This window comes from Sulfitobacter sp. PS-8MA, from assembly GCF_040933935.1.
Taxonomy (GTDB): domain Bacteria; phylum Pseudomonadota; class Alphaproteobacteria; order Rhodobacterales; family Rhodobacteraceae; genus Sulfitobacter.
This window is the reverse complement of record NZ_JBFQYJ010000006.1, coordinates 390,907-448,577: the sequence shown is the minus strand read 5'-3', so window position 1 is coordinate 448,577 and position 57,671 is coordinate 390,907. Positions and strand designations below refer to the sequence as shown.

The following is a 57,671-nucleotide window of genomic DNA, read 5'->3' as shown; positions in this document are numbered from 1 at the left end:
CTGGGGATTGTGCCCGTGGGTTTTGCCCGCGCCTCTTGGGGGGATGACGACGGGGACGGGCTTTTGCCCTGGGTGACCGAGTGGCTGGAGGTCTTGGACGCCGAGACACCTGTCCTTTTTGACGAAGGCGACGGCATCGATTTCGAAGCCGTGGCCAGCACCCGGCCAGATGTGATCCTCGCTGCCTATTCCGGCCTGTCGCGGGCGGACTATGACACGTTGAGCCGCATCGCCCCGGTCATCGCCTACCCCGAGGCGGCTTGGACGACGACATGGCGCCAGATGATCCGCCAGAATGCCGCCGGTCTGGGCCGCGCCGAGGCAGGCGAAGAGATGGTCGCCGAGATCGAGAGCCGCATCGTCACCGCCCGCGCGCAACACCCGGAACTGGAAGGGAAAACCGGCATGTTCGTGACCCATCTCGATCCGCGCGACCTGAGCACCATCGGCTTCTACGCCGCGGCGGATCAACGGGTGCAATTCCTCACCGATCTTGGCATGGCCACGCCAAAAGCGGTGCAGACCGCCAGCGAGGCGGGCAAATACTCAGGCCGGGTCAGCGCCGAGCGGATTGATCTTTTCGAGGATGTCGATGTGATCGTGACCTATGGCGATCAGGCGCGGCTTGATGGGTTGACCCAGAACCCGCTTATCGCGCGTTTCCCGGCGGTCAGCCGTGGATCGGTGGTGCTGCTGCAAAATGACCCGATGGGCACCGCCGCCAATCCGACGCCGCTCTCGATTGACTATGTGCTGGATGACTACCTGACCCGGCTTTCTGCCGCAGCCGCGCGGGCGGAGTGATGCAGGCGCTGCGCCCGCCCCGTGCCTATGGGTTTGCCGCCCTGCTGGCGCTGCTTATGCTGACGGCGGTCCTCTCGCTCACCCTGGGTGCGCGGTCGGTGCCTTGGGCCGAAGTCTGGGCCGGGATGACCGGGCGGATCGACACGATTGGCGCCGCTGCCGTGGCGGTGCGCCTGCCGCGCACCGGGCTGGCGCTTTTGGCCGGGGGTGCTTTGGGTCTGGCCGGGGCGGTGATGCAGGGGATCAGCCGCAACCCATTGGCCGATCCGGGGATATTGGGCGTCAACGCCGGGGCCGCATTGTTCGTGGTCATCGGCATCGCTTGGTTCAACGTCAGCGCGGCGCAGAGCTTTCTTTGGCTCGGCATCATCGGGGCGGGGCTGACGGCGGTCATTGTCTATCTGATTGGCGCGGCCGGACAGGGCGGTGCGACACCGCTGAAACTGACACTGGCAGGCACGGCCACCTCGGTGGCCATTTCAGCCTTTATCATCGCGGTGGTCCTGCCGCGCAACGACATCGCGGGCAGTGTGCAATCCTGGCAGATCGGCGGGGTCGGCGGGGCGCGGTTTGACACGCTGCTGCCCGCCCTGCCCTTTGCCGCTTTGGGCCTGCTCCTCTGCCTCGCTTCCGCCCGCGTTCTCAATGCCCTGGCTTTGGGCGAAGAGCTGGCCACCGGGCTGGGGCAAAGCGTGGCTCTGGGGCGGCTCATCGCGGCGGCAGGGGCGGTGATCCTTTGTGGCACGGCCACGGCGCTTTGCGGGCCGATTGGCTTTGTCGGGCTGGTGGTGCCGCATCTGTGCCGCATGATCGCGGGGGTGGACTACCGGCTGGTCCTGCCGCTTTCGGCTCTGGCGGGGGCGTCGATGCTGGGCCTGTCAGATGTCCTGGGCCGGATCATCGCGCGCCCCAATGAATTGGACGTCGGCATCATTACCGCTTTTGTCGGCGCGCCCTTTTTCATCTGGACCGCCCGCAGCCACCGGATGCGCGGGCTATGACCGCGCGCGCCCTTACCGCTTCTCGCACCCGCCGCAGGCCGAGGGTCTGGATGGTGCTGGCGTTGCTCGCCACCGTGATCCTGGGGCTGTTCCTACTGACCCTCAGCTGCGGGCGCGGCTGCCTAACGCCGGCGCAGGTGGTGCTGGCCCTGACCGGTGCGGAGGGCGCGGAGGGTGCTTTCGTCGTCGGTGATCTGCGTCTGCCGCGCGCCGTTCTGGGCTTGGTCGCGGGGCTCAGCTTTGGCCTTGGCGGGGTCGCCTTTCAGACCATGCTGCGCAACCCGCTGGCCAGCCCGGACATCATCGGCATCAGCGCCAGCGCCGGGGCGGCGGCGGTCTTTGCCATTGTCATCCTGTCGCTCGATGGCTGGCTGGTGTCGCTGGTCGCGGTCACGGCGGGTCTGGGTGTCGCGGTGCTGATCTGGGGGCTTTCTGCGCGTGGAGGCGCGGCGGGCGCCCGGTTGATCCTGATCGGGATCGGCATCTCGGCCATGCTCGACAGTGTCACCGCCTATCTGCTGCTGGAAGCGCCGGCCTGGGACCGAACCGAGGCGCTGCGCTGGCTCACCGGAAGCCTGAATGGTGCGCAGCTGACCCAGGCGTTGCCCGTTGCGGGATCACTGCTGCTCTTCGGCGGGTTGCTCGCCTTTACCGCGCGGGATCTGGAGGTGCTGCGCCTTGGCGATGACACCGCCGAAGCGCTTGGCGTGCGGGCCGGTGTCACAAGGCTGCGGGTGACAGTGGCGGCGGTCGGGCTGGTGGCGATTGCAACGGCGGCCACCGGGCCGATTGCCTTTGTCGCCTTTCTGTCCGGCCCCATCGCGGCGCGGCTCCTGCCCGGCGCGAAAGGCTTGCTCATGGGTGCCGGGCTGGTCGGCGCGCTGCTGGTCCTCGCGGGTGATTTCCTGGGCCAGTTCCTGCTGCCCGCGCGCCTGCCCGTGGGCGTCGTCACCGGCGCGGTGGGCGCGCCGTTTCTTTTGTATCTGATCATCCGCGCGAACAAAAATGGGGGCAACCTATGACCTTGGATCATCGACTTGAGACACGCGATCTGACTGCGGGTTATGAGACCCATGTGATCCTGAAGGGGGTCACCCTCGCCATTCCGCCGGGGCAGATCACCGCGATTGTGGGCGGCAATGCCTCAGGCAAGTCAACGCTGCTGCGCACGCTGGCGCGGATCTTGCAGCCCAAGGCCGGGGCGGTGTTGCTTGATGGGAACGCGGTGCACCGGATGCAATCGCGCAAGCTGGCGCAGGTCATGGGGCTCTTGCCCCAGTCGCCCATCGTCCCCGAAGGCATCACCGTGGCCGATCTTGTCGGGCGTGGGCGGCATCCGCATCAGGGGCTGTTTTCGCGCTGGTCGGCGGCGGATGACCGCGCCGTGGCGCGTGCCTTGGAAGCCACCGGAACGGAAGCATTGGCCGACCGAGACCTCGACACGCTGTCGGGCGGGCAGCGCCAGCGGGTCTGGATCGCGATGGCGCTCGCGCAGGAGACCGATCTTTTGCTGCTGGACGAACCAACGACCTTTCTTGACGTGGCGCATCAGATCGAAGTGCTCGATCTGCTGGTGGACCTGAACCGGGCGCAGGGCACGACGGTCGTGATGGTGTTGCACGACCTCAACCTCGCCGCCCGCTATGCCGATCATCTGATCGCGGTAGGCCATGGCGGCATCCGCGCCGAGGGGCCGCCGCAGCAGGTGCTGACCGAGGATCTGGTGCAAAAGGTCTTTGGCCTCACCTGCCGCATCGTGACGGACCCGGTCTCTCACACGCCCGCCATGGTGCCGATTGGCCGCCATAAAACCGTGCAAAAGCAAAAAGATGCGGCGGCATGAAAATAACTTAGTAATTTAGTCGGATTATCGCTGGCACTGCCCGAAAAGCCCCGGTAAGGGATTCCCGACTGATTCACTAGGTTATTACGGAGACCATCATGCCCGCTTCCCTGCCATCCCCCCGCCCCTATCGGCGCGCGCCGCTCAAGGCCGCGCTTATGTGCTGCACCGCCTTGGTGCCGGGCGCGCTTTCGGCGCAAGAGGCCTATCAATTGGACGATGTGATCCTTGAAGCCAGCGCGCGGACCTCCGGCGCGGCGGATGCGCAGACCGTTGTCGCAAGCGAGCTGAGCAGCGGCGGCAAATTGTCGGGGGAGATCCTCGACATCCCGGCCAGCGTCTCGGTCATCACCAGCCGCGAGATCGAAGCGCGGGGGGCGGATAGCGTCGAGCAGGTGCTGAACTACACCGCCGGGGCGACCACCGACAGCTACGGCGCCGATGACCGTTTCGACTATTTCATCCTGCGCGGCTTTGAGGCCTATACCTACCGCGATGGTCTGACCCTCGGGCCGAACTTCGGGGCGCTGCGCGAAGAGCCCTTTGCCTTTGAACGTGTCGAAGTCATCAAAGGCGCCGCCTCCTCTGCCTTTGGCCTCTCGGACCCCGGCGGCTCGGTCAACTATGTCACCAAACGCCCGCGGGCCGAACGGTTTGGCTCGGTCTATACGTCGGTCGATTCCCACGGCAGCTTGGAAACCGGCGTCGATATGGGCGACACATTGGATGAAGAAGGCACGCTAAGCTACCGTTTCACCGGCCTTTTGCGCGATGGCGAGCTGGAATACCCCACGGCGGAGGATGACGAGGTCTTTGCCATGGGCGGGCTGACATGGCGGCCCACTGACGCCTCGGAGCTGACCGTCATCCTTGATCACCTGAAGCGCGATTCCGTGCCCGGCAGCGGCGGCTTCCCCTCGGGCGGCGATTATGCCCGCGATGATCTGTTCTTTGGCGAGCCGGATTACAACTACCGCGGCACCGAGCGGACCACGGTGAGCGTGCTCGGCGCCCATGACTTCGGCAATGGTCTGAGCTTTGAAGGCACATTGCGCTACAGCGACAGCGCCGATGATTTTGGCTATGCCTATGTCAGCGATTACACTCCCGACAGCACCGTCGACCGCGCCTATTTCGCCAGCGACGGCAGCAGCGAGAGCTTCATCTCGGACCTGCATCTGACCTATGAGGGTTTCGTCGGCGGCGCGGCCAGCACCACGACGGCGGGGGTGGAGTTTTCCTGGTCCGACGAATCCGACCAGCGTTTCTATGGCGCAGCCCCCTCGGTGGACATTGACAACCCGAGGCCCACAGGCCGCCCGACCAGCGTGCCGATGTTTGCCGATCTCGACACCGAGACCGAGGGCAAGGCGCTCTATCTCCAGCAGGAGTTCAATTGGAACGAACGTCTCATCGCCTCCTTCGGGCTGCGACATGACTGGATTGACGTGACCGAGACCAACAACCTTGCAGGCACGGTTCAGTCCGGTGAGATCAGCGAGACCACGGGCCGGTTTGGGCTGACCTATAAGATCACCCCGAATATCGCCGTCTTTGGCAATTACGCGCAATCTGCCGTGCCCGCGGGGATCGGCGTGGAGCCGGAAGAGGGCGAACAGTTTGAACTGGGCGGCAAATGGCAACCGATGGGCCGCAATGCGCTGCTGACCGCCTCTGTCTATGACCTGTCGAAGTTCAACATCACCCGCACCAACCCCGCGACCAACCAGCCCGAAACCATCGGCGAGATCGGCGTGCGCGGGATCGATCTGGAGGCCAAGGCCGAGATCGGCGCCTATACCTTTACCGGCGCCTATAGCTACCTTGATGCCGAGATCAAAGAGAATGGCACCTCTGGCAATGTCGGCAACCGCCCCGGTCTGGTGCCCGAGCATATCGCCTCGATCTGGGCCAGCCGGACCTGGGAGAACCTGGGCCGCGGCGATCTGACCGTTGGCCTTGGGGCGCGGTTCAACGGCGGCTATTACTACAGCGACAGCAACGCCACGGGCGAGACCGGCAGTTTCGTCGTGGTGGATGCGGCGGTGAACTACGATCTGACCGAGCAGACCGCGCTGTCGGCCAGGGTCACCAACCTCTTTGACGAAAAGCACACCGCCTATGGCGGCGCTTATGCGGACTTCTACAGCCCCGGCCGGGAAGTCACGGTAAAGCTCTCGCACAGCTGGTGAGCCTCAGCGCGGCGCGTCCCTCGCGCGCCGCGTTTTACGTCCTCCCCTCCCGAAAGGCCGCCATGACCGCTTCCGCCCAGACCACCCTCTCGCTCGATGCGCCGCAGGACATGGTCACAAAGATCCTGTCGCATCTGAAGGACGATCACGGCATGGCTTTCCGGCCCAAGGGCGCGGGCGGCCATGTCTTCGAGCAAGACGGCTACCGCATAGAGTTCGCCCTGCGGCCGCGCGCGCTCGAAGTGCGGCTGCAAGCGCCAAGCGACAGTGCCATGCAGTTCTCGAAAGAGGGTATGGTCCACCACATCGCAGCCTTCGACCCGGCGCTCGCGGAAACCATCCGCTGGCAGGGTCTTGCGCAGAAGGTCGGTGCCGCGCCGAGCAATTTCCGCCTGCTCACCCTGCTGCGCAGCCGGCGGCTGTTCGAAGGCATGCAGCGCGTTGCCCTGCATTACCCCGACATCGGCGCGCTCAGCGCTCAGGGGCTGCACCTGCGGCTGATCCTGCCCTGCGATCCCGCCCGCCCGCCGGTCTGGCCGGTGATGGGGGCCAATGGCGCGCCGGTCTGGCCCAAAGGCCCGGACGCGCTGCACGCCCGCTATGTCACGTTGAAAAACATCCGCCCGGAGCGCGAAGAGGTCGATATCGACGTGGTGCGTCACGGCGCCGGCCTGATATCGCGTTGGGCGCAAGCGGCCCGCACGGGAGCAAAGATCGGCGCCATGGGCCCGGTGGGCCTCAGCGCCCTGCCCCAGGCGCCCTCCTACTTCATCGCCGCAGATGGCACCGGGCTGCCCATCGTGGCCCAGCTGCTGGCGCGCCTGCCGCACGACGCCAAGGGTGATGTCGTGGTGGCCCTGCCCCAGAGCCTGCGGCCCCAAGATTACCTCCCCCCCAGTAGCCTGCGCCTGCACCAACTGCCGCCCCAAGTCTTCGACAGGGACATTCTCGGCGCGGCGCAAAGGTTTGCCAAACCCGGCACCGGCTATGGTTTTTTCGCCGGCGAGTTCACCACCGCGCAACAGCTGCGCAACCATTTCAAAGGCCCGCTGGGCCTCGGCAAAGGGCAGCAGATGAGCACGGCCTATTGGCGCAGGTAGCGGGGTGTTTGTTTAAGGCGGTGCCTCAAAACCGGTGCCCGAAACGCGAAAAGCGCCCCCGAGGGAGCGCTTTTTCGTTGTTTCCAACCACTTCAGGAGAGGTTGGCTCCGGCGGTAGGGGCCCAAGAAACAGGCCTCAACCTTCAGAAGGTAAACGAAAAAACGCGTTCGACCGCGGCCTGACTCCGCGTGTGACTGCATTTGTGTCACGACCGTGACATCTCCAGCAAGCCTTTTGTGACAGGCTGTCTTTCTGGCTCTCGGCTGCCTTCCTGAGCCGCCGAGGATGGCCCGCGCCGCAGCGTCACGCGGCGCCGGAAAAGATCAGACCTCTCTGCCGCGCAGCTCGGCGGCGATCCGTTCTGCTTCAAGCAGGTTCTGGATCGCGGCCAGCCGAGCGGCGAATTCCCTCAATCGGCCACGCAGGTCGATTGCCGCGCGGCCGTAGGGATCAACGACTTTCTCTTCGCTCGGTGGGTTGATGTCCCATTCCTCGGCGGAGATGTAATGAACAGTCTTCGCTGCCAGGATGACCGGTTCGAGCCGGTCAGCCAGTTCTTTCACTGCGAAATGTTCGTCCTTCTTGAAGATCGTGAGCCCTTCGATCTTGTCTTTCAGAGCCAACACGTCAGTCAGGAGCGCGCCTTCGAGCGCCGCAGTTTCCTCAATCCGGGAGATCGCGTTCAGCGTGGTGTCTGCGGTGTCGAGGACACCCTCGATCCGCGAGGTAAGTTCGTCATTCAGCATGGGTTCCTCGTTCAATTGCCCCCCTCCTCGTGATCGCCACAGGAGGATTGATCGGCGCAGGCTTCTTCGAAGGCCTCTCGGAGGTCATTAGCCAGCAGGGAGATTTCCTCGACATGGGGCGAGGCTGGATCGAGGTCTGCGTAATAGGAAGCTTCGGGGCGCGATGGATCATGCACATGCTTCAGAGAAAGCAGATCATGTAGCGCGGACACTTCGCGACCTACGCGACCGTGCAGCGAGCTTTCGGTCCAGAGCGTCTCGAACAGACACTGGAGCCGCTTGAGCCAGGGTCGGCCTCCCAGCACGAGGGCCGCGTTCTGAAGCGCCTCGGCATTTTCCTCGACGAAGTGGTGAACGCACGTAGGTCTGGTGGGGATATCGAACATCTTGTCTCCTCGGATAATGTCCTCAGCGGAGCGCCTCGGACGACAAGAGCCGGAGCTTCTGCGTGCGGAAGAAGCTGTTCGACTGCCTCCCGGAAGTTGGAGGAACTCAAGGATCTGATACGAGTTCCCTACTCTTCGGCGTTGGCAATAAAGACATTGGCCAAAAGCTTTAGAACCGAAGGCCTTCATCGAAATTTTTCGAACTTTCCTGCAAACGCCTGAAGGAATATGATTTTTTCGCTCAGAAGTTGAACAATATGGGTGTGAACTAATTCGGGTTGCTGGCGACTGGAAACCATCAGGGGTTGCGCGGGGCTGAATGGCTGCGGCAGAGTAGTCTCAACCGAAATTTCTGCGGTGCCCAAATGAATATTACATCGATCCTGGATTACATTGATAACGGCCTCATGGCCCTTCCTGAATTTCAAAGAGGTTATGTTTGGGGCCGCGAACAGGTCCGGGGCCTGTTTCAATCGCTTTACCGCGGCCATCCTGTCGGAAGTCTGCTGGTCTGGGCGACCAGTGCTTCCACTGCCGCCCATAGAGGGGATGGGAAACTTGCGCCGGGGGTGGTCAAGCTGTTGCTTGACGGTCAGCAACGTATCACCTCCCTATATGGCGTGATCCGGGGCGAGCCTCCGAAGTTCTTCGACGGCAATGCAAAGTCTTTTACCGAGCTTCGCTTCAATCTCGCGACCGAGGAATTTGCGTTTTATCAGCCGATAAAAATGCGTGACGATCCATTATGGATCGACGTCACTCAGCTCATGAAGAGCGGTAACGCTGGCGTTGGAACCTTTATCAACAACCTGAACAGCGACCCGGAGCATACGGCCCAGCTGGGTGAATATGTCGGTCGCCTCAACCAGTTGCTGGGCATTCGCGACAAGCACTTCCACATCGAGGAAGTCACAGGATCAGACAAGACGCTTGATGTTGTCGTAGACATTTTCAATCGCGTGAACAGTGGCGGCACGAAGCTCTCGAAAGGGGACCTCGCACTCGCCAAGATCTGCGCCGATTGGCCGGAAGCGCGAGACACCATGAAGGCGAGCCTCGCACGTTGGCGCGAGGCCGGCTACGATTTCACGCTCGACTGGTTGCTCAGGTCCGTGAACACGGTGCTAACCGGCGAAGCCAAGTTCTCTTACCTCCACGATCGGACAGCAGAAGAAATCTCGGGCGCATTGGCACGCGCCGTCCGCCACACGGATACTGCCTTGAATATGATTGCAGGCCGACTGGGCCTCGATCACAACCGGGTCCTATTTTCTCGTTTTGCTATACCCGTGATGGTGCGTTTTCTGGACATGAACAACGGGCGACTTGATGGGCGCACCAGAGACAAGTTGCTGTTTTGGTATGTGCAAAGTGGCATGTGGGGACGCTTTTCCGCGTCGACCGAGAGCGTAATCGACAAGGATCTTGGCATCCTGGAGCAAAGTGGCGGCAATCTCGATAAGCTGATCGACGAACTCCGTCTGTCTCAAGGCGGATTGCGCGTCGAACCAGGTCACTTCCACAGTTGGAGCATCGGGTCTCGCTTCTACCCCATTCTCTACATGCTGACCCGCATGACCGAAGCTGTTGACTGGGAGAACGGCGTAGCCTTGAAGCGCGATATGCTTGGGAAGATGAGCGGGCTCGAGGTCCATCATATATTTCCGAAAGCGCAGCTTTACAAAGCGGGCTACAGTCGACCGGAGGTTAATGCTCTTGGAAATTTCTGCTTCCTCACGAAGAGCGCGAACCTGGCAATCAGCGATCGCCTGCCCGAGGAATATTTCGAGAAGATCGAGGCAGCCCATCCCGGCGCTTTGCGCTCTCAGTGGGTGCCAGAAGATCGCCAGCTCTGGCGATTGGAGAATTTCAGGGATTTCTTGGAGGCGAGAAAAGAACTGCTCGCCGAAGCTGCGAACACCTGCCTGAAATCCTTACTTCATGACGATGCTGACGTGCTCGAAGCATCCGCCTCGGCAAGGATCAGCGGCAGTGTTCTTCTCGGGGGGATCGCTAATGAGGATGAAGCACGCGAGCTGGAAGAACTGAACGCCTGGGTGGAAAGCCAAGGGTATTCGAAAGGTGAGATCGCTTGGGACTTGGTGGATGAAAAAACTGGCGAGCAGAAGGCCGTTCTGGATCTGGTCTGGCCGGATGGTATCCAGAAAGAGCTCTCCGAACCGGTCGCCGTGCTCCTTGGTGAAGGGCCTGAGCTCCTGGCCATGGCAAGTGAAGCTGGTTTCCGGTGCTTTACGTCAGTTGCTGCTGCGAAAGCATACGTCGCGAAGCTTGAGCGCCCCACCTCCGCGTCGGCAGCGTGATGTCATGTCGGAACGCACTGGCGAATGGCCGCCCGCGCGCTCGTGGATCCGCCAATTTGGGCTATATAGCCGACGTCACAGAGATTGTATCGGGGGCCGGTCGCCCCTACCAATGCACGATGCCCACTGAGGGGTAAGTCAAGAACATCTAAAGAGCAGAGAATGAACCAAACGTCACACAACAACCTCGTCTCTTTCATCTGGCGGATCGCGGATGATTGCCTCCGTGACGTCTATGTTCGCGGCAAGTATCGCGATGTCATTCTGCCGATGGTTGTCCTGCGGCGGCTGGATAGCCTTCTCGAACCGACCAAGTCCGCGGTTCTGGAAGAAGTCCGTTATCAGAAAGAAGAGCTGCACGCTCTCGAACTTGATGACGAGCCGCTGAAGAACGCGTCTGGCTACGTATTCTTTAATACCAGCCAGTGGACCCTCAAGAAGCTATACGGCACAGCAACCAACAACCAGCAGATCCTTCTGGCCAATATCGAGGACTATCTCGACGGGTTTAGCGACAACGTCAAAGAGATCGTCGGGCGCTTCAAACTCTTCGATCAGATGCGGCACATGGCGGAAAAGCAGGTTCTGCTCGATGTCATCGAAAAGTTTGTATCGCCTTGGATCAACCTCACGCCCCATAATCGGGAGGACCCGGATGGCAATACGCTGCCAGGTCTCTCGAACCTCGGCATGGGCTACGTCTTCGAAGAGCTGATCCGGAAGTTCAACGAAGAGAACAACGAGGAAGCCGGGGAGCATTTCACGCCGCGCGAAGTGATCCACCTCATGACGCACCTCATGTTCGACCCGATCAAGGATCAGCTCCCCCCGGTCATGACGATCTACGACCCCGCCTGCGGTTCGGGCGGCATGCTGACCGAGGCGCAGAACTACATCAAGGAACCCGAGGGACCGATCCAGGCGAAGGGCGACGTCTATCTCTACGGTAAGGAGATCAACGACGAGACCTACGCGATCTGCAAGTCGGACATGATGATTAAGGGCAACAATCCAGAGAACATCCGCGTCGGCTCCACCCTCTCGACCGATGAATTCTCAGCCCATCGTTTTGATTTCATGCTGTCCAACCCGCCCTATGGCAAAAGCTGGAACAGCGAAGTCAAATACATCAAGGATGGCAAGGCCGTCATCGACCCGCGGTTCCAGGTCGAGCTCGCCGATTACTGGGGCAACAAAGACACCGTGGATGCGACGCCCCGCTCATCGGACGGGCAGCTGCTGTTCCTGATGGAGATGGTGAACAAGATGAAGCCCGCGGGCACCAGCCCCATCGGCTCCCGCATCGCCAGTGTGCACAACGGCTCCAGCCTGTTTACCGGTGACGCGGGCAGCGGCGAGTCCAACATTCGCCGCCACATTATCGAGAACGACATGCTGGACACCATCATCCAGCTGCCGAACAACTTGTTCTATAACACGGGCATCACCACTTACATCTGGCTTCTGTCGAACTCCAAACCCGAGGCGCGCAGGGGCAAGGTCCAGTTGATCGACGCCAACCTGCTGTATCGCAAGCTGCGCAAGAATCTCGGCGACAAGAACTGCGAATTCTCGGACGACCACATCCGCCAGATCACCGAAGCTTACCTGAACTTCCAGCCCATCGAGCGCGAGATCGACGCCAACAACGATCCCGTCGGCATCGCGGCGCAGATCTTCGACAACGAGGATTTCGGGTATCACAAGGTCACGATTGAACGCCCTGATCGCCGCCGCGCGGGCTTCAGCGCCGAGCGCATCGCGCCGCTTCGTTTCGACAAATCCCTGCGCGAGCCGATGGAATGGCTCTATGCCGAGCATGGCGACAAGGTCTACGAGACTGACTTCCTGAAAGATCAGCTCAAGGCCATTACTGCCTGGTGCGAGGAACAGGGCATCACCCTCAATGCCAAGCAGCGGGGCAAGCTGACCGATACCAAGTATTGGGCCAAGCTGCGCGACCTGCTGAAAGCCGCCACACAGCTGATGGGCGATATCGGCACCGAGGAAACCTCCGATTTCAACGCCTTCCGCGATATGGTGACCAAGGCAATCAAGGCTCGCAAGATCAAGCTGTCCACGACCGAGAAGAACGCAATCCTGAACGCCGTCAGCTGGTATGATGAGACAGCCGAAAAGGTCATCGCCAAGCGGCACAAACTGTCCACGTCTGATCTGGAGGATCTGACCACCCACCTGGGCTGCGAAACCGGCGATCTGGCCGATTTTGGCTATTACAAACAGGCTGAAGGCAGCTACCTGACTTACGAGCCCGCGACCGACCTGCGCGATGCGGAAAGCGTGCCATTGAAGGGCAGCATCCACCGCTATTTCCTGGCCGAGGTGAAACCCCATGTCGAGGAAGCCTGGATCAACCTCGACAGCGTGAAGATCGGCTACGAGATCAGTTTTAACAAGCATTTCTACCGCCACAAACCGCTACGCAGTCTTGAGGAGGTGACGCGCGACATCCTGGCGCTGGAGGAGAAGGCGGATGGTCTGATTGCGGATATCCTCGGTATCGAGGTCGCGACCAAACTGGAGCCAGCGGAATGAACATTGCGGCCTATCCGACCTATAAGAACTATCGAGACAGCGGCGTGCAGTGGGTTGGCCACTTCCCTGCGAACTGGGAGTTAGCGCGTCTCGGCGGCCTTTTTGACGAGCGCCGCAAGAAAGTTTCAGATGCAGATTTCGAACCACTGTCTGTGACCAAAAATGGAATCTTCCCTCAACTTGAGACGGCAGCGAAGACAAACGACGGCGAAAATCGGAAACTCGTTCGCAAAGGGGACTTTGTCATCAATAGTCGCTCTGATCGGAAAGGGTCCAGCGGCGTTTCACCTCTCGATGGTTCAGTTTCACTAATCAACACTGTCCTCAAGCCGAAGCGTATTCTTCCAGAATATTGCCAGCACCTTCTCAAATCATACGCCTTCGTCGAAGAGTATTATCGCGTCGGCCGCGGAATTGTCGCAGACCTCTGGACAACGCGATACGATGAGATGCGCACTATTTTGGTGGCTCTGCCTTCTGCGTCCGAACAACGTGCCATCGCAGCGTTTCTGGATCGGAAATGCGCGAAGATTGATGAGGCGGTGCGGATCAAGGAGAAGCAGATCGCGCTCCTGCGCGAGCGCAGGCAGATCCTGATCCAACAGGCCGTCACCCGCGGCCTGAACCCCGGCGCCCCCATGAAGGACAGCGGCATCGACTGGATCGGCCAGATCCCCGCGCATTGGGAGGTGGGGCGCAACAAGCACATGTTTGCGGAGATCAACCAGCGCTCTGCTCGCGGAGAAGAGCAGCATCTTTCGATGAGCCAAAAGTTGGGCCTTGTTCCCGCGAACCTCGTCGAGAAATCGCTTACATCAGAGAGCTATCAAGGTGCGAAGTTAGTGCAAAAGGGCGATTTGGTCTTAAACCGCCTCAAGGCTCATCTGGCGGTATTTTCGTTGGCGCCAATGGAGGGCTTGGTTAGCCCTGACTACTCCGTATTTCGCCCTTTCATCAAAGGCGTGGCCAGCGATTACTTTGAGATCCTTTTCAAGACCTCGAAGTATCTTGGAGAGTTTAGGCTTAGGGTCCGTGGCATCGTCGAAGGTTTTTACCGCCTTTACACTGATGACTTCATGGATTGCCCTTTGCTGCTCCCACCCTTGGAGGAGCAACTTGGTATTGTGAGCCATGTGCGTGAAACTCACGCTAAATTCGATAACGCTATTTCAATCAAGGAAGACCAGATCGCCACGCTCAAGGAATACAAGGCCAGCCTGATCAACGCAGCGGTCACCGGGAAGATCAAAGTTATTTGAGGAAACGGACATGAATATAGCGGTCAGCAATACCAAGGAAATAGCGCTGGAACAAGCCATTGAGCGGCACCTGACTGCCACCATCACCGAGGAGCTGGCCGCCGGAGCCACGCCCACCGGCCCCTTCAGCATTGGCCGCCCGGCGGATTTCGACGCGCGGCTCGCGCTGGACACCGCACTGTTTTGGAAATTTCTTGAGACCACCCAGGGCAAAGCGCTGGAAAAGCTCAGGACCCGCAACCCCGCCGACTGGCAGGCCAAGATCCTCGGGCAGTTCGACAAGCTGGTGAAGCGAAATGGCGTCCTGCATGTCCTGAAAAAAGGCCTGCCCGTCGATGACGCGCATTTTACCCTCATGTATCCCGCGCCTCTGGCGAGCTCGGCTCGATCCGTCCACGACAACTTCGCCGCCAACATCTGGAGCGTGACTCGGCAGGTTCACCACTCGCTGGCAAACCCGAATGAATCCGTGGACATGGTGCTGTTCGTGAACGGACTACCCATCGTTACCCTGGAGCTGAAGAACGCCTGGACCCACCAGACTGCCCGGTATCATGGGCGAAAACAGTATCGGGAACGCGATACCAAGCAGACGCTTCTCCAATTCGGGCGCGTGCTGGTCCACATGACCGCCGATACGGACGAGGTCTGGATGGCGACCAAGCTGGCAGGCGCGTCGACCTTCTTTTTGCCCTTCAACAAGGGGCACAATGAGGGCGCCGGAAACCCGCCCAATCCAAATGGCCACAAGACGGCGTATCTGTGGGAGGAGGTATTCCAGCCGAAGAGCCTTGCAGGGATCATCCAGCACTTCGTCTTGCTGGAGGGTAAAAAGACGGACCCGCTTGCCAAGAAAACGCTGATCTTCCCGCGCTACCATCAGCTTGATGTGGTCCGAAAGCTGCTTGGTCACGCGGCTTCAAACGGCGTGGGGCATAGCTACCTGGTTCAGCACTCGGCGGGCTCAGGCAAGTCAAACAGCATCACATGGGCAGCCTACCAGCTGATCGAGACCTATCCAGAGAGCTTGGACCAGTCAGGGGCCCGGGCGCTGGATGTGCCGTTGTTCGACAGCGTGATCGTGGTCACGGATCGCCGACTGCTGGACAAGCAACTGCGCGACAACATTCGTGATTTCTCTGAGGTGAAGAACATCGTTGCGCCGGCCATGCGCTCCGCCGATCTGAAGGCCGCGCTTGAAAACGGCAAGAAGATCATCATCACGACGATCCAGAAGTTCCCCTTCATTATCGACGGCATTGCCGACCTGAGCGACAAGCGGTTTGCGGTGATCATCGACGAGGCCCACAGCGGCCAAAGCGGCCTTGCCCATGACAAGATGAACCAAGCCATGGGTGGGGGTGGAGATCCGGACGAAGAGGATAACCAGGACAAGATCCTGAAGGCCATGCGGGCGCGCAAGATGCGTGGGAACGCTTCGTATTTCGCCTTCACCGCCACGCCGAAAAACACGACGCTGGAGAAGTTCGGGAGCCAGCAACCGGACGGACGGTTCCTTCCCTTCCATCTCTACAGCATGAAACAGGCGATCGAGGAAGAATTCATCCTCGACGTGCTGGCGAACTACACAACCTACAAAAGCTATTACGAGATCCAGAAATCCATTGAGGACAATCCCCTTTTCGACACTTCCAAGGCGCAGAAAAAGCTGCGCGCCTATGTCGAGCGCAGCCAGCAGACGATCAACACCAAGGCCGAGATCATGGTGGAGGACTTCGTCGCCAACGTGGTGAACAAGAAGAAGCTGCGTGGCAAGGGCAAGGGGATGATCGTCACGCAGAACATCGAGATGGCGATCCGCTATTACAAGGCTGTGCAAGCCGAGCTGGCGAAGCGCGGCAATCCCTTCCAGGCGCTCATCGCCTTCTCGGGTGAGAAAGTGGTCGACGGGGTTAAGTATACGGAGGCCGAGATGAACGGCTTCCCAGAAGACAAGACACGAAGCGAGTTCGACAAGGACGAATTTCGCCTGTTGGTCGTGGCGAACAAGTATCTGACAGGCTTCGATCAGCCGAAACTCTGTGCCATGTATGTCGATAAGAAGCTGCAACACGTGCTGGCAGTCCAGGCCTTGTCGCGCCTGAACCGGTCTGCGCTAAAGCTGGGGAAACGCACCGAAGACCTGTTTGTGCTCGATTTCTTCAATACGACCGAGGATATCAAGGCAGCCTTCGATCCGTTCTTTACCGTAACAACGTTGTCAGAAGCGACCGATGTAAATGTTCTCCATGAGATCAAGGCAGCGCTTGATGAGGTAGGCGTATATGAGCTGGCAGAGGTGGAGCAGTTCTGCAAACGGTTCTTCGAGGGGGAGGACGCTCAAAACCTGAGCCCCCTGATCGACACGGCCGCTGAGCGTTTCAATATGGAGCTCCAGCTCGAAGACAGCGGCAAGATCGATTTCAAGATCAAGGCCAAACAGTTTCTGAAGATTTACGGCCAGATGGCCTCCATCATGCCGTTCGAGGTCCTCGCGTGGGAGCAGCTGTTCTGGTTCCTGAAATTCTTGGTTCCGAAGCTGAAAATCAAGGATCCTAACCAAGATGCGCTCGGCGAGTTGCTGGAAGCGGTCGATTTGTCATCCTATGGGCTGGAGCGCACGAAGCTGAATCATGCCATTGGGCTGGACGCATCGGAATCAGAGCTTGCCCCCCAGAATCCGAATCCACGAGGAAACCGGGAGGGCGAACCGGAGCAGGACCCCCTTGAAGAAATTATTAGGAGCTTCAATGATCGTTGGTTCCAGGGCTGGAGTGCGACACCAGAAGAGCAGCGGGTGAAATTTCTTAATATCATCGAGAGCGTTCAGTCACACCCAGACTACGAGGAAAAATACAATGAGAACCCTGATCCGTATTCCCGAGACCTGGCATTTGAGAAAATCATGAAGGACGTCATGCTGCGTCGGCGGAAGGAAGAGCTGGAGCTCTACAAGCTTCACGCTCAGGACCAGGCATTCAAGTCTTCCTTGTATCAGAGTATCAAGGATGCCCTGCGAAGGGCCGCGTAAAAGGTCGCGTTGCGAATGTTGAAGGCACTCTGAGAAATGTCCGGCGGGGCTCGGAAGGTTCGGCGACCAAGGGATATTGTTGAGAACGCCCGACTTTCACCCCGTGCGGATGGTTGTCGGGCGTTTTCAACATCCTTCGGAAATTAAGGAATTATCGGCGGGGAACGGCGATACGCACTCATGCTTGTTCCACCAACTCATAGCTTCAATTCAACATCAAGGCTGCGTTGGCCCTCGATCATGTCGACGAATTCCCGGGCGGAAGCCAGTCCTGTCGAGTGGTCGTAATGCCGTTGAACCGTCCGTTCGCTGCGATGCCCGAGCAAAGCCGTTGCCGCGCGCCCGCCCGAAGTCAGGTGTTCGCTGGCCTCGGTCGCGACGTTGTCGCGTAGCCGGTGGATTGGAACGCGCACGCCAAAGGCCCGTTCGGTCAGATCGCCGGTAAGGCGGCCGATCTGGCTTTCGCTGATTGCGGTGCCGGGCGAGAGCATCGACGGGAACAGATACTGCCCCTCGTCAAATAACGGCCGGAAGGAGCGCCTGTATTCCAGAATTGCCTCGGCAAGTTTCTGGCTGGTTAAAGTCCTTTCAAACGGCGCGCCGTTCTTCCGATCTTCAGGCAATTTCAGCATGCGCGCCGGGATTTGAACGTGGACCAACCCTGCACCTGGCAGGTCGAGGGTTTGGGTGAAAGCCAGTGCGGAGAGCGCCCGTGCCCTTTGCGGCAGGGCCGCGCCAAGAGACAACAGGATGCCGTTCCGGAAGTCCCGGGCGGCATGGATGCCTCGAAGGCGCCGCTTTCGGGCTTTTTCCATCAGATCGAACCCGAGGCCGTATATCGCCGAGGCTCCGACAAGTTGAGCACCGGTTTTCGTTATGGCCCCTTCCTGCTCGGCGCGCTCCCGCCAGTCACATGCGACGAATTCGCAAGCCTGCGAAGTGAAGCCCGGCTCGATGACGGTCATGCCCGCCAGGATACGGCCAATATAATCCGATGCCGTCCGCATTGAGGCGCGCGTTGCAACCTGGGTTGCGTAGCAGTCGAGAGCCTGACCGGTTGGTCGCAGGGGCAGGCCGTGAGATCTGCAGTGATCCACCCAGCCCGAAAGCGCGCGGATCACATTTGCGGAATGCGCGGCGCTCCAAAGCGGGCACCCTTTGCTGCGTTTTCCCTCCATCGATATCGAGATCCGTTTGGCGAAGGCAGGCTGCCAATCCTCCGGGAGCTCGCCGAGGCGCATCTGTGCTTTCTCCCATGGTGTCTGGCGCGACGCTTTCGGCTTCACCCGCGCCTTGCGAAGCACTTGGGCGAAATGCGCGCAGCGTTCGGCGCCCCATGTTTCGGAGGCTACTCTCTGCAGATGGGCAAACTCCATGAAGGCACTTGCGCCGACTTCGCGTTGCCGCCGTGCGAGGTGCGTCTCGAGCCTAAGGAGGCTCAGCGGCTGATCCCCAGGGGCCGCATTGCGGATGCAGTTCAGAAGAGCGAGGTGGTCGTTCATGTCTTGCGAGTTCCTTGTAAGAGCGACGTTCATTACGCTGCAGAGCGACTATCGAGATGCGCCAGCCATTCGTTCGAGATCAGGGTCTCGTCCAGTTCCGCATAGTGGTCGATGGTTGTCTGGAGGCGCTTGTGGCCCAGTAAGCGCTGGACCTTTGGCAGGTGGTCGAGGCTGTCCCTAAGCCAGATCCAACCGATCAGATGGCGGTAAAGATGCGGGTTGATGCGGACGCCCACTTTTTGGTGCAAGCGGGCGGTCACCCGCTTGAGAAGGCCAGCGTAATGGCCGTCGGCATTGGTTTTCCCCTGCGCAGGAAACAGATACGGGTTCTCCTTCTGTGAAGCAGTCAGTATCGCCGGGCGCACGGTCTCCAGATAGGTTTTGAGCAGCTTGCTTGCGGCCTTCCCGAGTTGGATGGTCAGATCCGCATCGCCAGCGCTGCGCATCTTCACCTGGGCGGCGGGCACCACGATACGCGCCCGTCCATCCTGCCAGGTCACCCAGTCCAGCCTCGCCTTCACGACGTTCTCGCTTCGGGGAGCGCGTGCGAGCAGGATGTCATGCGCCAAGGCGGCCATGATGTCGCGACCAAGCTCCGGGTCGATCACTTCGGCCGCCCTCGGAAGGGAGCCGTCTGACTTGCGCGCAGCTTTGCGCTTACGCTGGATCGAGGCGTCGATGTCGCGTAGCAGCACTGCGCTCAGATCAATGGCCTGCTGTATCCGCGTGTCGTTGAACTGGCGTAGCTTGGCCATGTTCCTGGGCGCGATACCCTGATAGTTCACCTTTTGCAGGGCGATCGTGTCATCGATCTCTCGGAGATCCTCCGGCGCACGACAGAGGTAGTCACGGGCAATCTTTCGCGCCGTTTTGAGCACGCTGGTCACATAGGCACTTGGGTATGCGCCTTGATTGACCTCCTTCAGGGTCTCCGCAGCGACATCGAGGAATTCCGGATCGGTAAGCTCTTCGATGGTCTCCGGCACAACCTCGGCAGACGAGGCGACAGCCTTGGCCAGTGAAACGATGTAGTTGCGGCGCGTCGCGAGGGTCTTGTCGCTCCAAGTATGCTTGCCGATCAGGAAGCCGGCCTGCCGCAGCAATTCGGAGCGGCTGGGAGCGTCTTGCCGGCTGGTCTGACCGGGTCTTTTAACTTTTTCCTGCCGGATAGCGCGCAGTTTCGCCTTCTTGTCGCTGACAGTGTCGACGGCCTCGTTGCGGTCCAGTTGCACTATGAACTCCGCTCGGGTCAGTCCGTCGCGCGAAGCCCGTCCCTGCGCCCACGGGGCTACGCGCGTATCAAACTCCTCCATCAGCGGCGCGATCTGGTCTGGGTCCACCCGGAACTTGTCGCGGCCGTCTTCGAACGGGTGCGGGGCTGCGATGAACCCAAAGCGGGCAAACCCTGGTTCGGAGGCAAGGCGTGCGAGCAATGTCGCAATCTCGCGGACGTGTTTCTCGCAGGCAGCGGCACTTTTGGCCGAGGCCTCGACCCGATAGTTGTAATAGGCAGCCAGGGTGTCCTGGGTGATGTCGGCTGGCGCTATGCCCTGGTCGTGGAGGAAGAGGAGAAATGCGCCGCTGGCGTATTTTGCTGAAAGAGGCATGTCACTCGACCAAATGGCCCCATGGACCTCCCTATATCGTCCCGTAATGTCGTCGATGCGCCGCTTTCGCTGCCGTGGTTGACTTGATCCGACCGCCTTCACAAGCATGGAGCGGTATGTGGCATAACTGCCTTTTGCGAGACCGAAACGAACCGGTTCATTTTTGTCGAAGAAGTCGATCACATCCTGTTTGCACACTGGGCGCAGCTCCGGTGCCCATTCGGCATTTCGGCACAGCCAGCGCAGACGGGAGGCCAAAACGCCGTTCCCGCTTTCCTGGGCAGCCTTGATCATATCGGCGAAAGTAACGTGGGAACCCGGCTGGGCCGCGAAGAGATCCTGCCCCGTGGCGGTTGACAGGGCGGCCAGTGTCGCGTGCCGCGGCCGAATGCCCGGGATGTTCAGGATGTCGCTTACGGCTTTGGGGTTGAGCCCCGCGCGCAATGACAGCGCGCGCATACTCTCGCCGCTGGTATCGAGGTAGTCGCGGAGAATTTGGTCAAGGGTCATGGGGTTTCCTTGTCAGGGTTTTGCGGGTTTTCGAATTCGAGGTCCGGCCTCAAGGGGTCAGGCCGGACTCGAAGCTCGAAGACCGCGAGCCACTCATCTTTGATCGTCCAGGATTTCCCGAGCTTGGCGGCCTGAAGCTTCACCGGGCCGTGCGGGGTTGGGCAGCCATGATTGATCCAATCCCGGATGGTATGCGGGTCCCGGTTAAAGATCTCGGCCACTTCATTGGCGGTGTAATAGACAGGTTTGGGCATTCGGCTCCTCCATTGGCTTACGGAGGAAATGGGTCCTAAACCGCGTTTTCGGAAAAATATCGAACTCAAAAAGTGTTTTCCGGTGCAGGAGGAATCGCCGGGCGGTTGTCCACGTTCGACAAGGAAAAAGTGCCACTCCGTTAAGAGGTGACTATTACCGGGATGACACCTTTTTTCCGCATCCAACCGATTTCTTCCGAGTTTTCCGAAACGATCTCACGTCCCTCCTGCACAGAGCAGGAAGTGAGATATGACCGAAAAACGCAACGAACCCGCACGCGACTGTTTGGGCCGGTTTTGCAACGCAGGGGCCTACAGGGTTTCCCCAGCAGGCCAGCCCACGGAATTCACCCGGGCCGCCGACGCGCGCCAGCAGCTGTGGTCCGCCTTGGAGCAGGCTGATCGGGTCTTGAAGGAACCGCCCGAGGGCAAAGGCGTCCCCGGTGTCGTCATCCGAGCAAGTCCCGGGGCCGGAAAGAGCACGCTCCAGCGCGAATTCATGGCGGTTCGGGAAGCGGAAGGTCTTGGCGCTCGTGTCGCATTCCATGTCCCGACACTCGCCCTTGCCGAAGATGCTACACAAGAGGCTATCGGCATGGGGATGTCTGCCCAAGCTATACGGGGGAGATCAGCGCTCAAGCCGGACGGAAGCGGTCCGATGTGCGCAAAGGCAGCGCTCGTAGAACAAGCCTACCGTATCGGCATCTCGGCGCGGGAGCATTTCTGCGAAAGCGTCTCGGACGACGGGACAATGAGGCGCTGTCCGCACTTCGAGGGGTGCGCGTATCTCGCGCAGTTCAAGCAGGAAGCGTCGTGCCACTTCCTCGCAACGGCCTACTTCAGCTTGCCGAAGCAGCCAGGCGTGGATCCGGAATTGCGGGTGGTGGACGAGACCTTCTGGCAAAACTTTCTTTGGATCAAAGACGTGGACGTCGTCACCTTCAAGTCGCCCAGAGCATTTCTCGAGGAGTCTGATGCTGAGGGTCATCTCACCCTCCTCAAAGCGGCCGCAGAAGTTGTCAGCATGCTCGGTGCCGGGCGATCTCTGCCGGAGCTGCCCTATACCGCCGAGGATTACGCGACATTCGCGGAACTCGAGCGGAAAGGCCAGGCACCGGCGTCCGATATCCGGCCGGATGATGCCCCCGCAGCCCAGAAGGCCAAGCTCACAAAGGCGGCCGGCCAGCACAGGCAGGTTTCCCGCCTCGCCGCGGTCTGGGAGGTATTGCAGGAGGCTGCGGAGAAGAAACTCGCCTCGACCGAACGGCTACGCTTGTTCATTCAGGGTCAGAAGGAGGTCCTCCGCGTGGCGCGCAAAAGGCCTTTGCGCCATAAGGAGCCGCTGCTGATCCTTGATGCGGATGCGGACTCCGAAATCCTGACCGGACTTGGCTGCGATATCCGGATGGAGCATCACCTGACGCTTCGGCCAAACGCACATGTCGTTCAGATCCATGACCATCACATGTCGAACACATCCCTTCTCGGGAGTAAGGCTCTGCGCGAAGAGTGTCGCCGATTGATTGCGAAGGAAGTGCTGCGCGACCGGCTCACCCAGAACGCGGGCGTCTTGGTCGGAGCACCCCGGTCAGTCGTGCAAAGGGTCTTCGAGGACGGCGGGTATGATTTCAGCGCTATGAGCGACGATGAAGCTTCCCAGATCATGCTGACAACGAAGCTGCACGGTGCCGATTGGCTTTGGTTCGGCGGCCGGGCCCTGGGATCGAACCGCTACAAGGACCGGGGCTCCGTCATCGTTCTGGGACGGCAGGAACTGCGGGTGTCGGACCTCGAGGACCTGGGTCGGGCTCTTTGGGGCGATACGCCCGGGGAACCGCTGACACTTGTGACGCCGGACTTGAGCGGGGCGCAACGACTGCCTCTGGCCGAGATGCCCTATGAGATGGTTGATGGCACCGGCATGGCAGTCCGCGCGCCTTGCCACCCGGATCATCGCATCCGCCGGTTGCAGTTGCAGACACGCGAGCTCGCGACCCGACAGCTGGTGGAACGCCTGAGGTTGGCCCACGCTCCTTACCGCAAGCGCGTCATCCTGGCGTGCAACCTGCCCATTCCCGGCCTGCCGGTGGATGAGCTGGTCTCTTGGCAGGACCTGGTAGGGTGTCGCGTCGAGGCCGCCATCGTCACCTCCCTCACCGACCATGGCATGGTGGGCGGCACTCAGAAGCGCCTTGCAGGCGGAGCGCCGAGTATTTTCAATAATTCTAACGCCCTTTCGAAGTATCTCAGCCGAAACGAAGGGCCTTCTCGACGGTTTGAGCAGTTGAAGAAACTGGCAAAATCTTTTGGAGGAAGCCTGAAGATCAAGGATTGCCAACGTCGCGCCGGGCAAGCGGAGGCACATTGGTCTTTCGATGCGGTGATCTTTGGCGGATTCGCAGCCCACGTAGGCGGGCTGCCACTGGGGGGGCGCTCTGACCCGACATGAGGCCCCCTCCGACAGGAGGGCATTCTGACGTAACGCTGCCAGACGGTTGCGCTTCTGTTGTGAGCAGGGCGCCGTGCCACTACCTCTTGCTCTGACGTCCCGAAGATCCCGAAAAATGCCCGACCCTCGGATGGCCCGGTGTGACGACGTGCGGCGAAGAGAGGGAGAGAAAACCCGGCCGGATGGAGACTTGCGCCGCACTGGCTGGCAGCTCAGGAGCGCTCCACCCGTCAGGCGGGCAGGATCGGTGGTCAGCTCTCACGCCTTTGGAGTGGCTCCGCATAGACAAGGTTGCCGTTCTCATCGAGGCCGACACCAAGCCCGAGTTGCCGACGCCGCGCGAAGAAGGCTTGTTCTTCCTTACTGGGCTTGTCCATCAACTTAATGAAGGCCTACACCCGGGCCGCATTCTCTTCCTCCGTCAGCTCGGACTTGGCCAGCTGGCCGTTCAACGCAGCCGCCACACGGGCGTGATCCATCTTCCCCTTCGGCATCATGGCGGGACTCCTTTGGCTTTCAGGTTCGACATTACACGCACTGGCTGTGAATCGGCGTGCGAAATTGACCCACTTGGGTGGGTTATGAGCGTGCAAAATTGACCCACCTGCCACGTTAGCATCCGCGCTGAATAGCGCGGAGGAATGAGCAGGTGATATTGATGGAAAGTGTATCGAAGATCCGTCGTTGGATATTGGTTGAGGGTCGCAGCATCCGATCTGTGGCGCGGGCAACCGGTTTGTCGCGGAACACGGTGAAGAAGTATCTGAAGGACGACAGTCCACCGAGCTATCAACGGCAAGCGCCACCGACCCGGCATAAGCTGTGCGATGGATTTGACGCGCGGCTGCAAGAGCTTTTCGAGCAGGATCACAAGCGCCCGCGCCGGGAGCGGCGGACGGCCACGAAGCTTTACGAACAGCTCGTCTCGGAAGGGTATACTGGGTCCTATTCTCCGGTTCAGCGATTTATCCGAGACCTCAAACGTGCCGATGCTGGATCGGGAGAGGCGTTTATCCCCCTGCATTTTGCTGCCGGTGATGCGCTCCAGTTTGACTGGAGCGAAGAGCGCGTTATTCTCGGTGGTGTCGAGCAGAAGGTAAAGGTTGCTCACTTCCGCCTGTGCCATAGTCGCAAACCTCTTATCGTAGCCTATCCCGGCGAGAGCCAAGAGATGGTGTTGGATGCTTTTGTACGGGCGCTGTCCTTCTACGGCGGGGTTCCGCGACGGGTGATCATCGACAATCCCAAAACGATGGTGACCTATGTCTCCCGCTCGAAGGACCGGGTGTTCCATCCGCGGTTCTTGGCGTTGATGAACCATTATGTGATGGAGCCGGTTGCCTGCACCCCCGCGTCGGGTTGGGAGAAAGGTCAGGTGGAGAACCAGGTCCATTTTTTACGAGGCCGATTGTTTGTTCCCATGCCAGCTTTTGATGATCTGGATGGGCTGAACAACTGGTTGCGTCTGCGCTGCGAGGAATTGGCAAGCCGCGCCCATCCTGATCAATCGTCCCGCACGATTGCGGAGGTTTTTGAAGATGAGCGCGCCGAGCTGCGCCCCCTGGGGCGGGCTTTTGATGGTTATGTGGAAAAGACGGTGCGGGTCCGTTCCACCTGCCTGGTTCAATATGCCAGCAATCGCTATAGCGTGCCTTCCCGGTTTGCAGGCCAGCATGTCTCCTTGCGCGCCTATGCGAGCCGGATCGTGCTGGTGTCAGGCCAGGACGTTATTGCCGAGCACAAGCGTCGCTTCACCCGCAACGTCAGCTACTTTGAGCCTTGGCATTATGTTCCTCTACTGGATCGCAAGCCCGGCGCTCTGCGCGACGGCGCCCCTTTTGTGGACTGGCAACTGCCTGAGGCCATGCATCGGATCAGGGAGCATTACATGGCTGGCAAAGGCGGGGACCGGGAGTTCGTCGATCTGCTTCTGCTGGCCCAGGACCACGGAATCGAGGTGGTGGAGACGGCCTGCGAACTGGCAGTTGAACAAAACACGTTGCGCCTTCCTGCCATCACCAATTTGATCAACCAGTTGGTGGAGCCAATCATCACGCCGTTGAATGAGGGTAATGTCTATCCGCAGCTGACCGTGCGGCCCGAGGCCGACTGCAAGCGCTATGAGGCGCTCTGCTCGGCCGAGGAGGCTGCCGCATGAACGCTCTCATCGACCAACTCACCGCCTTGAGGCTGCATGGAATGGCAGCTTGCGCCCATGATTTGCTGTCCGCGCGCAAGCCACCAAGTCTGACCACAGCGATAAAGCAACTGATCGACGCGGAAACTGTAGAGCGGCGAGTGCGTTCCATCCAGTATCAAATGCGCATCGCGAAGTTCCCCCATCATAAGGACTTCGCCACCTTCGATTACGGCGCGGCCGCGGTGAGTAAGGCCCAGATCGAACCCTTCTGCTCGGGTCAGTTCACCGAAGAGGCGCACAACCTCATCCTGGTCGGCGGAACCGGGACAGGCAAAACTCACATCGCCATCGCGCTTGGAACCACATTGATTAACAACGGCAAGAAGGTCCGCTTCTTCAACGCGGTCGATCTGATCAATGCCCTGATCAAGGAACAGGCCGACGGCAATGCCGGGAAGATCATCCGGCAGCTGTCTGCCCTGGATTGCGTCATCATCGACGAGTTAGGCTACATCCCGTTCCCGAAATCCGGCGGCGCGTTGCTGTTCCACCTGATCAGCAAGCTCTACGAGAAAACCAGCGTCATCATCACCACCAACTTGGAGTTCGGGGAATGGGTCGCTGTCTTCGGTGATGCCAAGATGACAACTGCGCTCTTGGATCGCGTCACGCACCACTGTGCCATCATCGAAACGGGCAACACGTCATATCGCTTCGCTCAGAGCAAAAGTCGCAGAGAAAAATAGCCACGTCGCAAGCAAAGCCCCCAGACGGACTCGCTATATGAGGGCGGTCCGCCTGGGGGCTTTGTCACCCAATAGGCGGGTCAAAATTAAACGCTGAAACCGGGTCACTTTTAAACGCTCATTGACACACTGGCTCGCGCTCGCATGGCGCACCGCGTTTATACGGCCGAAACACGCCGCGAGGAAATTGAGGCCCGTCACCTCATAATCGGACGGTATCAGTCTACAAAGCTGGGCATGACGCTCCGGAGATGACGGCTTCAGTTCGCATTGGCGCATCCCGCAGGAAGGGCGGATAACCGTCATTCGCTGCGCACACCATGAATGACCGAAAAGTCCAGTCGGCGGGCCTGATCGTGCCCTCGTCCGCTCGTATACCCTAATGTGGCAAATCCGTCTGAGAGAAGACCTCTGTTCATCTTGTAGCGGGGCATTGCGATTATTAGAGTGCTCAGGCTTTCCCAGTCACGGGAAACTCGTTGGCTGTTTTGAGACTGTGGAAGCGGCGCGAGAGGAGGGCACGTCTGTGGAGGATCTTGCTGAAGCTACGTGACGGCCTGAACGCGCGCTAAAATGTCCCCGGCTAACTTAGCTCGCCCTTCTCCGTTGTTCAGGTAGTCCAGATAGCGGATCGAACGCAGATCAAACGGAACATCTTCGGGCGACTGAGTGATCAGGACAACCTCCTTTCCGAGTGTATGGGCGATCCCGGCCTCGTAGAAAACGTTGGGGTTCTTGCCAGAGAGGTCGCATACGACGACCGCCGAGGTGCAGATCAATTCGATAATATCGGTCATGATATGGGCATGAACCCACATATCGTCTGCTCTCTGGCACTGATACCCATCGGCCTCAAGAACTGCCTTCACGTCCTGATAGACCGAGGTGAACGGCCCTGAAAACGGCATCATGAACGACACCAGTTTAGGATTGATGGGTTTATCGCTCAGCTCGAATACAGTCGGAGTAGCGCGCTTGCTAAGCTTCTGGCGATATAGAACGTGGAACAAATCTACGTCTTTGATAGACCAGTGGTTTCGATGAAATTCGAAGCTGTCGATGTGAAGGTCAGACGCCAACTCGTAAATTTCAGCATTGGTCATGCGGGGAACCTCTGGCTCCATCGAATAGTGTAGCTGGTATTCGGCCCCCTTACGCTCGATACGATTCAGCCAACCAAACCCGGCGATCTCGTCGCTGATACCTTCTTCCATGAATAGTGTCGGGAGGGCCATCACGCCAGAAACGTCGAGTGTCCCACCTGGCTTAAATCGTTCTTCAAGCTCACCAGAGGTATATTCGAACACACGCCCCGCCATAATCGAGCCGCGGCGCTCGTTTTCCAATCCCCCTGAAACAATCAAATTAAACATTCGTCCCCTCCGGCATCTTCACAAATTTGGTAGCCGAACGGAGGGATGTCCTCAACTGCCGATCCATTCGCGTCGCGTTACCGGTGGCCAAGCTTGCCGGACACCGCCTCGCGCTTCGACTTGTCCCACTCGCCCTTGAGAAGGGACGCCATGTGCTCCTCAAGAACGTCAGCCAACGTAGTGTTCGGCGACGTCCCCGATTTCCCTGCGTTCGATATGGCGTCAAGAACCTGGTGCACCGCGCGATCGGCATCATGCGTGTCCCCCTCGGGAGGCGCCGGAGTGCGCCCGGTTGGATTGAGGCGCAACCTGATCCCGGTTCTTAGACGGTCGAATTGCACCCAGTCGACCTCGGGTCCGCTCCGTTCATGGGTGCGCAGGATCGCCGCCAGCCGCTCGGTCTGGTCCCGCATCTCGGCGCGCCATTTCGCCCGCTCTGCGGTGACTGTCTGCACCAGCACCGTCTTGGCAGTGTTGTCGATCGAAGCCGAAGCTGCGATATTGGCCACCTCGCGCGCGCTTTCCCGAGCACTTCTGGCCGCGCTGCGCGACTTGAGATAGCTCGACAAGGCGGTAGCGATAACGCCCGCCGCGGTCAAAGCCGTTGTGACCGAACTGTCGAACTTCAGGTCAGCGAGGACACCGACGATGGCGGTGACGATTCCAACAGCGACGCCGACATCAGACTTCGTAACATCATTGCTCATTCCCTACCGCCTCCCTCCTGTGGACGTTGGATTGGTGCTCCGCCCGGACGACAGCAATAGCAGCCGCAAGAAGCCGAACATGCGGACGAAGAGCCAGTCCAGCTGCTCCGACCGATCGATCATTTCCTGCGTCACCTCCGAATGGCGAATGCGCAGGCTATTGCCGATCGAGGTGAGCGCCTTCGCCTCGTCAGCGAGCGCGGCACGCATCCTCGTTCCGGAAGCAGCGGCGTGATCCAGCAGAGCATCGGCCTGCGCGCGCTTATCCGAACCTCGCTCGAGTGTCTTCATGCGCTCGAAGGCATCCCACAGCTTTTCGGTCGCATCCCGGCGATCATCGAGCTTCGGCGAAAGGAAGCGCGAGCGAGCGTATTCCAGCAGGCGATCGAGCTCCGTTTCACCTGTATCAAACATCTGCCAACCAAGCGCCTGTGCGACCGGCTGCGGCAGTATTCGCTGTGCGCGGCCGTCGTCATTGAGCTTGAAGGCGATGCCATTCCGCTGGAACAGGAGGTTGACGTCAGCGACGAAGGAGGCAAGACCTGCGGCTCTGTCCCATGTCAAGTGATGATGACCAAAATAGGGGTGGAAGCTGCCGAGAATGGGTTCGCCGACCGCCTTTGCGCAGAACTCCAGTAGATCCAGCACGACCGGTGTCTCGGGCAACTCGTCGCATCTCAGCGGCCACTCGATCCACGGGACTTCGGCTTGGAGGAATTGCCCAAAAGCCTGTTGGTCGCAGCCACACGGCCCTTGTCCGTCCGGACATTGCTCGGTGAAACGATAGCCGAACGCGCCATTTCCAATGCGCATATCCACAAGCGCATGGAGGGCGCCCCAAACTCGTTCGTCGATAGTTTCCGATATTGCTGGCCGAGCGCCATATTCGCGGTCCGTGAAGTAACTTGTGCTCAAACTCTTCCCCTCAGAGAGACGCGCCGCCTTAATCCAGTTTGTTTATCACCTTGCGACGCAAATATCTGTATCCGATGTGCCTATGTAGTGTCGATCGAACCGCTACTGACGATAAGTTGGCTCGCGCAAGTCCAGGAAGTGGTTCTATTAAATAGACGCAGTATTTTTACTCCGTGAGAATGATCCACTCTCGAGATCCAATCTGATCTGCGTATTGGCTTCTTTAACCAATTCATAAAATTCATCGACAAGTTTTTGAACTCTTTCATGAGGGGTCTGATTGTTTTCGTAGCCTTCCCCACCCGTATCATGACCAACCTCAAACACACCTTCAATTGCCACCCGTTTCGCTCTTTCCACAGTGCGTCGCACAGTCTGGCTAAGGGAGGCAGAATGCGAAATCAAAAAGGCCTTCAACGCCGCCTCATGCTTATGAAAGTTCTCGGCTATCCGGGCTTGAGCATCGCCCCAATCCAAATCAGGAGCCCATGGATCTGGCATCACCTCAGTAAATATTCTGTAGAACTCAGAGGCGGCGATATACTCTCTTTCAAACATGAGCTCTTGACGCTTCAAAAGTAGTCGCTGCCTGTCAGCGACGCTATTGAGCTCGCTCTTGTGGGTCTCCAGTTGCAAAACCAATTTCGCCTTGTGCGATTCTATTGCGCGGGAGGATATCAAGTTTCCTACAAAAGCGGCGACGCCTGCTGAAACTGAGGCAATACCACCAAGGGCTCCAACAACCTTCAAAAGTTCACTCCAGTCCAAATCTAAAGCCTCTCATAGCATTAAGCATGATTTTATGGTTCAGCAGGTTGATACAGCGATAAAGAAAGAACAGGTAGCAGTTTCCATCGCTTGCGAATCCTCTTCTGTCGCCAGCGAAAGATCAAGGCCAGCGCTTCCTCAGTTGCCTGGGCGACGGCGGCAGCGTGCGATCCGCAGCGAAGGTCGGCCCACCGCTCTTCCTTCCAGTGACCTTACGGATGAACCAAATCGAGCTTTTTGCAGCGGACGGCTGTAAGTTTCCCGCGCTGCCGACCTCCGCCGCTCAGATCGTGCTGCACGATGCCACCGATGACCGGTTCAGGAAAGCTGCACCGCAGCGATGAGCCGACCCATTAACGGCAGGTAGGGCCGTGAGGAGACGGTGGGGTCTCAAGCATTGTGCTCGGTCGGCTTCACGTCGGGTATAGGGCACATGATCACCCGTGCAGCAAACTGAGAAGCCGCGGCCGTCCATTTTGATAGGGCAACCTCACTGGTCCTGAAGAACCCCTTGCAGGTCGGTCTGAAATCACCGCGCTGACTGGCGCAGAGGGCGGCGCGTGGTCCGCCGACTTTACCGTGCAGGTGGGCAGACCCATCGAGCAGGAGAAGCCGTTCTTCGCCGGTCGGAGAGAGGTGAGGCTCGGGGTGGGGCTCGATGACGATGGACACCTCAGCTAAGCAAGTCCCCCGCATAGACGGCCTCTTGGTTCCCGCCCTCCGGTGCAGGCTGGGCCGGGCGAAAAAGTTCGCAAACTCGTTTCGGTTTCAGGAAAACGATCTCAAATCCTGATTACGAAAATGGAGACAGTTATGACCTACGAAAACTCTTGGACCACAAACGACATCGAGCACGCTCTTATCGAATGGGCGGAAGCTGAGGGAGAGCGCGAGACTTGTCCGCCCTGCCTGTCCAACTGGACCCTCGACGAAGAGCAGTTGGAAACCATCAGGGATGCCTGCGGGGCCCCTCATGCCGCAGCAACCCTCGCCAATGCGATGCAGTGCATCACTGACGAGGAAGGGCTCGCGACGATCGCCGAGATCCTGAGATATCACTGACAGCTGAGTGAGAATCTGAGCGACGGCAGCTGTGCAATATAGGCTGTCGTCGTTCAATCTTCCCGTTTATCTGGTGCGCCGCATCGGTCACCGCGGAATTCAGCGACGAAAGGCTACGCCCTGTGCGTTGTTGCCCTTTTCATGCGCTGTCTGCTGCGATCCTCTTCTTCTAACCGGCGCAGGTCGTCATCCCATCGCTCGCGCTTAGACTTGAGCTCACGCTTCTTCTTTTCGTGAAGGAGCTCTTGGTAGCATCGCAGTTCGCCGGAAAAGGTGGACAGAATGTCATGCGCGATCGAACCAGTATTCAGGACCTTACGCATCTCGCTCATGCTTTCCGTAATCCCCTTGTCCAGTTCCACATCCTTCAACATGAACAAGGCCTTCTCGCGAGCCTTGTCCGAAGAGAGGGCCCTGAGCATCTTCGATTTCTCGGGACCGTTTCGCACAGCTCTAAGAGCGTGAAGATGCCGGTCGAAAACCATCACCAAGCGCCGCGGGACCTTCAAATCCACAAAAGCCTGGCGCACCAGGGCTTCGATCTCCGGCCACGCCTTCCAGGGCTTCTTCCCTTCAAGGATCGGAAGTAGCGGGGACGGATCTTTCATGTCGAGGGGAAGCGTGACGGCCCCCTCAACCGTGCTGCGCCATTTAGGCTGGTAGGCAGCCGATATTGAAAGCGACGCGCCATCGAAGTGGACGGCGACTTGGGTCGGTTGGGAGGACCCCGGATCGGCAAGACCGGAGGCCGTGACGGAGCCGTTCTCTCGGGTCACCTCGAGCGGGAATGAATGCGCGCTCCCGGACCTCCCGGGAGCGCGACAATTGTTCGTCGACTTCGATTTTGGCGCGTTCCGCGTCATGCCTTGCTCCCCTGCACCAGGCGCAGACCTTGGGCTTCCTGTGGCCTTTCCGGAAACCCGGGGATCGGGCTCTGCACCCGCGTCATGTCGAACGGGATCTTCTTCACCTGCTCGAACAGGCTCGCGATGCTGATCCCCTTCTGGGCGTAGGCCCGTTCGCCTTCATCGAGAGGCTCGTGGCCCATCAGCTTGCGCCTGTGCGCTCCCGGACAGGCCGCATCCATCAGGCGGTGGTGGAACGTGGTGCGCAGGGCATGGAAATCAAGACCATGCCAGTAGACGTCATTGGTGCGGCGGTAATAGCCGAAGGCCTTGGTGAAGTTCTCGGTATATGTGCCCTTGTTCGCGCCGCGCGTGAGCGATGGAAACAGGCGGCGATCCCCTCTTTTCCTGGCGCGCTTCACGAGGTCCAGGAAGCCGAGCTCGATCAGGACCGGATGCACCGGGATCTTGCGGGTCGCGTTCTCCGACTTGACGCTGTCCCCCAGGGCCTGGCGAACAATCAGGTAGGCGATCCCCTCATCGGACTGGACGTCGTCCGGTCCCGCCTGGGCCGCTTCTTCCATCCGCGTGCCCATCAGGTAGCCCATCAGCGGCATCCAGAACAGGGGATCGGCTTCGCCTGCGGCATTGCCCTGGAATACCCGGGTGTTCAGCAGCTCGTCGAGCCGGTCATCCCAGGGTTGGCGTGCTACGTTTTCTTCGGTCATTTTCAGGGCCTTTGCTTCACGGTTGGAGAAAGTGCAGATGCTGAATGGGTTCGTTTCGACGAGGCCGATCTGCTTGAGCATCGTTCCGACCCTGTTGGCCATGCGGACGTTGCGCATGTAGGTCTCTGCTTTGAGACGCGGTTCGACATGAGCGAGGCGGGCATCTCGGATCTTGGCTTCGTTAGTGCAGCCCTCGCGCCGCAGCACCCGCTCGGCATTATTCATCGCCAGGGCTTCACGCGCTTCGACCTTTGCGATCAGCGCCGGGTAGCTCTCGGCCGTGTATTTCTTTCCTTTGCCATGAAGTCTGGGGAGATTGCGGATGACATCGATGGTCGCCTCAATCTCTTCCTCGGTGACTTCGGTGAACACCTTCGAACCAAGGCTCTCCGACCAGATTTTCAGGGCTGTCTTCGCTGAGGCGCTCGACGACTTGGACCACTTGCTTCCCACGGCAGCGTCGGGACGCTGATACTTGTGCCACTCGTCGGCGAAGCCTGCTTCCTTCCAGTTAAGGTATAGGTCTTTAGCTCTGTCGAATGTGATCGGCTCGCCGCTTTCCAGGCTCGCGAGGATCTCGGGCGGGCAGCTTTGAAGAAGCCCCCGCTTTTTCAGGAGATCCCTGACGGCCGGTTTCGCGGTTGGCGTTTCATCGGGCTCCGTCTTTTCATTTACGGGCTCGCGTGAGGCAAACCAGGAGGGAGGGAACAGTTTCATGGCATCTTCCTTGTCGATGAGAGGTTCGGCGATAGCCGAGGCGGTTGGTTGGGCGGGAATGCCCAAGGATGTTTCCTCGGCGATCGCGCGGGCGAAGTAGGGGCTGGGGCCGGGAAAGATGCCCCGGTCCCGCCGGGCCTTCTCCTCGCTGTTGTCCAGCAACACGCGCGTGGCCTCATAGGCCAGCAGGCGCGCGTGCTCACTGCCCGCCTCGGGAAGTTCGAGTCCGAGATGCGCCGCGAGATGCCGCAGAGGCTCTTGCGCCACCGCATAGTCCCGCTCGAAGAAGGCTTGCCGCAGGACAGCCTGTCGGGCCACTTCCCGTTGCAGCGCCGCCTGTGCGAGCTGCGGGGATCGCGGATCGCCCAGGGCACGCTCCCGATCGGCCGCCTCGATTTCGAAGCGCGCCAGCGTGGTCAGGATATCCTTGGTGTTTTCTGGCAAGAGGCTCATGGTGGCGGTGGCGTAAAGAAATATTTGATCGCTGAGGGCGCTGAGCCTGCGTGCAAGCTCCGCGGCCACCGAAAAGGCATGTGTTTTCAGGGAAAGACATATGGGGATTCCCGCAAACGCGGTTTGAATCCCCAAATTTCGCGCTTGCGTTCTTGGCGCGGGGTCGGAACGGCCAGACCCGTTGCGGAGAATCCGATGGTCCGGCGTTGGTTTGATTCTAATTGAGCGAAATGCGGGCTGATCACACAACCTATCGCTGCAAGCTGATTCGAGAACCGCGCGGGGGAGACGGCGCCGCCAGACGTAGCCCTGGGGGCGCAGTTCGAGATGGGGAATTTGGGCGTGTTTGGAACGGGCGTGCGGCACCGGGTCTGACTCCTTGAGACTCCGGTGTGTCCGGAGTGTGTAAGGCGGAGTGTCAAAACCGGTGTCCGAAACGCGAAAAGCGCCCCCGAGGGAGCGCTTTTTCGTTTGTTTCCAAAACCTTCAGGAAGTTTTGGCTCCGGCGGTAGGGATCGAACCTACGACCAATTGATTAACAGTCAACTGCTCTACCGCTGAGCTACGCCGGAATGCCTATGTCTATCCTGCGGTCGTTGCCGCCGGATAACGGCTCTTTAGCCTGCGCGGTCCGGGGAACGCAAGGGCTTTTCAGGCGGATATGTAAATTTTTTGAGATACCGGCAGTTAGCTAGAGACTCGGGTCCTTCAGGGGGTGGCGAAGGATCTGATGAAACATACCGTCAGCGGCCTGCCCTACCAGGGTGAGGCTATCCACAGCATAGGGTTTTGGCATCGTCGGCAGCAGATTTTCCTCGGCTGCCGCCTCAATCACTCGGCGTTTTTCTTGGGGCATTCGACCGCTCAGCGTGATGTGGAAACGAAAGCAGTCCATGACATGGGGATAGCCCCAGTCTTGCAGGTTGCGGATTTGCGCCGGGGTGAGATGGGGTTTTGCGCGGCGGGCGTGTTCTGCCCGGGACAGGGGCGCGCGGAAACGGTCAAGCCTGCGCACCACCTGGGCCGCGCAGCTGTTGAGGGCTGTCGTGTCGCCCTCGGGGGTCAGGGCGAAAAAGCGCCCGAGCCAGACCGGCTCCAAAGCGGCAAGTTGAACTGACGGCAGGGTTTCGCACAGCGCCTCAAAAGCGGCGATCAACCCCTGCGGCGTATGCGCGTCGGCCAATGCGAATGGGGGTTTGATCGTCGCGTGAAACCCGTATTTGCGCGGTGTTTCCGTGAGGGCGGCCATGTCCAGCCCCTCCACAGTCGGCTGGGGTCGGAAACGGCCCTTTACCAGATCCCAACCCAGCCAGGCCGCGCCTGCTCGGCCGAACGCGCCCTCGGGTATGTGATAGATCGCGTAGCGTTCGAATTTCATGATGCCCCCTGCCCTGCGGTACCTCAAAGGCATAAACGGCCTTTGGCATTCCTTGTCAAAGCGCGACGCCCGGCGCGGCCCCGTGCCACGGCCTTTAATGATATCTCCCCCTCTCCGAGTTCGATATGCGATGCGCCCCCGTGTGAACCTCGCAGTGACGGCCTTTGGCGCGGGTGACGAGCGTGAGATTGGCAGCCTCTGCGAGACGCACCGCATAGTCGGTTGCGGCGGAGACCGCGATCAGGATCGGCGCGCCGAGGGTGACGGTCTTTTGCACCATATCCGTGGACACCCGCGAGGTGAGCACGAGCGCGCCGGAGGACGGGGGGACGCCCTCACGGGCCATCGCGCCGGCGAGCTTGTCCAACGCATTGTGCCGCCCCACATCCTCCCGCGCCAGCACGATCCCCTGCCCCGGCAGCATGAACCCCGCGGCATGACAGGCGCGGGTGCGGTCATGCTCGGGCTGATGCGCGCGCAGGTGTTGGGTGGCGGAACAGGCCTCTGCATGGGTGAGCCGCCAAGACCCGTCCGGCAGCGGCGGCAGCGCGCGGGTGGCGTTGGCGAGACTGTCGATGCCGCACAGGCCACAGCCCACAGGCCCGATCATCGCCCGCTGCCGCTCGGACAGGGCCTTGGCGGCGGGACCGGTGACCCAGAAACGAAGCTCCCAACCTGCGTCATGCTCCAAGACCTCAAGATCCTCGACCTGCGCGGCTGCTGGCACGAGACCTTCGGTCAGGGCAAAGCCGATGGCGAAATCTTCCAGATTATCCGGCGAGGCCATCATCACCCCGAGGGTCGAGCCGTTGCAGACAATCGCCACCGGCGCCTCGCGGACCAAGGGGCGCGGCGAGCTCAGGCCCGCATGCAGGCTCATGCCACGATCCTCACCGGTGTGCCCTTATAGGCCGGTGTCTGGGAGTTCTTTTCGTGATAACTGAGCGGCACCAAAGGGTTAAGCTCGGGGTAGTAGCCTGCCACACAGCCCGCCGGGAGGTCATAGGGCGTGAGGGTAAAGCCGTCGACCCGCCGCGCGATGCCGTCCTCGATCGCGCAGATCAGACTGACCTTCTGGCCCTCTTCCAGCTCAAGACGCGCGATTTCGTCGGGGTTCATCAAGACGATCTCACGGCTGCCTTCCAAGCCCCGCAGACGGTCCGAAAACCCGTAGATCGTTGTATTGAACTGATCGTTCGACCGCAGCGTCACGAGCGTCATCACATCCCGGCCAGTCGGCGCCGCCCCCAGGGCCGAAAGGGTCGTGGGCGCGGTGAAATGCGCCTTGCCGCTTTCTGTCTTCCACTGCCGGTGCCGCGCCGGGTTGCCGCGGTAAAAGCCACCGGGTTCAAACATGCGCGCGTTGAAGTCGGCAAAATCATCCGGAAAGGTCTCTGCAATAAGGTCACGGATCAGATCGTAATTCGCGGCCCAATCGTCCCACTTTAATTTCGGATTGGACGCCAGTGTCGCCTTGGCAAGCCCGCAAACGATGGCGGGTTCAGACAGGCACAAGTCACTCGGCGGCTCTGCCTGCCCCAGCGATCCATAGATATGCGAAAGGGAATCTTCCATCGTTACCGCTTGCGGGCCGGACGCCTGAATGTCTTTATCGGTGCGCCCCAGACAGGGCAGCAGATAAGAGGCCCGCCCGGGAACAAGATGGGATCGGTTCAGCTTGGTCGCCACCTGCACCGAAAGCTCCAGCGCAGGCCACGCCTGCTCCATCCGCGCCCGGTCCGGCAGGGCGCGGATCAGATTGCCGCCAAGACAGACCATGGCTTTCACCCTGCTCTCCAAGATACCCTCTGAGGCATGCACAGCGTTTAGGCCGTCTTCGCCGGGCGCATCGATGTCGAAGAGTTCCCGCAGCTTGTCGGCGGGCATATGCTCGGATTTTTCCCCGATCCCGACGGTCCGCTGACCTTGGACATTGGAATGGCCCCGCACCGGCGAGATACCCGCTCCCGGCTTGCCGATATTGCCGCGCATCAGCCATAGGTTGCACAGCATGCCGAGGTTGAGCCAGCCGTTCACATGCTGGGTCAGCCCCATGCCATAGATCCCGATCGCCTTGTCCGCCGAGAGGTAAATCTCTGCCGCCTCTTCGATCATCGCGCGTGTGAGACCTGAATGCTCTTCGATCTCGGCCCATGTCACCTCGCGCAGCGCCGCGACCATCTCCTCATAGCCGACAGTCTCGGACCCGATAAAATCCGCGTCGACCACCGTGCCGGGGCGGGCCTCTTCCGCCGCCAGCACGCATTTGATCAGCCCCGCAAGCGCCGCGACATCCCCGCCGGGGCGGACTTGATAGTATTTTTCGGAGATCTTCGTGGCTTTGCCCAGGGTCATCTGCGACATGTTCTGGGGATCGACGAATTCGATCAGCCCGCGTTCGCGCAGCGGGTTAAAGGTCACAATCCGGCAGCCCCGTTCCACCGCGGCCTTCAGCACATGCAAAAAGCGCGGTGAGTTTGACCCGGTATTCTGGCCGAAAAAGAAAATCGTATCGCATTCATCGAAGTCATCGAGCGTGCAGGTCCCCACCGGCGTGCCGATAAAGTTCTGCAGGTTCACGCTGGTGGTCTCGTGACACATGTTCGACGATTGCGGCAGGTTCTGATGCCCCATCGCCCGGGCAAAGAGCGCATAGAGATAGGACGCCTCCAACCCCGCGTGACCCGAAGAATAGAACACCGCCTGCTCTGGCCGCATGGCATTCAACGCCGCCCCGATCTCGGCAAAGGCCTGTTCCCAGGACAGCGGCAGATAGCGGTCCGTCGCGGCGTCGTATTTCATCGGCGCGGTCAGCCGCCCGGCCTTTTCCAAGTCGTGATCGTGCCAGGTCTTCAGATCAGAAAGGCTGTGTTCTTCAAAGAACGCGGGATCCGCGCGGGCCTTATCCAACTCCCACATCGTGGCCTTTGCGCCATTCTCGCAGAACTCAAATATATGCGGCTTTGCCGGTTTCGCCCAGGCACAGGCCGTGCACATCATGCCTTTGGGCTTGTTCTGGCTGGCCAGCATCTTCAGCGCCACGGCAGAAGGTTTCACATCCCGCAGGATACGCTCAAGCCCCCGCACCGATCCCCATCCGCCCGCAGCGTGATCGTAATGCGGCGTGTCGGGATCCTGCTCGGTCAAATGCTTATCAGAATGACTGGATTTATCGCTCATTGAATTCCCCCCAGATAAGGACCCTCCGGCAGTAACGAGGCTGAAAGCCTCAGGGTTCCAGAAGTATCCGCCCGCTGAACGAGGCGAGAAGCGGCGGAGGGATGTGGCCGGGACGCGCCAAGCAGCCCGGCGATATCTTACCGAGCCGGCAAGGGCGCAGAGTGCCGATACTTGAAAAAATGGGCGATCTATGCGCATAGTATCGGCCTAAGCTGATAGGAAAGTCAGCTCGCCTACTCCACAGTTTCAGAATTCTATCGAGTTAGAACGGCCCCCCGGCTCCCCCCAGTGGAGGGCCGCTTCGGGCATCGCAGCTCAGGGGCAGGCATGATCCCCCTGTGGCATTCGACCCTGATCAGACTGAACCACAACAAGGAGATAAGGACATGACCGTTTCAAATTTGACGAATGTACTTTCGGGCCTGTTGCTTTCAATCGCTTTGATCTTCGCAGCTGCGAAGATCTGGCACCCCTCAGATGAGCAGTTGTTCAGCCAGTTTATCTACCTACCCACTTTGTCCTTCCCGGATACCGATGGGAAATGGGGCTGTAAGTTCTACAACTCTTGCGAGAACTGATCAACGCACCGCCAGCCTTTTCTGGTGTCGCTGGGGGTGAAGCTGAGCCGCGTGCTTCGGTTCAACTGGCGGTCGCCGCTGTGCGGACGTTTTAGCGTTAGAAGCGGGCTTAGCGCGTTCACTGGCGATGCGCGAATATTGACCGAGATGGCCAGATGTGGCCCCGCTTCCAATAGACGTAATTCGCATGCCTATAAGCTCAGGCGAAGGCCCATTTCCTGCGTTACTCAAAGCTCAAATGGCGAACAGATTGGGCGCGGCAGGCAGCCGAAGTGAAGCAAGCCACTGTCGCATAACGACATTACATAAGGTAATGGCGGAGACGAAGCCCGCCATCACTCCGTCGCATCACATTGCAAAACGTAATAAAATTCAGAGCTTTACAAAATATTTATCAGCTTTCATGTCGCTTTCTGTTGCGGTGAGCTGCAATAGGCAGCATGCTCAAAGGCGGGTAGGTAGAAGGGTATTCTTATGCCGCGCGTTGCCAAAGAGCTTTCGGCGCTTGAAGTGAAAAGATTGCAGCATCCTGGTACGGGTCGCAATGCTACATTCGCAGTGGGAGGCGTCTCAGGCTTAATGCTGCAAATCACCCCTAATGGCGGGCGAACTTGGCTTCTGCGCGCAACCGTAGGCGGAAAGCGCCGAGAAATCGGTTTGGGCGGCTTTCCCGATGTAACTTTGGCGCAGGTTCGTGAGCGCGCACGAGAAGCCAAAGATCTGATACGGCGTGGCATTGATCCCGTGGAGGAGCGCAAAGCAGCCCAGGCAGCTTTGGTGTCCGCACGGCGTCGCGGCCTGACCTTCGCAGAAGCGACCGACAAGTGTCTTGCTGCGAAACTTGACGCCTTCAAGAACTTCAAGCACCGCCAGCAGTGGCAGAACACCTTGCAGACCTACGCCATGCCAGAGCTGGGTCAGATGCCGGTTGACGAAATAGCCGTGCAGGACGTGCTGAGGGTTCTGGAGCCGATCTGGCATAGCAAAACTGAAACCGCCTCACGGCTTCGCGGACGTATTGAGACCGTACTGTCTTGGGCCACAGTGGCTGGACATCGTATCGGCGACAACCCAGCGCGCTGGGGCGGCAACTTGAAAGAACTGCTCCCCGCCGTATCAAAGATCGCAAAACAGAAGAACCAGCCGGCAGTAAAGATCGAGGATGCCCCTAGGTGGTTTGCAGCCATACGTCAACGTGACGGCATGGGGGCGCGGGCTTTGGAGTTTGCGGCGCTTACAGCCGCCCGATCTCAAGAGGTGCGTGGAGCTGCTTGGGAGGAAATTGATCTAGAGGCGGGGCTATGGGTTATCCCGGCGGCCCGCATGAAGATGGAACGAGAACACCGTGTACCGCTCACACCGGAGGCTGTGACGTTATTGGCGTCCCTGCCCCGCATGCAAGACAATCCCCTCACCTTTCCCGCCCCCCGAGGTGGGGAGATGTCTGACATGACGCTTAGTGCTGCCATGAAGCGCTTGCATGTCGCAGATATTAGCGCTGGTGGCACAGGCTTCGTCGACCGCGTGAGCAAGCGCCCAGCCGTTCCTCACGGGCTACGCAGTACGTTTCGGGATTGGGTAGCGGAGCGGACTCATTTCCCGGGTGATATGGCTGAGGTGGCGCTGGCGCACAAGGTAGGCAATGCCGTGGAGGCATCCTACCGGCGCGGCGATATGGTTGAGAAACGCCGCGCAATGATGGCTGCGTGGGCGGATTATCTAAGTGGGAAAGACACAGCAGGAGCAGCAGTAGTGAGGATTGGATGACCAACGATTACAGCGCGTCGACGCGAAAAACCATAATTGAGGATGTACGCATCGACCATCATTCACCGACCGGTGGCTTCTTCCCCGATTGGGTTGCCAAGTTGAATGGTGGCGAGCGAAGCGACGTGTGGATAGTCTGGATTACTTCCCGCACGGGTATGACCCCGCAGACAGTTAGATATTTTGTTTTCTCCTCGCAAGATGAGGCTCAGATCTTCTCCGACAGGTATCCAGTCGGAGCAGTTGTAAGAGAGGGCCTCTTTGACAGCGCTCCTCCACTGCAAGACCTCGTTAGAAGACAAATAGATCAGGTTTTAACACACGGCTTCGCATCCCCAGCTGACCCAGAATCTTTTCTAATATATAATGTATTGCAAAAGGCAGGCATCACTGACCAACGCGGCGAAGAGCCGTCACAAGCTGTGCAGGAGTTTCTTGGCAGCTCGAGGATCGAAGAGCTTAAAGCAATACACAATGGCGTTTGGGGCAAGTCCGCCGAGTTCGAGTATTGCACACTAAATCTGCCTCATTCATCTCCCGCATATATCGCTGCCGCTTGCAGGTTTCACTATTACGTCACCCAAGATGATTTCTCCGCTGGGTACTTCCTTCGTGAGCTGGAATCTCTTGCGATGGGCGTTGAGGCCGAGGCAAATAAGTCACGAGAAATGCGAAAAAACGCGGGGAAAAAGGGCAGCGAGAAGTCCGCAGATGCGCGAAGAAAACGCGTCTCTTCTCTGATGGAAGCATTGGAAAACGTCGCCAAGCGCAACCCGGATGTCCACAAGACGCTAGGGATTAAGCACCTGCTTGCACTTGCTAGGGATGAAGCCGTGAAAAAAGAGCCGAAGCTTTGGTCACAGGGACAAAAACAAGTTGAAGAATACCTTGGAGAGATAAGACGGGGAGAGGCAGGAAAACCTCTCCAAGCGCGTTACCGACGATTGTTCCCGACAAAAACCGCTTAGGCGGCTCGCGAGAATCAGGTTCATCGGATAGGCACAATGCGTTCTTTTGACTATCCGCCTATCCACCTACGCCAAAAAGCACGACCCGCATAAGCTATTGCTTTTAGGCATTAATCCAGAGCTAGTTTAACGCCATGCTGCTTCTAATCTCAATCGATTGGAGTGCATCGCATGCCCGACACCTTTTTGTCCGATACTCAGGTAGCCACTCGTTACGGCGTCCACCGGTCTACGCCATGGCGCTGGGCCAAGACAGACGAAAACTTTCCGAAGCCAGTCATGCTCTCGCCCGGCTGCACACGTTGGAAGCTGGCCGATCTGGAAACCTGGGAAACCGCCAAGAAAGGCGGTGCGACATGATGGACAAAGAGAAAAGCGTCGTTGCGGCTGGAACCCGCAACGACGCTCAAAACACAAATGAAGCTGGTCAACTTCGCGCGAATGATACCGCATTAATGGCGGAACGCCACCCTATTATCGCACTGCATTGGGGGATCGCGTCATGAGCAAGAGCACTTCGTTTTCCAAACTTATGACGCGGCCTCACCTAGGGGCAACCCGAGTGCTTGGCTACGCGCTCACGATCGACCGCTTTGAAGCATGGGAAGCGGCCTCTGCGGTTTGGCAAGCTCGCCTTACACCCGAGGTATGCGCGGCGCTCGCATGGGCTGCATTGAGGACGCTTGACAGAGATCATATGCGCAAAGTCGCAAACACGGTCATACATGGCGCCGGCACACCGTTACCGCCCTTTCTCTCTCCGATGGAAGAAGCAGCATATTGGGTAGGCATAGCCTCTCCCGAGGAACTGGAAGCCTATTGTCTTGCGACGTTCCGAGCTATGCCGCGCGGTCGGAAGATGGCTTTCCTTCACCATGTGCAGAGGAAGGAAGCGGCATAATGTGTGATTTCTCTGACATGGCGATGCAACTTGACACGCACCGGGCAGAGTCCCCCTATGATCGAGGGGACCGACTGCCTACAAAATTTGTCTGGCGTGACCCGTCCTCCATCCCCGCGCGCCCGTGGGTCTATGGGCGTCATCTGATCCGCAAACAAGTTTCGGTGACGGTTGCCCCCGGCGGCGTCGGGAAATCGTCACTGACGATCTGTGAAGGGCTAGCGATGGCATCCGAGCGGCAATTGCTGGGGGACTGGACCGCCAAGGGCCTAAAGGTCTGGATATACAACCTTGAAGACCCGCGAGACGAACTGGATCGGCGCATTATCGCGGCCATGCAACACCATCGGGTCAGCCCCGATGAAATCGCAGGGCGGCTTTATGTGGACACGGGCCGGGAACGCTCCCTGAGTACGGCTATACAGACCCGTGAGGGCGTCCAGATCATCAAACCGGAACTTGATGCGCTGGCAATGGAGATCGAGGCGCGGAAGATTGACGTGCTGATGATCGACCCTTTCGTGTCATCGCATCAAACCTCCGAGAACGACAATTGCGCTATCGACCTTGTAGCAAAGGAATGGGCGCGTCTGGCGGATCGGTGCAACTGTGCAATCGAACTAGTCCACCACACCCGCAAGACCAATGGCGAGGAAGCGACAACCGAAAGCGGACGCGGAGCCTCTGCCCTACTGGCGGCGGCGCGATCTGGTCGGGTTCTGAACAAGATGAGCAATCAAAAGAAAGGGGAGGCTGGGGTGCTGACTGACCCTGCCACCTACTTTGCTATAACCCGCGACAAAGCAAACCTTGCGCCCGTTGGAGAGCGTGAATGGCGGCGCATGGCTTCGGTGCCTCTGGCCAACGGCGATAATGTTGGCGTGGTAGAGGTATGGAAATGGCCCGATACGTTCGACGGCGTGTCGGTCGATGATCTGTTGAAGGTGCAACAAGCGCTTGAAGGCAAGGGACGGCGCTACTCTGACCAGGCAGGCAATGACTGGGCCGGCGTAACCGTAGCCGAGGTGTTGGGGTTGGATTCTACGGCAGACCGCAAGCGCATTAAAAAAATGGTCGAGGAGTGGCTGAAATCCGGAGCCTTAACAAAGGTCAAACTGCGGGACGCAAAGCGCACTGAACGCCCCTGTCTGGAGGTAGGCGAATGGGCGACCGTATGACTGCCACCCCCCCCTGTACGCATGGTGGGGCAAGGTGGGGCAAATACCCTTACAAACAGGCGCCACACCACCCCGCCCCTAACGGGGCGGGCGGGGTGGTGTGGGACACATCACCTGTTTGCCCCTGGGCGAGGCAACGCTCGCTGTGCGCGATATGGCGGACGGTAAGGATCAATACCGTTGAAAAGCTCACTTTGTTGCGCTGATTGTCCCGATCACCTAACGCCTGTTCACTATAGTGAAACTATCCAGTTACGGGGCCAAAAAACGTCACTAACTCACTGATACCATAAAAGGAAACTATCTATAGGGTTCCGAAACTAACGAATCTGGGTTCCGAAACTAACGAACGAAAATGAGCTCAAATCGGGTCCTGATATAACGAACTTGACGAACCTAGCCCGCTGCATGATGCTGGTTCCAGATATAACAAACTAGACCAAGGCAAATGGATGCCCCTTCTGCCCGACAGACATCCCCAGAAGGACTTCTTTATCCTCGACATTTCGGATATGGTGCCGAAGGACGACATGGCCTCGATGGAGCATCCGCTATTCTCACTCGCTACCAAGCCAGACATGCGCCACCTAGAATATCGCGGGGGTAACAACCGACTGAGAATCGTGCCATCTGGGGTCGGCCTGCCCACGATCTTCGACAAGGACATTCTGATTTTCTGCGTGAGCCAGCTCATGCACCGCAAGAACCGGGGCAAAGCTACAAAAGAAACTGAGGTAGAGAGATTGATGTACGGCACAAAAAGAAACTGCAATCAAATCAGCAACCAGGCGGTCGAAGGCATATGCCGAAAACGCTTGACTGAGACCTCCCCGTTACCGAAGTCCTGACCCTAAGCACTTTGATTGACTGAAGTCCACAGTGTACCCCTCAGGAATTTGGAGCTTCATGCACATGTCATTACCGTCCAGATCAGAATCTGTCGATTCCACAATTGCCTATGATTTTGAAAATGAAATTAAGGAAATGCGCGCCATCTATGAACGCGTTTTTCCGACTCAAAATTTGCATTATCTTATCTATATGGGCGAAAGTGCTATCTGGTCCCACCCAGAGATAATCGAGGGGGCCTATACACCCAATTCACGAGACCTGAGCCCACATTTTTTAGGAACTGTAAAACGGCCCGGACTTCGAGAAGATTCTCCCGAGATAACGGTAAAAATATCGATCCCGCGCCAGGCACTTCCTTCCGAACAAAAACAAACTGATGCACCATGGCAACCGCATAATAGGCTGCGCCCGTTGTTCGCTGTGAATACACTGGCTTATGAGTATATTCGTTTCCAAGCGGAAATGCGGCGCCTGCACAAATCAAAGCATCATTTGATGAGGTCTCTACCGTTGGGAGATGGCACCGAACTGTTGCCGAAACCACAGCGTCCGGTCACAGACAAGCGTCCTGCCGCCTTAATCGGCATGTACTGGCTGGAAACCGGCGGTGCCGAGAAGCTGGGCTTCGACACGATCCGCTGGGCTCTTGAAACTGGCCTGCGTGTTTTCGTCGTAGCCTGCGTACCATCGATCCAGCGCTTGGCACATAAACTGCCTGATCATCCAGACGTGACCTTTATTCGGGTAGACCGTTGGCTGCCGGGTTACCTCTGGGCGCATTTTGTCGAAAAGCTGGTGCTGGAGGAAAACATCACGCTTGTCCATAACCATCATTGCATACCGCTCTATGAGATGCTGCCTTTACTACGATCGCGTCTGCCTTGGGTGAAGACGCTCGACAGCACACATATCGTGGAATATGTGGATGGCGGGTATCCTAGAATATCAGGCGTATGGTCGAACTATCTCGACATGCAGCATGTCATAAGCGGTGAGTTGGTGACCTATCTCCAAGAGGCATTCAATGCACCTGTCAGCAAGGTTGTTCTTGGCAGGATGCTAAACCGTGTTGAAGACGCGGCCCCTATGCCCGAGCTGAGGCTGAAAGCGAGACAGAAGGGCCTGCACGTCGCCTTCATCGGACGGATGTATTACCAGAAGCGCCCGGTCGTTGCTGTCGAGATCCTGCGCGCTCTGGATGCTTGGGCAAACAAGAACGGGGTCGATTTTAGCGCCACGATGGTTGGCGAAGGCCCTTTCGAGGGTACTGTTACTCGTCTGCTGCGCCGCTATGGTCTGGGAGCCAAGGTCACTCAAATGCCAGGAAACACGGATGTTCCGGCACTGCTCGAACGATCCGACATCCTGATTCTGCCCTCGAACAATGAGGGGCTTGCGCTGGTCTGTTACGAGGCGATCGCACATGGCTGCATCCCGATCTCGACTCGTGTGGGATCACAGGACGAATTACTGCCCGACGATCTGCTGGTCCCCCTGCCTCCTCATAAGACAGTGCGTCAAACTGTCTTCGCTGTGGACCGCATGTGGCACGACAAGGAGTTTCTACAGCGCCAGAAGGATGGCTTGGCCAAAAGATGGCTCAAACTGTCGGCCGATCCTACTGCCGAAGAGGTACTCAAACCCATCTATCAGGCGGCTTTCGAAGACGCGAAAGAGAACTGAACCAATGAATGTTCTTAACAAAACTGCGGCGGTGATCGTAACCTTCAACCGGTCGAACAAGCTAATGAAGGTGCTGGATGCGCTTATGGCACAGAGCATGTGCCCCGATATCGTTCTAGTCGTAGACAATGCCTCAACTGACGATACTTCCGAGTTGGTCAAGGCACGCGCAAAAGACAGCCCTTCTATCCGGTATCTGAAGCTGTCCAAGAATGTCGGCGGAGCGGGCGGATTCCATGCCGGGATGAAGGCGGCCTATCAGATGGGCGCGCAGTATTTCTGGATCTCGGATGACGACGCCTACCCCGAACCAGATGCAATTAAATATCTTTATAAAGGGCTAACCCGTTTTCAGTCCGAGAACGGATGGCGACCCAGCTTCGCCTGCTCGCGTGTTGAGTGGACCGACGGGTCGCTGTGTGAAATGAACTGCCCGCGTACAGTCTGGGACTGGGCGCGCTTCGTGCAGCCCGGACGTCCTTGGGTGATGGTGGACAGCTGCTCCTTCGTATCAGTGATGATACCACGATGGGCGCTGACCGAACACGGCCTGCCCATCGCGGAATATTTCATCTGGTTCGACGACGCCGAATACACCCGCCGCATCGCGCGCAGCTATCCCGGCATCTTCGTGCCCGAAAGCGTTGTCGTGCATGACACGCCCGACAACCGCGGCGTGAACTTCAGCCTAGTCGACGAGAAAAGCCTGTGGAAGTTCAAGTACGGCGCCCGCAATGAGACCTCGTGGCGGCGCCGCGAGATGGGACTTGTGGGGGTGCTGGCCTATGCCTATGGCGTGCGTCGGCAGATGAAGCAGGGACATGTGCCGCGCCGCATGCGGCGCGGCATCTACGGGGCCATCTTGAAGGGTCTCAGCTTCCGCCCCGCCATCGACCGCTTCTGATACATCCTGACCGAGACGACCTACCCATGAGCGACCGCAGAACCCTTTACCTTCACATCGGCGTCCACCGGACGGCGACGACCGCCATCCAGGCTACGATGTACCGCAACTGGAAGACCTTCCGCGACCGGGGCTTTCTTTATCCTCTGGGGGTCGAGCGACATATCAGCACCTTCAACGACATCTTCTTCGGTCACACGACCGCCAAGGCCGTCGCGGCCGACCTGGTCAAACGCGCCGGCGCCCACCCCGTGCCCATCCACACGCTGATCATGAGCGACGAGGATGTCAGCATGCGCCGCGACCTCAGCCCGCTGCGCGCCTTCGCCGACCATTTCGACGTGAAGGTGATCTTCGCGATGCGCCGCCAGGACTTGTGGCTGGAGAGCTGGTGGGCGCAGAACGTCAAGGGCCAGTGGGATCGCCGCTACTGCCACATGCCTTGGCCAGAGTTCCTGGAGCGCCGGGCCGATTTCCACTGGATTGACTACGCCACCTATATCGATCATATCGAGCAGGTCTTCGGCGATGGCAGCGTCAAACCCTATGTGTTCGAGCGCAGCCAGATGCCGTGCGGCCCCATCGCGGCCTTCTGCAAGCAGTTCGGGTTTCGCAATGCCGCGTCGCTGGTGAAGGCGGGTGGCGAGAACATCAGCCTGACGCCCGAAGTATCGGAATTCGTCCGCCATCTTCCACTGATCGAAGCGCCGATGCAGCTGCGCCTGCGTCTGATCGCCATGGCCGAGGCGGTGGACCGCCACGTGCGCTCCGAAAAGCCGGCGACGCTGATGATCCCGCACGACCAGCGCACGGCGATCATGAAACAGTTCGAACCGGGCAACCGCCGGATCGCACAGCGCTTCTTCAGGCGCGGGCAGCTGTTCCTGGAACCGCTGCCCGCCGCGGACACCCCGGTGACGACGCCCGCGCTGCCCTATGGCTCGTCGCAGGTGATGACGCGGCTGGTCTCGCCCTTCGTGTCCGAGGTCGTCAACGACCTGAAGAAGCCCTGAGGGCTATTTCTTCAGGCGGTTCGACAGGACCGTGCGGGGCCACGATCATCGTGTTGAACGCCTTGGCGTGGCTGTCAATGAGCGTTTAAAAGTGACCCGGTTTCAGCGTTTAATTTTGACCCGCCTATTGGGTGACAAAGCCCCCAGGCGGACCGCCCTCATATAGCGAGTCCGTCTGGGGGCTTTGCTTGCGACGTGGCTATTTTTCTCTGCGACTTTTGCTCTGAGCGAAGCGATATGACGTGTTGCCCGTTTCGATGATGGCACAGTGGTGCGTGACGCGATCCAAGAGCGCAGTTGTCATCTTGGCATCACCGAAGACAGCGACCCATTCCCCGAACTCCAAGTTGGTGGTGATGATGACGCTGGTTTTCTCGTAGAGCTTGCTGATCAGGTGGAACAGCAACGCGCCGCCGGATTTCGGGAACGGGATGTAGCCTAACTCGTCGATGATGACGCAATCCAGGGCAGACAGCTGCCGGATGATCTTCCCGGCATTGCCGTCGGCCTGTTCCTTGATCAGGGCATTGATCAGATCGACCGCGTTGAAGAAGCGGACCTTCTTGCCGTTGTTAATCAATGTGGTTCCAAGCGCGATGGCGATGTGAGTTTTGCCTGTCCCGGTTCCGCCGACCAGGATGAGGTTGTGCGCCTCTTCGGTGAACTGACCCGAGCAGAAGGGTTCGATCTGGGCCTTACTCACCGCGGCCGCGCCGTAATCGAAGGTGGCGAAGTCCTTATGATGGGGGAACTTCGCGATGCGCATTTGATACTGGATGGAACGCACTCGCCGCTCTACAGTTTCCGCGTCGATCAGTTGCTTTATCGCTGTGGTCAGACTTGGTGGCTTGCGCGCGGACAGCAAATCATGGGCGCAAGCTGCCATTCCATGCAGCCTCAAGGCGGTGAGTTGGTCGATGAGAGCGTTCATGCGGCAGCCTCCTCGGCCGAGCAGAGCGCCTCATAGCGCTTGCAGTCGGCCTCGGGCCGCACGGTCAGCTGCGGATAGACATTACCCTCATTCAACGGCGTGATGATTGGCTCCACCAACTGGTTGATCAAATTGGTGATGGCAGGAAGGCGCAACGTGTTTTGTTCAACTGCCAGTTCGCAGGCCGTCTCCACCACCTCGATTCCGTGGTCCTGGGCCAGCAGAAGCAGATCGACGAACTCCCGGTCCCCGCCTTTGCCAGCCATGTAATGCTCCCTGATCCGATGCATGGCCTCAGGCAGTTGCCAGTCCACAAAAGGGGCGCCGTCGCGCAGAGCGCCGGGCTTGCGATCCAGTAGAGGAACATAATGCCAAGGCTCAAAGTAGCTGACGTTGCGGGTGAAGCGACGCTTGTGCTCGGCAATAACGTCCTGGCCTGACACCAGCACGATCCGGCTCGCATAGGCGCGCAAGGAGACATGCTGGCCTGCAAACCGGGAAGGCACGCTATAGCGATTGCTGGCATATTGAACCAGGCAGGTGGAACGGACCCGCACCGTCTTTTCCACATAACCATCAAAAGCCCGCCCCAGGGGGCGCAGCTCGGCGCGCTCATCTTCAAAAACCTCCGCAATCGTGCGGGACGATTGATCAGGATGGGCGCGGCTTGCCAATTCCTCGCAGCGCAGACGCAACCAGTTGTTCAGCCCATCCAGATCATCAAAAGCTGGCATGGGAACAAACAATCGGCCTCGTAAAAAATGGACCTGGTTCTCCACCTGACCTTTCTCCCAACCCGACGCGGGGGTGCAGGCAACCGGCTCCATCACATAATGGTTCATCAACGCCAAGAACCGCGGATGGAACACCCGGTCCTTCGAGCGGGAGACATAGGTCACCATCGTTTTGGGATTGTCGATGATCACCCGTCGCGGAACCCCGCCGTAGAAGGACAGCGCCCGTACAAAAGCATCCAACACCATCTCTTGGCTCTCGCCGGGATAGGCTACGATAAGAGGTTTGCGACTATGGCACAGGCGGAAGTGAGCAACCTTTACCTTCTGCTCGACACCACCGAGAATAACGCGCTCTTCGCTCCAGTCAAACTGGAGCGCATCACCGGCAGCAAAATGCAGGGGGATAAACGCCTCTCCCGATCCAGCATCGGCACGTTTGAGGTCTCGGATAAATCGCTGAACCGGAGAATAGGACCCAGTATACCCTTCCGAGACGAGCTGTTCGTAAAGCTTCGTGGCCGTCCGCCGCTCCCGGCGCGGGCGCTTGTGATCCTGCTCGAAAAGCTCTTGCAGCCGCGCGTCAAATCCATCGCACAGCTTATGCCGGGTCGGTGGCGCTTGCCGTTGATAGCTCGGTGGACTGTCGTCCTTCAGATACTTCTTCACCGTGTTCCGCGACAAACCGGTTGCCCGCGCCACAGATCGGATGCTGCGACCCTCAACCAATATCCAACGACGGATCTTCGATACACTTTCCATCAATATCACCTGCTCATTCCTCCGCGCTATTCAGCGCGGATGCTAACGTGGCAGGTGGGTCAATTTTGCACGCTCATAACCCACCCAAGTGGGTCAATTTCGCACGCCGATTCACACCTCAGGGCTTCGGGTGTGCCGTCAGGGGCGAGGATCTCGGTGTGCAGGACACCAGAGCGGTCAGAGTAATCATGCTCCAACCCTTGCCGGTGGTCCTCGATGCGCTCGGCTGTCCGATAGGCGGCAGCCGCAACGACACTGCGTCCCGTGCTGCGGGAGATTCTCTTTGCGGAGAAATGATAGATCGCCATCGGAGCCTGTGCGGTTGGTCCAGAGCATTGCCCTGGTCTGGTGGGGTTTGGGGCGGGCGAAGCGCCGCCCCATGTTGCCGCAAGCGGCAAGGGGGAATGGCGTCGCCTTGGGGTTTACCCCGTTGAGACCTCACACATTGCCTTGGCAATGTACCTTAGTTTCTCTACGGTATCAATTGCTAACAACATCAAAACCGCGGCTAGGGTTTTACTCAAGTGATGACAAAAGCTAACATTAAGCATGGGACGACCGCCAAACTTTATCGCTCAATTGACTAAGGCTGCTCACGCCAACTCCTCTGAGCCAGAACGCCCTTGGTGGCGTATTTGCCCGTTCACATCGGGCTGGCATACAAGCAAGCGACGAGCCTGCGTTCAATGTCTCGAACGCAGCTGTGAGCGCCTCAGAGAGATCGGCCTCGATGAGCGACGACAACCTCTACCTAATGACCAACTTCCGCGCTGTGGTGCCAAGCTCGTAAATGGTACTGCATGTAAAACAAAGGTTGTCCCCGGGAAACAACGCTGCAGATCCCATGGAGGCCTCTCGACGGGGCCAAAGACGCTCGAAGGACGGGATCGCATTGCGGCTTCCCAGCGGAAAAGATGGGAAAGGTGGCGAGTAGGCGATCCACCTATAAAAAGCTGAACAGACCGCCGCTTCTCCCTAAGCTGAGACAGCGGGAAGGAGAGACAAACCAACCGCGCATTACAATCGAACACGACATGGGCCTCGCTAGAGCATCCGCCCAGAACTTGAATCGTTGCGATTCCCTTGAAACCTGAATCTGCGATTCATCCCTATTGGGGGAATAGCTCATGTCAGCAACTTTGCGAGATGCGCTTCGGCGCGGCTTCAACAACAAACGCCACTGTCGAACCCGCAGCAATCTGGACGGTATCGCTAGGTCCGATGATATCGACCGGCCGCCAAACGGTATCACTATTAATAATCATGTCTGGGATCTCCAAGACATTGGCCCCACAAGCTCAAGAACTATGCCCGAAAGTTGGTGACGGCGTGATCAGGCGGCTGCTTGAAGATGCTTGCACCCGTACTTGAAACTGGCGGTAAGGCAAAGCTCGGGCGGATCTCAAAAACCGGTCAAACCGATATCAGGCGCCTTCCAATCATCGGCACGATGACAGGGATTGTGGGACGCTCACGAAACAAGGTGCCAGCCGAGAGCTGGATCGGGCGGAAGTTGGCGAGCACGCCAAAGATGTTGATTGTGATCGCACTGGGCAACAAGATGGCGCGACATCGGCATGAATAGCAAGCAGAGGCCGCCCTCAGGGGCCATCACTAACTTTCAGCTATATCTCCATTCCCTTCGGGGTAGCCCCCCTATAGTCAGGAAAGCAGAGAACCACGCATTGCCGTTAAAACACTATTGGACCGAAGGGATTTTCGTGGAGTTCCCGCGGCTTAAATTACTAACTTGAAGGGCATGCCCCGGCCTGATGCAATACGGAAGATCAACGTGACAGATATTACCCATTGCTGCTGGAGCGGGGGCCAAGTCATTCCCGAAATAATCAATTCAGATAAACGTAATATCGTCGAAGTTAAACCCGGACAGATCGGCACTTGATTGCAAGATCACCACTGGGTAGAGCGCGACTTCAAGAGTAACCTCATTAGTGACGCCGTTGTAGCGAATACCGACCCGGGGGTACTCAACGTGGAGCAGATCCGTCCCCAACATGAAATCAGTCACAATATCAGTATCAACAATGCTGGCATCGAAGACGAAGGTATCTGCGCCATCGCCCCCGGTTAGCGTATCGCTGCCGCTGCCACCAACAAGCGTGTCATCACCCGCACCGCCCCCGAGTATGTCATCGCCAAGACGCGCAAAGATTATATCATCTCCGTCCTGCCCAAAGAACTGATCATTACCATTGCCGCCTTGAATTATGTCATCACCAAGCCCGGCGAAGACCGTATCCTGACCATGCTCGCCACCCTGAGCGTTGTCGTAGAAAATGTCATCGCCCTGGTTGAGAAAGATCAGATCGCGACCGTCACCGCCAAAAACAGTGTCGTCACCTTCACCTGCATGGACTGTATCATAATGACCGCCACCATAGATTAGGTCGCTGCCCAGCCTTCCGTGGATAAGGTCATTACCGTCCTGACCGTGGAAGATGTCATTGCCGTTTCCACCTTGTATCGTGTCATTCCCAAATCCGGCAAAGACCGTATCCTGACCATGCTCGCCACCCTGTGCGTTGTCGTAGAATATGTCGTCGCCTTGGTTCAGGAACACCAGGTCGCGACCGTCACCGCCAAAAGCAGTATCGTCGCCTTCACCTGCATGGATTGTATCGTACTGACCGCCACCATAAATTTGGTCATCACCGAGACGCCCATGGATTAGGTCATTGCCGTCCTGACCGTAGAAAACATCATTGCCGTTGCCGCCTTGAATTATGTCATCACCAAGCCCGGCGAAGACCGTATCCTGACCATGCTCGCCACCCTGAGCGTTGTCGTAGAAAATGTCATCGCCCTGGTTGAGAAAGATCAGATCGCGACCGTCACCGCCATAAACAGTGTCGTCACCTTCACCTGCATGGACTGTATCATACTGACCGCCACCATAGATTAGGTCGCTGCCCAGCCTTCCGTAGATAAGGTCATTACCGTCCTGACCGTGGAAGATGTCATTGCCGTTTCCACCTTGTATCGCGTCATTCCCAAATCCGGCAAAGACCGTATCCTGACCATACTCGCCTCCCTGAGCGTTGTCGTAGAAAATGTCGTCGCCTTGGTTCAGGAACACCAAGTCGCGACCATCACCGCCGAAAACAGTATCGTCACCATCGCCGCCGATAAGCCGATCCGCGCCTTCGTCCCCGAAAAGTGTGTCGTCGCCCGCGCCGCCGCTCAAGTTGTCGTTGCCGCCAAGGCCTCGCAGCATGTCGTTGCCGCCATGGGCCATAAGTGTGTCGTCCCGGACCCCGCCGGTCATACTGTCATCGCCCTGAGTGCCATGCTCCGCTAGATCATCGAGGATAGTGATGTCAACGATGCGCGAGTTGCTCCCGTCGGAGAAGGTCGCGCCGGAGAGGGTCACCTGCAAGGAAAGGGTTTCGTCGGCTTCGTCGAGAAAATCCGGCGCGGCCGCAAAGGATATATCGATGTCCCTGGAGGTGGTGCTGGTGGAATACAGCGAAAGGGCCCCGCTGCTGGTCCCGCCCGCATAGTCATTGCCGACTGCTGTGCCCGACGCAAAAGAGTAGCTGTAGGACACCGACCCGGAGGTCCCGGTGAAGCGCAGGGTAAACACCTGGGACGTACCTTCCAGGATCTGAAGCGAACCCATAGGGAAAAGAGAGGCAGAAAGGGGCATGGAAATACTCTCGAATAAATGAAAATTGCGAAGGCGTAATGCTGCAATAGTTTCTGATTGGATAGGGGAGGTCAATATACATCATTTCCGCCCCAATCTAAGGCAAGTGTTATGCCCTTCGTCCTGGGCCAGAATCCTCGGGGTTGCATTTTTAAGGGCAGGCATGAAAATTCTTCAGTCTTCCAGATGCGCCCTGCAAGAGCTTATCTACCGAACTTAGAAGAATCGCGCGACCAACGAGGAGCACCTCAGCGTGCACAACGGTCTGCTTCTGTCGGCGCTCTAGGATGCTGCGTTCGATCGGGGACTGGTGACTTTCGGTGATGGTGGCCAACCAGAGTATTCGGTGTAACTAAGTAAAACGACCGCTACTGAACTGCGATGGGAGGTTCTGTTCACCTAACAGACGTGGCGATTATCGATCAGCAACTAATTAGTCATGAACCCTTGAAAAATACCATCGCAATCAATCGCAAACAGCTTGGCGGGTATTTTGGCGGGTAGCGCAATTAAGGCGAAATTAATCCAGCAAAATCAAATATGTATGGCGGAGACGAAGGGATTCGAACCCTCGAGACCCTTCCGGGCCTACTCCCTTAGCAGGGGAGCGCCTTCGACCACTCGGCCACGTCTCCGCGGACCCGTTTAGAGAGGTCGCACCAAAGAGACAAGGCGAAAGTCGCAGGAATTTCAGCAAAGTTTTCATGCGGGCATATCCTTCTGGCCCTGTCGCAGAAGTTCACGCCGATCCGACGCGCGATTGGCGCCGCGGTGCCGTCTATTGCGTGTAGTTTGACCTGATACAGCGGCCATAGACGCACCCTTCTCGCTTCGAAATTGAACCTCTGTAGCATCCAACACAGCAGTGTGATGGTATTGTGAAGGTATTCCCCTGAAGCACTAACCCACTGAATACGCAACACAGTTCCAGAAAACCACAAACCCTGCCCCCCAGATCACCCCCCGCAACCGCGCCGGGGTGCTGCGGAGCGGAAACTATCCCTGTCGAACTACCGTTCCTTCAGCACAAACGATGACCTCGCACTCCTGCGACGCACCGAAAATACGAAGGAACAGAGAATGAAACTGATGATGACAACCGCCGCCGCTGCCCTGATCTCTACTGCCGCTGTGGCCGAGACCTCGACCCGCTACAATGATATCTTCCTTGATACCGCGATCAACGCCGAAGAGGTCTATGGCAATAACACCTGGATGCGGGATGCAGACCGGTCGGCCAAGGCGAACGACACTCGCCTGAATACCGCAGATATGAACAAGAACGCCGATACCGTGCTCAGCAGCCGCAGCAAGCTGCGCAGCCCCGGTGAAGGCTATGTCTATGGCGGCTACGGCAAAGGCAATGACAGCCGCTAAGCCTAACAGAAAGACCCGAGAGCTCAGGCCCTCGGGTCTTTTCGTTTCAGCGGATCCGCCCCCAGGGGCGTGGCTTTAAGTGTTGAACAGGAAGTGCAGAACATCGCCATCCTTGACGATGTAGCTCTTGCCTTCCGCGCGCATTTTGCCAGCTTCCTTGGCCGGGGTTTCGCCGCCGAGGCTGACGAAATCATCATAGGCGATGGTTTCGGCGCGAATGAACCCTTTTTCAAAATCACCATGGATCACGCCCGCCGCTTTGGGGGCCGAGGTGCCGGTCTTGATGGTCCAAGCCCGGGCCTCTTTGGGGCCAACGGTGAAATATGTCTCAAGATGCAGCAGGTCATAGCCCGCGCGGATCAGCCGGTCGAGACCGGCCTCCTTCAGGCCCATTTCTTCGAGGAACATCTCGGCCTCTTCGGCCTCCAACTGGCTGATTTCCTCTTCGATCTGGGCCGAGATCACCACATGGGAATTGCCCTGCGCGGCGGCCATTTCGGCGACTTTGGCGGAATGTTCATTGCCATCCGCCGCCTCAGATTCGCCCACGTTGCAGACATAGAGCACCGGTTTGGTGGTCAGCAGTTGCAGCATCCGCCAGGCTTTGGCGTCGTCCTCGTCCACTTCCACAACGCGGGCAGGTTTCCCCGCTTCCAAGGCTTCCAATGCCATGCGCATCAGGCGTTCCTGCTGGACCGCTTCCTTGTCACCGCCGCGCACCTTGCGGACGATGTTCTGCAGGCGTTTCTCGATGCTCTCGATATCGGCCAGCATCAGTTCGGTATCAATGGTCTCGGCATCCGCGACCGGGTCGACGCGGCCTTCGACATGGGTCACATCGCCGTCTTCAAAGCAGCGCAGCACATGGGCGATGGCGTCGACCTCGCGTATATTGGCGAGGAACTGGTTGCCCAGCCCCTCCCCTTTCGAGGCGCCTTTCACCAGACCGGCGATATCGACGAAGGTCATGCGCGTGGGGATGATGCTTTTCGAATTGGCGATCTCGGCCAGCTTGTCGAGCCGCGCATCGGGCACGGCCACTTCGCCGACATTGGGCTCGATGGTGCAGAACGGAAAATTCGCCGCCTGCGCCGCGGCGGTGCGGGTCAGCGCGTTGAAAAGGGTCGATTTGCCGACGTTCGGCAGACCGACGATGCCCATTTTGAAACCCATGACGATACCCCTATAAAAGCTGCGCGTGTGTTAGGGGCAGCGGGCGCAAAGCGCAAGGCTCAGCGCGCGCGTCGGTCCTGATGCGCCTGATAGATCAATATCCAGGCCAGCAGGATGAACATCGGATGCGTCAACCCGCCCGAGAAGATGATCGCGGGCACCCAGATCAGGAAGACCACGATGGACAGGATCGGCCGTCCGATCAGCAGGATCGACAGCGGCGGCAGGAAAAGGGCGAGTACATAATTCATGGCACATCAGATAGGGGGTCTTGGGCAAAATGGAAGGGTGCGCCGCGCTGAACGGCTTCAAGAAGTGAATTTTGCCGCCCCCGCCCTGCGGTGGATTGATTTTCACCGCGACATTCGGCATTGCCAAGGAAAGCACCAAATGAGGCAAGCCACATGACCCGTATCGACGCCAAATTCGAAGACCTCCGCGCCCGCGGCAAAAAGGCGTTTGTCTCCTATGTCATGGCCGGCGATCCGGACTATGACCGCTCGCTCGAAATCGTGCGCGGTTTGCCTGCCGCCGGGGTCGATATTATTGAACTGGGCCTCCCCTTCACCGACCCGATGGCCGACGGCCCGACGATCCAGCTGGCCGGGC

Annotated in this window: 47 protein-coding genes, 2 tRNA genes and 1 pseudogene (2 of these 50 only partly in view); 28 read left to right on the top strand and 22 right to left on the bottom strand. The window is 58.7% G+C overall.

Going from position 1 to position 57,671, the window contains the following annotated elements:
• The 6 genes from AB4M76_RS06125 to AB4M76_RS06100 form a co-directional block, all read left to right on the top strand.
• Positions 1-804 carry the 3' portion of an iron-siderophore ABC transporter substrate-binding protein gene (locus AB4M76_RS06125; RefSeq protein ID WP_368442384.1) on the top strand. The gene continues 138 nt to the left of window position 1, outside the view, so only the last 804 of its 942 coding nucleotides appear in the window; its start codon lies off the left edge, out of view; the stop codon is at positions 802-804.
• Positions 804-1,805: a FecCD family ABC transporter permease gene (locus tag AB4M76_RS06120; RefSeq protein ID WP_368440918.1), complete on the top strand. Its 1,002-nt coding sequence runs from the start codon at positions 804-806 to the stop codon at positions 1,803-1,805. Before AB4M76_RS06125 ends, AB4M76_RS06120 begins: the two co-directional genes overlap by 1 nt.
• Complete coding sequence (locus AB4M76_RS06115) at positions 1,802-2,827, top strand: FecCD family ABC transporter permease (RefSeq protein ID WP_368440917.1); 1,026 nt, start codon at positions 1,802-1,804, stop codon at positions 2,825-2,827. Before AB4M76_RS06120 ends, AB4M76_RS06115 begins: the two co-directional genes overlap by 4 nt.
• Complete coding sequence (locus tag AB4M76_RS06110) at positions 2,824-3,648, top strand: ABC transporter ATP-binding protein (RefSeq protein ID WP_368440916.1); 825 nt, start codon at positions 2,824-2,826, stop codon at positions 3,646-3,648. Before AB4M76_RS06115 ends, AB4M76_RS06110 begins: the two co-directional genes overlap by 4 nt.
• 98 nt (positions 3,649-3,746) lie before the next feature.
• Entirely contained in the window at positions 3,747-5,840 is a 2,094-nt protein-coding gene (locus AB4M76_RS06105) for a TonB-dependent siderophore receptor (RefSeq protein WP_368440915.1), read from the top strand.
• Positions 5,841-5,902: 62 nt separating this feature from the next.
• Complete coding sequence (locus tag AB4M76_RS06100; RefSeq protein WP_368440914.1) at positions 5,903-6,940, top strand: siderophore-interacting protein; 1,038 nt, start codon at positions 5,903-5,905, stop codon at positions 6,938-6,940.
• 324 nt (positions 6,941-7,264) lie between these two features.
• Here the strand turns inward: AB4M76_RS06100 and AB4M76_RS06095 are convergent, their stop codons facing one another.
• Together AB4M76_RS06095 and AB4M76_RS06090 are read right to left on the bottom strand one after the other, a co-directional pair.
• Complete coding sequence (locus AB4M76_RS06095; protein ID WP_368440913.1) at positions 7,265-7,687, bottom strand: hypothetical protein; 423 nt, start codon at positions 7,685-7,687, stop codon at positions 7,265-7,267.
• 11 nt (positions 7,688-7,698) lie between these two features.
• On the bottom strand, positions 7,699-8,073 hold the full coding sequence (locus AB4M76_RS06090; RefSeq protein ID WP_368440912.1) for a hypothetical protein: 375 nt from the start codon (positions 8,071-8,073) through the stop codon (positions 7,699-7,701).
• 365 nt (positions 8,074-8,438) lie between these two features.
• Between AB4M76_RS06090 and AB4M76_RS06085 the strand changes: the two genes are divergently transcribed.
• The 4 genes from AB4M76_RS06085 (at position 8,439) to AB4M76_RS06070 (ending at position 17,240) form a co-directional block, all read left to right on the top strand.
• The gene (locus AB4M76_RS06085; RefSeq protein ID WP_368440911.1) at positions 8,439-10,394 is read left to right on the top strand and encodes a DUF262 domain-containing protein; all 1,956 of its coding nucleotides are present in this window, start codon (positions 8,439-8,441) and stop codon (positions 10,392-10,394) included.
• Positions 10,395-10,556: 162 nt separating this feature from the next.
• Positions 10,557-12,950: an N-6 DNA methylase gene (locus tag AB4M76_RS06080; RefSeq protein ID WP_368440910.1), complete on the top strand. Its 2,394-nt coding sequence runs from the start codon at positions 10,557-10,559 to the stop codon at positions 12,948-12,950.
• Positions 12,947-14,209: a restriction endonuclease subunit S gene (locus tag AB4M76_RS06075; protein ID WP_368440909.1), complete on the top strand. Its 1,263-nt coding sequence runs from the start codon at positions 12,947-12,949 to the stop codon at positions 14,207-14,209. Before AB4M76_RS06080 ends, AB4M76_RS06075 begins: the two co-directional genes overlap by 4 nt.
• Before the next feature lie 10 nt (positions 14,210-14,219).
• A complete protein-coding gene (locus AB4M76_RS06070; protein WP_368440908.1) occupies positions 14,220-17,240 on the top strand; it encodes a type I restriction endonuclease subunit R in 3,021 nt (1,006 codons plus the stop codon).
• A 197-nt stretch (positions 17,241-17,437) separates the two neighbouring features.
• On the opposite strand, the gene AB4M76_RS06065 is transcribed toward AB4M76_RS06070, so the two are convergent.
• From AB4M76_RS06065 to AB4M76_RS06055, 3 genes are read right to left on the bottom strand one after another with little or no spacing between them, the layout of a single operon-like run.
• Positions 17,438-18,742 (bottom strand): hypothetical protein, encoded by a 1,305-nt coding sequence (locus AB4M76_RS06065; RefSeq protein ID WP_368440907.1) that lies wholly within the window; start codon positions 18,740-18,742, stop codon positions 17,438-17,440.
• A gap of 32 nt (positions 18,743-18,774) precedes the next feature.
• Positions 18,775-20,859 carry a tyrosine-type recombinase/integrase gene (locus tag AB4M76_RS06060; RefSeq protein WP_368440906.1) on the bottom strand — a complete coding sequence of 695 codons (2,085 nt, stop codon included), beginning with the start codon at positions 20,857-20,859 and terminating at the stop codon, positions 18,775-18,777.
• Positions 20,856-21,113: a helix-turn-helix domain-containing protein gene (locus tag AB4M76_RS06055; protein WP_368440905.1), complete on the bottom strand. Its 258-nt coding sequence runs from the start codon at positions 21,111-21,113 to the stop codon at positions 20,856-20,858. The genes AB4M76_RS06060 and AB4M76_RS06055 overlap by 4 nt, the downstream gene beginning before the upstream one ends.
• Before the next feature lie 250 nt (positions 21,114-21,363).
• Between AB4M76_RS06055 and AB4M76_RS06050 the strand changes: the two genes are divergently transcribed.
• The 3 genes from AB4M76_RS06050 to istB (AB4M76_RS06040) all read left to right on the top strand — a co-directional run bounded on the left by AB4M76_RS06050 (position 21,364) and on the right by istB (AB4M76_RS06040) (position 26,448).
• On the top strand, positions 21,364-23,562 hold the full coding sequence (locus tag AB4M76_RS06050; protein WP_368440904.1) for a hypothetical protein: 2,199 nt from the start codon (positions 21,364-21,366) through the stop codon (positions 23,560-23,562).
• 658 nt (positions 23,563-24,220) lie between these two features.
• Positions 24,221-25,720, top strand: coding sequence for an IS21 family transposase (istA, locus tag AB4M76_RS06045; protein ID WP_368440290.1), 1,500 nt, complete (start codon positions 24,221-24,223; stop codon positions 25,718-25,720).
• The gene (istB, locus tag AB4M76_RS06040; RefSeq protein ID WP_108485421.1) at positions 25,717-26,448 is read left to right on the top strand and encodes an IS21-like element helper ATPase IstB; all 732 of its coding nucleotides are present in this window, start codon (positions 25,717-25,719) and stop codon (positions 26,446-26,448) included. The genes istA (AB4M76_RS06045) and istB (AB4M76_RS06040) overlap by 4 nt, the downstream gene beginning before the upstream one ends.
• A gap of 545 nt (positions 26,449-26,993) precedes the next feature.
• Here the strand turns inward: istB (AB4M76_RS06040) and AB4M76_RS06035 are convergent.
• The 4 genes from AB4M76_RS06035 to AB4M76_RS06020 all read right to left on the bottom strand — a co-directional run bounded on the left by AB4M76_RS06035 (position 26,994) and on the right by AB4M76_RS06020 (position 30,211).
• The gene (locus AB4M76_RS06035; RefSeq protein WP_368440903.1) at positions 26,994-27,821 is read right to left on the bottom strand and encodes a hypothetical protein; all 828 of its coding nucleotides are present in this window, start codon (positions 27,819-27,821) and stop codon (positions 26,994-26,996) included.
• A gap of 77 nt (positions 27,822-27,898) precedes the next feature.
• Positions 27,899-28,528 (bottom strand): hypothetical protein, encoded by a 630-nt coding sequence (locus tag AB4M76_RS06030; RefSeq protein ID WP_368440902.1) that lies wholly within the window; start codon positions 28,526-28,528, stop codon positions 27,899-27,901.
• Between the two features lie 3 nt (positions 28,529-28,531).
• Complete coding sequence (locus AB4M76_RS06025; RefSeq protein ID WP_368440901.1) at positions 28,532-29,443, bottom strand: hypothetical protein; 912 nt, start codon at positions 29,441-29,443, stop codon at positions 28,532-28,534.
• A gap of 147 nt (positions 29,444-29,590) precedes the next feature.
• Positions 29,591-30,211: a hypothetical protein gene (locus tag AB4M76_RS06020; RefSeq protein WP_368440900.1), complete on the bottom strand. Its 621-nt coding sequence runs from the start codon at positions 30,209-30,211 to the stop codon at positions 29,591-29,593.
• A 218-nt stretch (positions 30,212-30,429) separates the two neighbouring features.
• On the opposite strand from AB4M76_RS06020, the gene AB4M76_RS06015 reads away from it, so the two are divergent.
• On the top strand, positions 30,430-30,555 hold the full coding sequence (locus AB4M76_RS06015) for a hypothetical protein (protein ID WP_368440899.1): 126 nt from the start codon (positions 30,430-30,432) through the stop codon (positions 30,553-30,555).
• Positions 30,556-31,024: 469 nt separating this feature from the next.
• Positions 31,025-31,273, top strand: coding sequence for a hypothetical protein (locus AB4M76_RS06010; RefSeq protein WP_368440898.1), 249 nt, complete (start codon positions 31,025-31,027; stop codon positions 31,271-31,273).
• Between the two features lie 113 nt (positions 31,274-31,386).
• Here the strand turns inward: AB4M76_RS06010 and AB4M76_RS06005 are convergent, their stop codons facing one another.
• From AB4M76_RS06005 to AB4M76_RS05980, 6 genes are all read right to left on the bottom strand, one after another.
• The gene (locus AB4M76_RS06005) at positions 31,387-32,136 is read right to left on the bottom strand and encodes a hypothetical protein (protein WP_368440897.1); all 750 of its coding nucleotides are present in this window, start codon (positions 32,134-32,136) and stop codon (positions 31,387-31,389) included.
• Positions 32,133-34,151, bottom strand: coding sequence for a hypothetical protein (locus AB4M76_RS06000; protein ID WP_368440896.1), 2,019 nt, complete (start codon positions 34,149-34,151; stop codon positions 32,133-32,135). The genes AB4M76_RS06005 and AB4M76_RS06000 overlap by 4 nt, the downstream gene beginning before the upstream one ends.
• A 362-nt stretch (positions 34,152-34,513) precedes the next feature.
• A tRNA-Asn gene (locus AB4M76_RS05995) sits at positions 34,514-34,588 on the bottom strand.
• A 119-nt stretch (positions 34,589-34,707) separates the two neighbouring features.
• Positions 34,708-35,394 carry a DUF1045 domain-containing protein gene (locus tag AB4M76_RS05990; RefSeq protein WP_368440895.1) on the bottom strand — a complete coding sequence of 229 codons (687 nt, stop codon included), beginning with the start codon at positions 35,392-35,394 and terminating at the stop codon, positions 34,708-34,710.
• Between the two features lie 94 nt (positions 35,395-35,488).
• Positions 35,489-36,274 (bottom strand): formate dehydrogenase accessory sulfurtransferase FdhD, encoded by a 786-nt coding sequence (fdhD, locus tag AB4M76_RS05985; RefSeq protein ID WP_368440894.1) that lies wholly within the window; start codon positions 36,272-36,274, stop codon positions 35,489-35,491.
• Entirely contained in the window at positions 36,271-38,574 is a 2,304-nt protein-coding gene (locus tag AB4M76_RS05980; RefSeq protein ID WP_368440893.1) for an FdhF/YdeP family oxidoreductase, read from the bottom strand. The genes fdhD and AB4M76_RS05980 overlap by 4 nt, the downstream gene beginning before the upstream one ends.
• A 386-nt stretch (positions 38,575-38,960) precedes the next feature.
• Between AB4M76_RS05980 and AB4M76_RS05975 the strand changes: the two genes are divergently transcribed.
• From AB4M76_RS05975 to AB4M76_RS05930, 10 genes and pseudogenes are all read left to right on the top strand, one after another.
• Positions 38,961-39,152 carry a hypothetical protein gene (locus tag AB4M76_RS05975; RefSeq protein ID WP_368440892.1) on the top strand — a complete coding sequence of 64 codons (192 nt, stop codon included), beginning with the start codon at positions 38,961-38,963 and terminating at the stop codon, positions 39,150-39,152.
• A 474-nt stretch (positions 39,153-39,626) separates the two neighbouring features.
• The gene (locus tag AB4M76_RS05970) at positions 39,627-40,919 is read left to right on the top strand and encodes a tyrosine-type recombinase/integrase (RefSeq protein WP_368440891.1); all 1,293 of its coding nucleotides are present in this window, start codon (positions 39,627-39,629) and stop codon (positions 40,917-40,919) included.
• Complete coding sequence (locus AB4M76_RS05965) at positions 40,916-41,887, top strand: hypothetical protein (protein ID WP_368440890.1); 972 nt, start codon at positions 40,916-40,918, stop codon at positions 41,885-41,887. The genes AB4M76_RS05970 and AB4M76_RS05965 overlap by 4 nt, the downstream gene beginning before the upstream one ends.
• 171 nt (positions 41,888-42,058) lie before the next feature.
• Complete coding sequence (locus tag AB4M76_RS05960) at positions 42,059-42,247, top strand: helix-turn-helix transcriptional regulator (protein WP_368440889.1); 189 nt, start codon at positions 42,059-42,061, stop codon at positions 42,245-42,247.
• Positions 42,244-42,393: a hypothetical protein gene (locus AB4M76_RS05955; RefSeq protein WP_368440888.1), complete on the top strand. Its 150-nt coding sequence runs from the start codon at positions 42,244-42,246 to the stop codon at positions 42,391-42,393. Before AB4M76_RS05960 ends, AB4M76_RS05955 begins: the two co-directional genes overlap by 4 nt.
• 394 nt (positions 42,394-42,787) lie before the next feature.
• Complete coding sequence (locus tag AB4M76_RS05950; RefSeq protein WP_368440887.1) at positions 42,788-43,966, top strand: AAA family ATPase; 1,179 nt, start codon at positions 42,788-42,790, stop codon at positions 43,964-43,966.
• 452 nt (positions 43,967-44,418) lie between these two features.
• Positions 44,419-44,790 (top strand): annotated as a pseudogene (locus AB4M76_RS05945) (replication initiator protein A); the annotation flags it as partial.
• Between the two features lie 82 nt (positions 44,791-44,872).
• Entirely contained in the window at positions 44,873-46,501 is a 1,629-nt protein-coding gene (locus AB4M76_RS05940) for a glycosyltransferase (RefSeq protein WP_368440886.1), read from the top strand.
• 4 nt (positions 46,502-46,505) lie between these two features.
• Entirely contained in the window at positions 46,506-47,405 is a 900-nt protein-coding gene (locus AB4M76_RS05935) for a glycosyltransferase family 2 protein (RefSeq protein WP_368440885.1), read from the top strand.
• A 26-nt stretch (positions 47,406-47,431) separates the two neighbouring features.
• A complete protein-coding gene (locus AB4M76_RS05930) occupies positions 47,432-48,418 on the top strand; it encodes a hypothetical protein (RefSeq protein ID WP_368440884.1) in 987 nt (328 codons plus the stop codon).
• A 199-nt stretch (positions 48,419-48,617) separates the two neighbouring features.
• Here the strand turns inward: AB4M76_RS05930 and istB (AB4M76_RS05925) are convergent, their stop codons facing one another.
• Genes istB (AB4M76_RS05925) through AB4M76_RS05915 form a run of 3 tightly spaced genes read right to left on the bottom strand, consistent with a single transcriptional unit; the run spans position 48,618 to position 51,153 of the window.
• Complete coding sequence (istB, locus tag AB4M76_RS05925; RefSeq protein WP_108485421.1) at positions 48,618-49,349, bottom strand: IS21-like element helper ATPase IstB; 732 nt, start codon at positions 49,347-49,349, stop codon at positions 48,618-48,620.
• On the bottom strand, positions 49,346-50,845 hold the full coding sequence (istA, locus tag AB4M76_RS05920; protein ID WP_368440290.1) for an IS21 family transposase: 1,500 nt from the start codon (positions 50,843-50,845) through the stop codon (positions 49,346-49,348). Before istA (AB4M76_RS05920) ends, istB (AB4M76_RS05925) begins: the two co-directional genes overlap by 4 nt.
• Positions 50,846-50,904: 59 nt before the next feature.
• Positions 50,905-51,153: a MobA/MobL family protein gene (locus AB4M76_RS05915; RefSeq protein ID WP_368440883.1), complete on the bottom strand. Its 249-nt coding sequence runs from the start codon at positions 51,151-51,153 to the stop codon at positions 50,905-50,907.
• Between the two features lie 241 nt (positions 51,154-51,394).
• Here AB4M76_RS05915 and AB4M76_RS05910 point away from each other — a divergent pair, with 241 nt between their 5' ends.
• Entirely contained in the window at positions 51,395-51,802 is a 408-nt protein-coding gene (locus AB4M76_RS05910) for an HGGxSTG domain-containing protein (RefSeq protein WP_368440882.1), read from the top strand.
• 895 nt (positions 51,803-52,697) lie between these two features.
• Here the strand turns inward: AB4M76_RS05910 and AB4M76_RS05905 are convergent.
• Both AB4M76_RS05905 and AB4M76_RS05900 read right to left on the bottom strand, forming a co-directional pair.
• Positions 52,698-54,512: a calcium-binding protein gene (locus AB4M76_RS05905; RefSeq protein ID WP_368440881.1), complete on the bottom strand. Its 1,815-nt coding sequence runs from the start codon at positions 54,510-54,512 to the stop codon at positions 52,698-52,700.
• A gap of 545 nt (positions 54,513-55,057) precedes the next feature.
• Positions 55,058-55,147, bottom strand: a tRNA-Ser gene (locus AB4M76_RS05900).
• A gap of 445 nt (positions 55,148-55,592) precedes the next feature.
• On the opposite strand from AB4M76_RS05900, the gene AB4M76_RS05895 reads away from it, so the two are divergent.
• Positions 55,593-55,889 (top strand): hypothetical protein, encoded by a 297-nt coding sequence (locus AB4M76_RS05895; RefSeq protein WP_368440880.1) that lies wholly within the window; start codon positions 55,593-55,595, stop codon positions 55,887-55,889.
• A gap of 75 nt (positions 55,890-55,964) precedes the next feature.
• Here AB4M76_RS05895 and ychF read toward each other — a convergent pair whose 3' ends face one another.
• Entirely contained in the window at positions 55,965-57,062 is a 1,098-nt protein-coding gene (ychF, locus tag AB4M76_RS05890) for a redox-regulated ATPase YchF (RefSeq protein ID WP_368440879.1), read from the bottom strand.
• 59 nt (positions 57,063-57,121) lie between these two features.
• Entirely contained in the window at positions 57,122-57,313 is a 192-nt protein-coding gene (locus AB4M76_RS05885) for a hypothetical protein (protein ID WP_007117519.1), read from the bottom strand.
• Positions 57,314-57,466: 153 nt separating this feature from the next.
• Between AB4M76_RS05885 and trpA the strand changes: the two genes are divergently transcribed.
• Positions 57,467-57,671: the 5' end (the start) of a tryptophan synthase subunit alpha gene (trpA, locus tag AB4M76_RS05880; RefSeq protein WP_368440878.1), read on the top strand. 587 nt of this gene lie beyond the right edge of the window; only the first 205 of its 792 coding nucleotides appear in the window; it begins with the start codon at positions 57,467-57,469; the stop codon falls past the right edge of the window.

Bases quoted from the DNA above. Each gene is read 5' to 3' on its own strand.
- AB4M76_RS06120 (WP_368440918.1), top strand. From the start codon at position 804: ATGCAGGCGCTGCGCCCGCCCCGTGCCTATGGGTTTGCCGCCCTGCTG.
- AB4M76_RS06115 (WP_368440917.1), top strand. From the start codon at position 1,802: ATGACCGCGCGCGCCCTTACCGCTTCTCGCACCCGCCGCAGGCCGAGG.
- AB4M76_RS06110 (WP_368440916.1), top strand. From the start codon at position 2,824: ATGACCTTGGATCATCGACTTGAGACACGCGATCTGACTGCGGGTTAT.
- AB4M76_RS06105 (WP_368440915.1), top strand. From the start codon at position 3,747: ATGCCCGCTTCCCTGCCATCCCCCCGCCCCTATCGGCGCGCGCCGCTC.
- AB4M76_RS06100 (WP_368440914.1), top strand. From the start codon at position 5,903: ATGACCGCTTCCGCCCAGACCACCCTCTCGCTCGATGCGCCGCAGGAC.
- AB4M76_RS06095 (WP_368440913.1), bottom strand. From the start codon at position 7,687: ATGCTGAATGACGAACTTACCTCGCGGATCGAGGGTGTCCTCGACACC.
- AB4M76_RS06090 (WP_368440912.1), bottom strand. From the start codon at position 8,073: ATGTTCGATATCCCCACCAGACCTACGTGCGTTCACCACTTCGTCGAG.
- AB4M76_RS06085 (WP_368440911.1), top strand. From the start codon at position 8,439: ATGAATATTACATCGATCCTGGATTACATTGATAACGGCCTCATGGCC.
- AB4M76_RS06080 (WP_368440910.1), top strand. From the start codon at position 10,557: ATGAACCAAACGTCACACAACAACCTCGTCTCTTTCATCTGGCGGATC.
- AB4M76_RS06075 (WP_368440909.1), top strand. From the start codon at position 12,947: ATGAACATTGCGGCCTATCCGACCTATAAGAACTATCGAGACAGCGGC.
- AB4M76_RS06070 (WP_368440908.1), top strand. From the start codon at position 14,220: ATGAATATAGCGGTCAGCAATACCAAGGAAATAGCGCTGGAACAAGCC.
- AB4M76_RS06065 (WP_368440907.1), bottom strand. From the start codon at position 18,742: ATGAACGACCACCTCGCTCTTCTGAACTGCATCCGCAATGCGGCCCCT.
- AB4M76_RS06060 (WP_368440906.1), bottom strand. From the start codon at position 20,859: ATGACCCTTGACCAAATTCTCCGCGACTACCTCGATACCAGCGGCGAG.
- AB4M76_RS06055 (WP_368440905.1), bottom strand. From the start codon at position 21,113: ATGCCCAAACCTGTCTATTACACCGCCAATGAAGTGGCCGAGATCTTT.
- AB4M76_RS06050 (WP_368440904.1), top strand. From the start codon at position 21,364: ATGACCGAAAAACGCAACGAACCCGCACGCGACTGTTTGGGCCGGTTT.
- istA (WP_368440290.1), top strand. From the start codon at position 24,221: ATGGAAAGTGTATCGAAGATCCGTCGTTGGATATTGGTTGAGGGTCGC.
- istB (WP_108485421.1), top strand. From the start codon at position 25,717: ATGAACGCTCTCATCGACCAACTCACCGCCTTGAGGCTGCATGGAATG.
- AB4M76_RS06035 (WP_368440903.1), bottom strand. From the start codon at position 27,821: ATGTTTAATTTGATTGTTTCAGGGGGATTGGAAAACGAGCGCCGCGGC.
- AB4M76_RS06030 (WP_368440902.1), bottom strand. From the start codon at position 28,528: ATGAGCAATGATGTTACGAAGTCTGATGTCGGCGTCGCTGTTGGAATC.
- AB4M76_RS06015 (WP_368440899.1), top strand. From the start codon at position 30,430: ATGAACCAAATCGAGCTTTTTGCAGCGGACGGCTGTAAGTTTCCCGCG.
- AB4M76_RS06010 (WP_368440898.1), top strand. From the start codon at position 31,025: ATGACCTACGAAAACTCTTGGACCACAAACGACATCGAGCACGCTCTT.
- AB4M76_RS06005 (WP_368440897.1), bottom strand. From the start codon at position 32,136: ATGACGCGGAACGCGCCAAAATCGAAGTCGACGAACAATTGTCGCGCT.
- AB4M76_RS05990 (WP_368440895.1), bottom strand. From the start codon at position 35,394: ATGAAATTCGAACGCTACGCGATCTATCACATACCCGAGGGCGCGTTC.
- fdhD (WP_368440894.1), bottom strand. From the start codon at position 36,274: ATGAGCCTGCATGCGGGCCTGAGCTCGCCGCGCCCCTTGGTCCGCGAG.
- AB4M76_RS05980 (WP_368440893.1), bottom strand. From the start codon at position 38,574: ATGAGCGATAAATCCAGTCATTCTGATAAGCATTTGACCGAGCAGGAT.
- AB4M76_RS05975 (WP_368440892.1), top strand. From the start codon at position 38,961: ATGACCGTTTCAAATTTGACGAATGTACTTTCGGGCCTGTTGCTTTCA.
- AB4M76_RS05970 (WP_368440891.1), top strand. From the start codon at position 39,627: ATGCCGCGCGTTGCCAAAGAGCTTTCGGCGCTTGAAGTGAAAAGATTG.
- AB4M76_RS05965 (WP_368440890.1), top strand. From the start codon at position 40,916: ATGACCAACGATTACAGCGCGTCGACGCGAAAAACCATAATTGAGGAT.
- AB4M76_RS05960 (WP_368440889.1), top strand. From the start codon at position 42,059: ATGCCCGACACCTTTTTGTCCGATACTCAGGTAGCCACTCGTTACGGC.
- AB4M76_RS05955 (WP_368440888.1), top strand. From the start codon at position 42,244: ATGATGGACAAAGAGAAAAGCGTCGTTGCGGCTGGAACCCGCAACGAC.
- AB4M76_RS05950 (WP_368440887.1), top strand. From the start codon at position 42,788: ATGTGTGATTTCTCTGACATGGCGATGCAACTTGACACGCACCGGGCA.
- AB4M76_RS05940 (WP_368440886.1), top strand. From the start codon at position 44,873: ATGCACATGTCATTACCGTCCAGATCAGAATCTGTCGATTCCACAATT.
- AB4M76_RS05935 (WP_368440885.1), top strand. From the start codon at position 46,506: ATGAATGTTCTTAACAAAACTGCGGCGGTGATCGTAACCTTCAACCGG.
- AB4M76_RS05930 (WP_368440884.1), top strand. From the start codon at position 47,432: ATGAGCGACCGCAGAACCCTTTACCTTCACATCGGCGTCCACCGGACG.
- istB (WP_108485421.1), bottom strand. From the start codon at position 49,349: ATGAACGCTCTCATCGACCAACTCACCGCCTTGAGGCTGCATGGAATG.
- istA (WP_368440290.1), bottom strand. From the start codon at position 50,845: ATGGAAAGTGTATCGAAGATCCGTCGTTGGATATTGGTTGAGGGTCGC.
- AB4M76_RS05915 (WP_368440883.1), bottom strand. From the start codon at position 51,153: ATGGCGATCTATCATTTCTCCGCAAAGAGAATCTCCCGCAGCACGGGA.
- AB4M76_RS05910 (WP_368440882.1), top strand. From the start codon at position 51,395: ATGGGACGACCGCCAAACTTTATCGCTCAATTGACTAAGGCTGCTCAC.
- AB4M76_RS05905 (WP_368440881.1), bottom strand. From the start codon at position 54,512: ATGCCCCTTTCTGCCTCTCTTTTCCCTATGGGTTCGCTTCAGATCCTG.
- AB4M76_RS05895 (WP_368440880.1), top strand. From the start codon at position 55,593: ATGAAACTGATGATGACAACCGCCGCCGCTGCCCTGATCTCTACTGCC.
- ychF (WP_368440879.1), bottom strand. From the start codon at position 57,062: ATGGGTTTCAAAATGGGCATCGTCGGTCTGCCGAACGTCGGCAAATCG.
- AB4M76_RS05885 (WP_007117519.1), bottom strand. From the start codon at position 57,313: ATGAATTATGTACTCGCCCTTTTCCTGCCGCCGCTGTCGATCCTGCTG.